57 protein-coding genes (2 of these 57 only partly in view) are annotated in these 57671 nt (G+C 38.1%); 54 read left to right on the forward strand and 3 right to left on the reverse strand.

The window, feature by feature from the left end; genetic code table 11:
• The 42 genes from infB to BR30_RS0119725 all read left to right on the forward strand — a co-directional run.
• Positions 1 to 1561: the 3' portion of a translation initiation factor IF-2 gene (gene infB / locus BR30_RS0119520; RefSeq protein WP_026566470.1), read on the forward strand. 761 nt of this gene lie to the left of the window's left edge; 1561 of the gene's 2322 nt are visible here — the last part of the coding sequence; its start codon lies off the left edge, out of view; its stop codon occupies positions 1559 to 1561.
• Entirely contained in the window at positions 1558 to 1839 is a 282-nt protein-coding gene (locus BR30_RS0119525) for a DUF503 domain-containing protein (protein ID WP_026566471.1), read from the forward strand. Before infB ends, BR30_RS0119525 begins: the two co-directional genes overlap by 4 nt.
• Positions 1840 to 1856: 17 nt before the next feature.
• Positions 1857 to 2228 (forward strand): 30S ribosome-binding factor RbfA, encoded by a 372-nt coding sequence (gene rbfA / locus BR30_RS0119530; protein ID WP_026566472.1) that lies wholly within the window; start codon positions 1857 to 1859, stop codon positions 2226 to 2228.
• 59 nt (positions 2229 to 2287) lie between these two features.
• Positions 2288 to 3208: a tRNA pseudouridine(55) synthase TruB gene (truB, locus tag BR30_RS0119535; RefSeq protein ID WP_026566473.1), complete on the forward strand. Its 921-nt coding sequence runs from the start codon at positions 2288 to 2290 to the stop codon at positions 3206 to 3208.
• Positions 3209 to 3238: 30 nt separating this feature from the next.
• Complete coding sequence (ribF, locus tag BR30_RS0119540; RefSeq protein ID WP_026566474.1) at positions 3239 to 4177, forward strand: bifunctional riboflavin kinase/FAD synthetase; 939 nt, start codon at positions 3239 to 3241, stop codon at positions 4175 to 4177.
• 186 nt (positions 4178 to 4363) lie between these two features.
• Positions 4364 to 4633, forward strand: a complete 270-nt coding sequence (gene rpsO / locus BR30_RS0119545; protein ID WP_026566475.1) for a 30S ribosomal protein S15 — start codon at positions 4364 to 4366, stop codon at positions 4631 to 4633.
• A 237-nt stretch (positions 4634 to 4870) separates the two neighbouring features.
• Positions 4871 to 6988, forward strand: coding sequence for a polyribonucleotide nucleotidyltransferase (gene pnp / locus BR30_RS0119550; RefSeq protein WP_026566476.1), 2118 nt, complete (start codon positions 4871 to 4873; stop codon positions 6986 to 6988).
• 159 nt (positions 6989 to 7147) lie between these two features.
• The gene (locus tag BR30_RS0119555; RefSeq protein WP_026566477.1) at positions 7148 to 8095 is read left to right on the forward strand and encodes a polysaccharide deacetylase family protein; all 948 of its coding nucleotides are present in this window, start codon (positions 7148 to 7150) and stop codon (positions 8093 to 8095) included.
• Between the two features lie 100 nt (positions 8096 to 8195).
• Positions 8196 to 9434 (forward strand): M16 family metallopeptidase, encoded by a 1239-nt coding sequence (locus BR30_RS0119560; RefSeq protein WP_026566478.1) that lies wholly within the window; start codon positions 8196 to 8198, stop codon positions 9432 to 9434.
• A 143-nt stretch (positions 9435 to 9577) separates the two neighbouring features.
• Positions 9578 to 9820, forward strand: a complete 243-nt coding sequence (locus BR30_RS0119565) for a YlmC/YmxH family sporulation protein (protein ID WP_026566479.1) — start codon at positions 9578 to 9580, stop codon at positions 9818 to 9820.
• Between the two features lie 169 nt (positions 9821 to 9989).
• Positions 9990 to 10892, forward strand: a complete 903-nt coding sequence (gene dpaA / locus BR30_RS0119570; protein ID WP_026566480.1) for a dipicolinic acid synthetase subunit A — start codon at positions 9990 to 9992, stop codon at positions 10890 to 10892.
• Positions 10889 to 11488 carry a dipicolinate synthase subunit B gene (gene dpaB / locus BR30_RS0119575; protein WP_026566481.1) on the forward strand — a complete coding sequence of 200 codons (600 nt, stop codon included), beginning with the start codon at positions 10889 to 10891 and terminating at the stop codon, positions 11486 to 11488. The genes dpaA and dpaB overlap by 4 nt, the downstream gene beginning before the upstream one ends.
• A gap of 204 nt (positions 11489 to 11692) precedes the next feature.
• Positions 11693 to 12742 (forward strand): aspartate-semialdehyde dehydrogenase, encoded by a 1050-nt coding sequence (gene asd / locus BR30_RS0119580; RefSeq protein WP_026566482.1) that lies wholly within the window; start codon positions 11693 to 11695, stop codon positions 12740 to 12742.
• Positions 12743 to 12776: 34 nt separating this feature from the next.
• The gene (dapG, locus tag BR30_RS0119585; protein WP_026566483.1) at positions 12777 to 14021 is read left to right on the forward strand and encodes an aspartate kinase; all 1245 of its coding nucleotides are present in this window, start codon (positions 12777 to 12779) and stop codon (positions 14019 to 14021) included.
• Positions 14022 to 14107: 86 nt separating this feature from the next.
• Positions 14108 to 14983, forward strand: coding sequence for a 4-hydroxy-tetrahydrodipicolinate synthase (gene dapA / locus BR30_RS0119590; protein WP_026566484.1), 876 nt, complete (start codon positions 14108 to 14110; stop codon positions 14981 to 14983).
• 223 nt (positions 14984 to 15206) lie between these two features.
• Entirely contained in the window at positions 15207 to 16874 is a 1668-nt protein-coding gene (locus tag BR30_RS0119595; protein WP_026566485.1) for a ribonuclease J, read from the forward strand.
• A gap of 97 nt (positions 16875 to 16971) precedes the next feature.
• Positions 16972 to 17727: a ClpP family protease gene (locus tag BR30_RS0119600; RefSeq protein WP_026566486.1), complete on the forward strand. Its 756-nt coding sequence runs from the start codon at positions 16972 to 16974 to the stop codon at positions 17725 to 17727.
• Between the two features lie 14 nt (positions 17728 to 17741).
• The gene (locus BR30_RS0119605) at positions 17742 to 17960 is read left to right on the forward strand and encodes a YlzJ-like family protein (protein ID WP_331280802.1); all 219 of its coding nucleotides are present in this window, start codon (positions 17742 to 17744) and stop codon (positions 17958 to 17960) included.
• Between the two features lie 132 nt (positions 17961 to 18092).
• A complete protein-coding gene (locus tag BR30_RS0119610) occupies positions 18093 to 20441 on the forward strand; it encodes an FtsK/SpoIIIE family DNA translocase (RefSeq protein ID WP_026566488.1) in 2349 nt (782 codons plus the stop codon).
• Positions 20442 to 20737: 296 nt separating this feature from the next.
• Positions 20738 to 21463, forward strand: a complete 726-nt coding sequence (locus BR30_RS0119615) for a GntR family transcriptional regulator (protein WP_026566489.1) — start codon at positions 20738 to 20740, stop codon at positions 21461 to 21463.
• Positions 21464 to 21550: 87 nt separating this feature from the next.
• Positions 21551 to 22633 (forward strand): BMP family lipoprotein, encoded by a 1083-nt coding sequence (locus tag BR30_RS0119620; protein WP_026566490.1) that lies wholly within the window; start codon positions 21551 to 21553, stop codon positions 22631 to 22633.
• A 197-nt stretch (positions 22634 to 22830) separates the two neighbouring features.
• The gene (locus BR30_RS0119625) at positions 22831 to 24366 is read left to right on the forward strand and encodes an ABC transporter ATP-binding protein (RefSeq protein WP_026566491.1); all 1536 of its coding nucleotides are present in this window, start codon (positions 22831 to 22833) and stop codon (positions 24364 to 24366) included.
• Entirely contained in the window at positions 24359 to 25405 is a 1047-nt protein-coding gene (locus BR30_RS0119630) for an ABC transporter permease (protein WP_026566492.1), read from the forward strand. The genes BR30_RS0119625 and BR30_RS0119630 overlap by 8 nt, the downstream gene beginning before the upstream one ends.
• 1 nt (position 25406) lies before the next feature.
• Complete coding sequence (locus tag BR30_RS0119635; RefSeq protein WP_026566493.1) at positions 25407 to 26366, forward strand: ABC transporter permease; 960 nt, start codon at positions 25407 to 25409, stop codon at positions 26364 to 26366.
• A gap of 194 nt (positions 26367 to 26560) precedes the next feature.
• Complete coding sequence (gene yfmF / locus BR30_RS0119640) at positions 26561 to 27841, forward strand: EF-P 5-aminopentanol modification-associated protein YfmF (RefSeq protein ID WP_026566494.1); 1281 nt, start codon at positions 26561 to 26563, stop codon at positions 27839 to 27841.
• Positions 27841 to 29133 carry an EF-P 5-aminopentanol modification-associated protein YfmH gene (yfmH, locus tag BR30_RS0119645; RefSeq protein WP_026566495.1) on the forward strand — a complete coding sequence of 431 codons (1293 nt, stop codon included), beginning with the start codon at positions 27841 to 27843 and terminating at the stop codon, positions 29131 to 29133. Before yfmF ends, yfmH begins: the two co-directional genes overlap by 1 nt.
• 70 nt (positions 29134 to 29203) lie before the next feature.
• On the forward strand, positions 29204 to 29923 hold the full coding sequence (ymfI, locus tag BR30_RS0119650) for an elongation factor P 5-aminopentanone reductase (protein WP_026566496.1): 720 nt from the start codon (positions 29204 to 29206) through the stop codon (positions 29921 to 29923).
• A gap of 81 nt (positions 29924 to 30004) precedes the next feature.
• Positions 30005 to 30262, forward strand: coding sequence for a DUF3243 domain-containing protein (locus BR30_RS0119655; protein ID WP_026566497.1), 258 nt, complete (start codon positions 30005 to 30007; stop codon positions 30260 to 30262).
• Positions 30263 to 30433: 171 nt separating this feature from the next.
• Positions 30434 to 31222, forward strand: a complete 789-nt coding sequence (locus BR30_RS0119660) for a DUF3388 domain-containing protein (protein WP_026566498.1) — start codon at positions 30434 to 30436, stop codon at positions 31220 to 31222.
• A 51-nt stretch (positions 31223 to 31273) separates the two neighbouring features.
• The gene (locus tag BR30_RS0119665; RefSeq protein WP_026566499.1) at positions 31274 to 32170 is read left to right on the forward strand and encodes a helix-turn-helix domain-containing protein; all 897 of its coding nucleotides are present in this window, start codon (positions 31274 to 31276) and stop codon (positions 32168 to 32170) included.
• 51 nt (positions 32171 to 32221) lie between these two features.
• Positions 32222 to 32806 carry a CDP-diacylglycerol--glycerol-3-phosphate 3-phosphatidyltransferase gene (pgsA, locus tag BR30_RS0119670; RefSeq protein WP_026566500.1) on the forward strand — a complete coding sequence of 195 codons (585 nt, stop codon included), beginning with the start codon at positions 32222 to 32224 and terminating at the stop codon, positions 32804 to 32806.
• A 36-nt stretch (positions 32807 to 32842) separates the two neighbouring features.
• Positions 32843 to 34096: a competence/damage-inducible protein A gene (locus BR30_RS0119675; RefSeq protein WP_026566501.1), complete on the forward strand. Its 1254-nt coding sequence runs from the start codon at positions 32843 to 32845 to the stop codon at positions 34094 to 34096.
• A gap of 269 nt (positions 34097 to 34365) precedes the next feature.
• Complete coding sequence (gene recA, locus BR30_RS0119680; RefSeq protein ID WP_026566502.1) at positions 34366 to 35409, forward strand: recombinase RecA; 1044 nt, start codon at positions 34366 to 34368, stop codon at positions 35407 to 35409.
• Between the two features lie 321 nt (positions 35410 to 35730).
• Complete coding sequence (gene rny / locus BR30_RS0119685; RefSeq protein WP_026566503.1) at positions 35731 to 37290, forward strand: ribonuclease Y; 1560 nt, start codon at positions 35731 to 35733, stop codon at positions 37288 to 37290.
• 109 nt (positions 37291 to 37399) lie between these two features.
• Positions 37400 to 38197, forward strand: coding sequence for a TIGR00282 family metallophosphoesterase (locus BR30_RS0119690; protein ID WP_026566504.1), 798 nt, complete (start codon positions 37400 to 37402; stop codon positions 38195 to 38197).
• Between the two features lie 184 nt (positions 38198 to 38381).
• Positions 38382 to 38642 carry a stage V sporulation protein SpoVS gene (spoVS, locus tag BR30_RS0119695; RefSeq protein ID WP_026566505.1) on the forward strand — a complete coding sequence of 87 codons (261 nt, stop codon included), beginning with the start codon at positions 38382 to 38384 and terminating at the stop codon, positions 38640 to 38642.
• 487 nt (positions 38643 to 39129) lie between these two features.
• Entirely contained in the window at positions 39130 to 40866 is a 1737-nt protein-coding gene (locus BR30_RS0119700; protein ID WP_026566506.1) for a 2-oxoacid:acceptor oxidoreductase subunit alpha, read from the forward strand.
• A gap of 3 nt (positions 40867 to 40869) precedes the next feature.
• A complete protein-coding gene (locus BR30_RS0119705) occupies positions 40870 to 41736 on the forward strand; it encodes a 2-oxoacid:ferredoxin oxidoreductase subunit beta (protein WP_026566507.1) in 867 nt (288 codons plus the stop codon).
• A gap of 184 nt (positions 41737 to 41920) precedes the next feature.
• Complete coding sequence (gene miaB / locus BR30_RS0119710) at positions 41921 to 43465, forward strand: tRNA (N6-isopentenyl adenosine(37)-C2)-methylthiotransferase MiaB (protein ID WP_026566508.1); 1545 nt, start codon at positions 41921 to 41923, stop codon at positions 43463 to 43465.
• A 1-nt stretch (position 43466) separates the two neighbouring features.
• Positions 43467 to 43922: a YlbF/YmcA family competence regulator gene (locus tag BR30_RS0119715; RefSeq protein WP_026566509.1), complete on the forward strand. Its 456-nt coding sequence runs from the start codon at positions 43467 to 43469 to the stop codon at positions 43920 to 43922.
• A gap of 240 nt (positions 43923 to 44162) precedes the next feature.
• Entirely contained in the window at positions 44163 to 44708 is a 546-nt protein-coding gene (locus BR30_RS0119720) for an outer spore coat protein CotE (protein WP_026566510.1), read from the forward strand.
• A gap of 92 nt (positions 44709 to 44800) precedes the next feature.
• On the forward strand, positions 44801 to 45001 hold the full coding sequence (locus tag BR30_RS0119725) for a hypothetical protein (RefSeq protein ID WP_026566511.1): 201 nt from the start codon (positions 44801 to 44803) through the stop codon (positions 44999 to 45001).
• Positions 45002 to 45014: 13 nt separating this feature from the next.
• Here the strand turns inward: BR30_RS0119725 and BR30_RS0119730 are convergent, their stop codons facing one another.
• Positions 45015 to 45566, reverse strand: coding sequence for a GNAT family N-acetyltransferase (locus BR30_RS0119730; protein WP_026566512.1), 552 nt, complete (start codon positions 45564 to 45566; stop codon positions 45015 to 45017).
• A 153-nt stretch (positions 45567 to 45719) separates the two neighbouring features.
• Between BR30_RS0119730 and BR30_RS0119735 the strand changes: the two genes are divergently transcribed.
• From BR30_RS0119735 to sda, 6 genes are all read left to right on the forward strand, one after another.
• The gene (locus BR30_RS0119735) at positions 45720 to 46367 is read left to right on the forward strand and encodes a protein kinase family protein (protein WP_035445741.1); all 648 of its coding nucleotides are present in this window, start codon (positions 45720 to 45722) and stop codon (positions 46365 to 46367) included.
• Positions 46368 to 46396: 29 nt separating this feature from the next.
• A complete protein-coding gene (locus tag BR30_RS0119740) occupies positions 46397 to 46861 on the forward strand; it encodes a flavin reductase family protein (protein WP_026566514.1) in 465 nt (154 codons plus the stop codon).
• A gap of 109 nt (positions 46862 to 46970) precedes the next feature.
• Positions 46971 to 47780: an ABC transporter ATP-binding protein gene (locus BR30_RS33975; RefSeq protein ID WP_035445743.1), complete on the forward strand. Its 810-nt coding sequence runs from the start codon at positions 46971 to 46973 to the stop codon at positions 47778 to 47780.
• 146 nt (positions 47781 to 47926) lie between these two features.
• Positions 47927 to 48811: an SCO family protein gene (locus BR30_RS0119750; protein ID WP_026566515.1), complete on the forward strand. Its 885-nt coding sequence runs from the start codon at positions 47927 to 47929 to the stop codon at positions 48809 to 48811.
• A gap of 166 nt (positions 48812 to 48977) precedes the next feature.
• Positions 48978 to 51047: a bifunctional rhamnulose-1-phosphate aldolase/short-chain dehydrogenase gene (locus BR30_RS0119755; protein ID WP_026566516.1), complete on the forward strand. Its 2070-nt coding sequence runs from the start codon at positions 48978 to 48980 to the stop codon at positions 51045 to 51047.
• A gap of 51 nt (positions 51048 to 51098) precedes the next feature.
• Entirely contained in the window at positions 51099 to 51209 is a 111-nt protein-coding gene (sda, locus tag BR30_RS36065; RefSeq protein ID WP_269320623.1) for a sporulation histidine kinase inhibitor Sda, read from the forward strand.
• Positions 51210 to 51252: 43 nt separating this feature from the next.
• On the opposite strand, the gene BR30_RS0119765 is transcribed toward sda, so the two are convergent.
• Positions 51253 to 52188 (reverse strand): amidohydrolase family protein, encoded by a 936-nt coding sequence (locus tag BR30_RS0119765; RefSeq protein ID WP_026566517.1) that lies wholly within the window; start codon positions 52186 to 52188, stop codon positions 51253 to 51255.
• 25 nt (positions 52189 to 52213) lie between these two features.
• Positions 52214 to 52996 carry an IclR family transcriptional regulator gene (locus BR30_RS0119770; protein ID WP_026566518.1) on the reverse strand — a complete coding sequence of 261 codons (783 nt, stop codon included), beginning with the start codon at positions 52994 to 52996 and terminating at the stop codon, positions 52214 to 52216.
• 218 nt (positions 52997 to 53214) lie between these two features.
• Between BR30_RS0119770 and BR30_RS0119775 the strand changes: the two genes are divergently transcribed.
• From BR30_RS0119775 to BR30_RS0119800, 6 genes are all read left to right on the forward strand, one after another.
• The gene (locus tag BR30_RS0119775; protein ID WP_026566519.1) at positions 53215 to 54678 is read left to right on the forward strand and encodes an aldehyde dehydrogenase; all 1464 of its coding nucleotides are present in this window, start codon (positions 53215 to 53217) and stop codon (positions 54676 to 54678) included.
• Positions 54679 to 54694: 16 nt separating this feature from the next.
• A complete protein-coding gene (locus BR30_RS0119780) occupies positions 54695 to 55471 on the forward strand; it encodes a 2-keto-4-pentenoate hydratase (RefSeq protein WP_026566520.1) in 777 nt (258 codons plus the stop codon).
• Positions 55472 to 55492: 21 nt separating this feature from the next.
• Positions 55493 to 56275, forward strand: coding sequence for a 2-keto-4-pentenoate hydratase (locus BR30_RS0119785; protein ID WP_026566521.1), 783 nt, complete (start codon positions 55493 to 55495; stop codon positions 56273 to 56275).
• 84 nt (positions 56276 to 56359) lie between these two features.
• Complete coding sequence (locus BR30_RS0119790) at positions 56360 to 56551, forward strand: 4-oxalocrotonate tautomerase (RefSeq protein WP_269320635.1); 192 nt, start codon at positions 56360 to 56362, stop codon at positions 56549 to 56551.
• Between the two features lie 110 nt (positions 56552 to 56661).
• On the forward strand, positions 56662 to 57510 hold the full coding sequence (locus BR30_RS0119795) for a DODA-type extradiol aromatic ring-opening family dioxygenase (RefSeq protein WP_026566523.1): 849 nt from the start codon (positions 56662 to 56664) through the stop codon (positions 57508 to 57510).
• A gap of 36 nt (positions 57511 to 57546) precedes the next feature.
• On the forward strand, positions 57547 to 57671 hold the start of the coding sequence (locus tag BR30_RS0119800) for a 4-hydroxybenzoate 3-monooxygenase (protein ID WP_026566524.1). The gene runs 1087 nt beyond the window's last position; the window shows 125 of its 1212 coding nt (coding positions 1-125); the start codon lies at positions 57547 to 57549; its stop codon lies beyond the right edge, outside the window.

Genomic DNA, 57671 nt, shown 5'->3' on the forward strand with positions numbered 1-57671 from the left:
AGTGGATACCACTGACCTTGAAGTTTATTTTACTGAAGATGAAGAGGATTCTCTAATTGAGAGACCTTCTGTTGTCACTATTATGGGTCACGTTGACCACGGGAAAACAACCTTGCTTGATTCCATTCGTAACACAAAGGTAACAGAAGGTGAAGCTGGTGGGATTACTCAACATATTGGTGCGTATCAAGTCGTTGAAAACGGCAAAAAAATAACCTTCCTTGATACTCCAGGACACGCTGCCTTTACGACAATGCGTGCTCGCGGAGCTAAAATTACGGATATTACCATTCTTGTCGTAGCTGCTGATGATGGTGTTATGCCACAAACGGTTGAAGCGATTAACCATGCGAAAGCTGCTGAGGTTCCAATTATTGTCGCAGTGAATAAAATGGACAAAGAAGCTGCCAATGCAGACCGTGTGATGCAGGAATTAACAGAACATGGTTTAGTTTCAGAGGCTTGGGGCGGGGATACTATCTTTGTTCCACTATCTGCAAAAACAGGTGAAGGTATCGATAATTTATTAGAAATGATCCTTCTTGTTGGTGAGGTAGAGGAATATAAAGCTAATCCAAATCGAAAAGCTGTAGGTACTGTTATTGAAGCTCAATTGGATAAGGGCCGTGGCTCTGTTGCAACTTTACTTGTCCAAAACGGAACATTAAAAATTGGTGATCCAATCGTAGTTGGTAACACGTTCGGTCGTGTACGTGCGATGGTAAATGACAAAGGCCGCCGCGTGAAAGAAGCAGGTCCATCCACACCGGTTGAAATAACTGGACTTAATGACGTGCCGCAGGCAGGGGACCGTTTCGTTGTATTTGAAGATGAAAAAACTGCACGTCAAGTTGGGGAAGCAAGAGCTCAAACTGCATTGGTAGCCCAACGTGGTGAAAAATCGATTGTCAGTCTAGAAACGCTATTTGATCAATTGAAGCAAGGTGAAATGAAGGACCTAAATATCATCTTAAAAGCAGATGTTCAAGGTTCTGCTGAAGCCGTTGCCGCTTCATTACAGAAAATAGATGTTGAAGGTGTCAACATCAGAATTATTCATAGTGGCGCTGGTGCGATTAATGAGTCGGATATTAGTCTTGCCGCTGCATCGAATGCTATCGTCATCGGTTTTAACGTCCGCCCAGATGTTAATGCGAAACGTGCAGCAGAAGCTGAGAAAGTTGACGTTCGTCTTCACCGCATTATTTATAAAGTAATTGAAGAGATTGAAGCAGCTATGAAAGGGATGCTTGATCCTGAATTCCAAGAGAAAATTATCGGTCAAGCTGAAATTCGCCAGACTTTCAAAGTCTCTAAGGTTGGTACCATTGCTGGGTCTTATGTGACCGATGGGAAAATTACCCGTGATAGCGGTATTCGTTTAATTCGTAACGGCGTCGTCACTTTTGAAGGTAATATCGATGCCTTAAAACGTTTTAAAGATGACGTAAAAGAGGTAGCACAAGGGTACGAATGTGGAATTACCATTAAAAACTTTAATGATGTTAAAGAAGGAGACATTATTGAAGCATATGTAATGGAAGAAATTGAACGTAAATGATCATAGGTGCTGCTGAATGCGAATGTATGATCTATGATGCGCATTCGTTAAAAGAGAAACGAGCAGTTTTGCAAAGAATCCTAACTCGCTTAAAACAGAAATTTAATGTTTCTGTAGCTGAAGTAGGCTTTCAGGATGTGTGGCAGCGAACGAAAATTGCGATCGTTGTCGTCACTTCCACTCGTGTAAGCACGGAACATGAGTTGAATAATGCGTTAAAATTAATTGACTCCTTTCCAGAAATAGAGAGAACAATCACCGAGATTGAATGGCTTTAAGTTAAGAGGTGAATATGATGAGCCACAGAGCAAATCGTGTTGGAGAACAAATGAAGAAAGAACTGGGTGACATCATCGGTCGTAAAATTAAAGACCCTCGTATTGGTTTTGTTACGGTTACCGATGTTGAAGTAACAGGTGATTTACAACAAGCCAAAGTATATATTTCCGTATTAGGTGATGAAGAACAAAGGGAAAATACTTTAAAGGGGCTAGCCAAAGCGAAAGGCTTTATTCGGACCGAGATTGGCCACCGAATTCGCCTTCGAAAAACCCCTGAGATCATCTTTGAATGGGATGAATCAATCGATTACGGGAATCGAATCGATACACTTCTCCATCAACTGCATAAGGATGAAAAGCCTTTAGAAAAAAGAGAAGAAGAATAACTGGATAGACATACGTCTATCCTTTTTTTGATGATATTTTTGATAGGAGGTCAAATAGATTGGAAGGAATACTACCTTTATTTAAACCAGCAGGCCTAACATCCCATGATTGTGTCTTTCGGTTACGGAAAATATTAAAAACAAAAAAAGTAGGGCATACAGGCACACTCGATCCTGACGTCACAGGAGTACTTCCGATATGTATTGGAAAAGCAACTAAAGTGGCCGAATATATAACGGATGCAGGCAAAGCATACGAAGGAGAAGTAACTATCGGTTATTCGACAACGACAGAAGATGCTTCAGGTGAAACAGTTGCCCAAAAGCCAGTAACCAGGGTGATTCATCGGGAAGAAATTCTTAAAGTATTACATTCATTAACTGGTGAAATTGAACAAACGCCACCAATGTTCTCGGCAGTAAAGGTTGGTGGTGTCCGACTGTATGAATACGCGCGCAAAGGAATTGAGGTCGAACGGCCAACTCGGAAGGTAACGATTTATTCAATCGAGTTATTAGACAATCGATCTGAATATAGCGGTGAAACGATAAAATTTAAGTTCAGAGTCAGTTGCAGTAAAGGAACGTATATTCGGACCTTGGCGGTAATGATTGGTGAAATGCTTGGCTTTCCAGCACATATGTCGTACCTGCAAAGAGTTCAATCAGCTTCATATTCCTTAGAGGACTGCTTAACGTTTGAGGAGATTGAAAAACATATGGAAGCAGGAACGATTTCGAGTGTATTAAGGCCTCTAGAAACTGCACTTTCTCATTTGCCGAAACTTCAAATTAATGATAAAGTAGCAGAGAAAGTGAAAAATGGCGCATTATTACAAATGCCTGAACATTTAAAAACTAGTAACGGACCGATTATCGCTGAAACTGTAGATGGACTGGCTCTTGCTATTTATTCAAAGCATCCTAACAAGCCTGACCTCTTTAAACCAGTTAAAGTGCTGCGCAATGATTTAGATTAAAAGGTACGGTATAGAAAAGGTGAGTTTCTTTTGGAAGTAATTAGGCTTAGATTCCCATTTAATAATGCAATTGATGAATATCCGCCTCTCTCAATGGCGTTAGGCTACTTTGATGGTGTTCACCGTGGTCATCAACAGGTAATTCTTGAAGCAAGAAATCAAGCTAAAGAAAAAGGAATTTGCAGTGCGGTGATGACATTTGACCCGCATCCTTCCGTTGTATTAGGAAAAACAGATAAGCAGATTAAGTATATTTCCCCCTTAACTGAAAAAATAAAGATAATTGAAGAACTAGGTATTGATTATTTATTTATTATTCATTTTAGTGTGGAATTTGCTAATTTACTGCCACAGGAATTTATTGACCAATATGTGATTAGCCTGAACGTTAGGCATGTGGTAGCTGGTTTTGATTTTACCTATGGACGAATGGGAAAGGGAACGATGGAAACATTACCCTTTCATTCTAGAGATAAATTTTCTTATTCGATTGTTCCGAAATTTACACAGGGTGATGAAAAGGTAAGTTCAACCAGAATCCGCAATCTGCTTAAAGAAGGTAGAACCAACGAGCTCTTTTCACTATTAGGCCGATATTATACAACATCAGGCATCGTCATCCATGGTGATAAACGAGGACGGACGATTGGTTTTCCTACTGCGAATATAGATTTCAATGACGAGTATATTATGCCGCCTGTCGGTGTTTATGCAGTTCGAATGAAAGTTTATTCAAAATGGTACAATGGCGTATGTAATATTGGCTATAAACCTACATTTAATAAGGAAGCATTCCTTCCTTCCGTGGAAGTTCACTTATTTGACTTTAATGAAGATATCTATGGTGAAGAAGTGATCATTGAATGGCATCTTCACTTACGTAGTGAACAAAAATTTTCAGGAATTGAAGAGCTTGTCGCACAAATTGAACGCGATAAGCAAAATTCACTCCATTATTTTAAGAAATAAGACAATTGTCTTCATTTTAGTCTGTAAAAGGTGTTTTTCCTACAATAAACTTTGTTAGAGCCTTGCTTTTTGCTGTGAAAAGTTGTATTCTTATTAACGTATTAAAAATAACCTCTACTTGGCAAGACGAATCACCAACGCTTGCTCGGTATCAGGGGATTTGTAAAATTTAGGAGGTGAATCCGGATGGCAATCACTCAAGAACGTAAAAATGAACTTATCAATGAGTTTAAAACTCATGAAAGCGACACTGGATCTGCAGAAGTTCAAATCGCTGTCCTTACAGAATCAATCAACAATTTGAATGAGCACTTACGTACTCATAAGAAAGATCACCACTCACGTCGCGGTCTTTTGAAAATGGTTGGTAAACGTCGTAATCTTTTAACATTCCTACGTAACAAAGATGTTCAACGTTACCGTGTGTTAATTAATAAGCTTGGTCTACGTCGTTAGTTTACAGAAGCGGGATTATTCCCGCTTTTTTATTAGGTTAAAAAAGCTGATAGCTAAATAAAGAATTTTTTATACATATTTTTAAGTCAGGACTTTTTTGTGCATACTATTAAAGTGATTTGCATTGATAATATAAGCTTTTTTAAGCTTTTTAATATTAGTTTAGAATGATGAGTACAGCGAAAGTGTAAATTCGCTTCATCCTCCTAAGTGATTTAGATAGAGAGGGGTAAAAATATGGAACAATTGAAACATGAGTATTCCATTGTTTGGGCAGGTCGTAAATTAACTGTCGAAATTGGACAATTAGCCAAACAGGCGAACGGTGCAGTCCTAGTTCGCTATGGGGATACAGCAGTATTAAGTACAGCAACAGCTTCAAAAGAACCTAAAAACTTAGACTTTTTCCCATTAACAGTTAACTATGAAGAACGTTTATATGCTGTTGGGAAAATCCCTGGCGGCTTTATTAAACGTGAGGGTCGTCCAAGTGAAAAAGCAATCTTAGCAAGCCGACTGATTGACAGACCTATTCGACCACTATTTGCTGATGGGTTCCGTAATGATGTTCAGGTTATTAGTATTGTCATGAGTGTGGATCAAGACTGTTCAACAGAAATGGCTGCAATGTTTGGTTCTTCGTTAGCACTTAGTACATCGGATATACCATTTGAAGGACCAATTGCTGGAGTGGTTGTTGGTCGGGTTAATAATGAATTTGTCATTAATCCAACCGTTGAACAAGCTGAAAAAAGTGATATTCATTTAACTGTGGCAGGTACGAAAGATGCCATCAACATGGTAGAAGCAGGAGCGTTAGAGGTTCCTGAGGAAACGATGCTTGAAGCAATTATGTTTGGTCATGATGAGATTAAGCGCCTCATTGAATTCCAAGAAAAAATCGTCACTGAAATCGGTAAGCCAAAAAGAGAAATAACTCTTTATGAAATTGATAAGGACCTCGAGGCTGAGGTAAGGGAAATGTGTGAAGCTGATATGGTAAATGCCATTCAGGTTCAAGAAAAGCATGCCCGTGAGGATGCCATTAAAGAGGTAAAAAACCGAGTTATTGCTAAATTTGAAGAACAAGAAGCAACAGATGAAGATCTAAAACAAGTAAAGCAAATATTGGACAAGATTGTTAAAGGTGAAGTTCGCCGTTTAATTACGGTTGAGAAGGTTCGTCCTGATGGCCGTAAAATCGATGAAATCCGTCCGCTTTCTTCACAGATAAGTATTTTACCTCGTACACACGGTTCCGGCCTGTTCACACGCGGGCAAACTCAAGCGCTAAGTATTTGTACTTTAGGGGCAATGGGTGATGTGCAAATTCTTGATGGTCTGGGGATTGAGGAAGAAAAACGTTTTATGCATCATTATAACTTCCCGCAATTCAGCGTGGGTGAAACAGGTCCAATTCGTGGTCCAGGTCGTCGTGAGATAGGTCATGGTGCCCTTGGTGAGCGTGCACTTGAACCGATTGTTCCGTCTGAGAAGGATTTCCCATATACGATTCGTCTTGTATCTGAAGTGCTTGAATCCAATGGTTCTACGTCACAGGCAAGTATTTGTGCAAGTACATTAGCGATGATGGATGCAGGAGTGCCGATTAAAGCACCTGTTGCCGGGATTGCAATGGGTCTCGTCAAATCAGGTGAACACTATACCGTATTATCAGATATCCAAGGAATGGAAGATCATCTTGGAGATATGGATTTTAAAGTAGCAGGTACAGCTAAAGGGGTTACTGCACTTCAAATGGATATTAAGATTGAAGGACTTTCCCGTGAGATATTAGAAGAAGCACTTCAACAGGCAAAGGTTGGCAGAATGCATATTTTGGATTCAATGCTAGCTACAATCTCTGAACCAAAAGCAGAGCTTTCACAGTTTGCACCGAAAATCTTGACGATGACAATCAATCCAGATAAAATTCGTGATGTTATTGGACCTAGTGGAAAACAAATCAATAAGATTATTGAAGAAACTGGTGTTAAGATTGATATTGAGCAAGATGGTACAGTATTTATCGCCTCAACAAATCAAGAAATGAACCAAAAAGCCAAGAAAATCATCGAAGATATTGTTCGTGAAGTCCAAGTAGGCGAATTGTATCTCGGTAAGGTAAAACGAATTGAAAAATTCGGAGCCTTCGTAGAAATCTTTGCTGGAAAAGATGGTCTCGTTCATATATCTGAACTTGCCGAAGAACGTGTCGGTAAAGTGGAAGACGTTGTCAAAATCGGGGACGAACTTTTAGTTAAAGTCACTGAAATTGATAAGCAAGGTCGTGTAAACCTTTCCAGAAAAGTTGTCCTAAAAGAACAGCGTGAAAAAGCCGAAGAAAACAAATAATAAGATTCTAAATAGTTAAGTCAGGGTAATTACCCTGGCTTTTTACATATGTAAAACATGTACCTTTTTTTCTGCTAACTATCGAACTTTGTATTGGTAAACCTGCAGTTCTACCTTGTCCCTTTTATACATAATCTTTATGGAAAGGGGGAAAGTTAGATGAAAAAGGTTTCTATCATAATAATTATTTGTATAGCCGGATGGATCGCAGTAAGTAATCCATTTGTTAGCCAATACTTAACATTTAAAAAAGAATCATCTTTGCCTGCAGCAAAAGAGTCAGACCCTCTTTATCAAAGTATTATTAAAAATGCTCATACATATGAAAAACCGCCTAAAGATGCGACCATAGATAGGGTTTGGAAAGCAATTCCGGGCTATAATGGACTGAAGGTTGACATTAACGCATCATATAAGAATATGAAAAGCAAAGGCGTTTTTAATGAAAAGAAACTCATCTTCACCCAAATAAAACCGAAGGTTCACCTAAAAGATTTGCCGCCATCCCCTATTTATAAAGGTAATCCTGATAAACCAATGGTATCTTTTATTATTAATGTAGCGTGGGGGAATGAATATTTATCAGAAATGCTTGCTACATTAAAAAGGCATAATGTATCGGTTAGTTTTTTTCTGGAAGGGAATTGGACTAAAAAAAATCCGGATCTTGCTAAATTGATTGTTAGTTCAGGTCATGAAGTCGGCAATCATTCTTATTCTCACCCTGATATGAAGCAACTAACTGCCTGGAGAGCCAGGGAACAAATAGTGAAAACCAACGAAATTATTGAAGCCGCTACTGGTGTGAAATGTGTTTGGTTTGCCCCGCCTAGTGGCAGCTATCGGGATGAAACCATAAAAGTAGCCGCAGAATTTAATATGAAGACCGTTATGTGGACGGTTGATACGGTTGACTGGAGAAAACCATCTCCAGATGAACTGATTTCCCGTGTCATGTCAAAAATAGATAATGGTTCAATGGTTCTTATGCATCCAACAGAATCTACTGCTAAATCACTTGATCGCTTGATTACTCAAATTAAACAAAAAAACTTAAAAATTGGCACAGTTTCTGAGTTGATGAGTGAACAAAGAGTAGAACAATAATAATGGGTAAGAAATACTGAAAATTGGAGAAAATACAACATTATAAGTATAATGTAATATGGAGAAGTAGCTGCGTTTGTTTATAGACTGGAGGAAGTCGATGATTAATAAATACACATGCCAAAATGGAGTAAGAATTGTTTTAGAAAATATTCCTACCGTACGTTCGGTAGCAATTGGAGTTTGGATTGGTACTGGATCAAGAGATGAGAACCCTCAAAACAACGGGATTTCCCATTTTCTTGAGCATATGTTCTTTAAAGGCACCACCACAAGGTCAGCGAAGGAAATAGCCGAATCCTTTGACAGCATTGGCGGACAGGTGAATGCGTTTACCTCTAAGGAATATACATGCTATTATGCTAAAGTCCTTGATACACATTCCCAATATGCACTAGATGTTCTCGCAGATATGTTCTTCAACTCAACATTTGTGGAAGAGGAATTAAACAAAGAGAGAAACGTAGTTTTGGAAGAAATAAAAATGTATGAAGATACTCCAGATGATATCGTTCATGATTTATTAAGCAGAGCAGTTTTTGGAGACCACCCACTAGGATATCCGATCCTCGGTACGGAAGAAACACTTAATACGTTTAATGGAGAAACACTGAAAGAATATATCCATGAGCGATATACTCCAGAAAATGTGGTCATTTCCATTGCCGGAAATGTATCCGATGCATTTATTAAAGAGGTCGAAAAGTATTTTGGATCCTATAAAGGTGCAAACCAACAAGTAAATGAAAATATTCCAACCTTTCATTCGAATCAAATTTCTCGTAAAAAAGAAACTGAGCAGGCCCATTTATGCATCGGTTTTGAAGGATTAAAGGTGGGTCATGAAGACATTTACAGCTTAATTACATTAAATAATATATTAGGCGGCAGTATGAGTTCGAGGTTGTTCCAAGAGGTTCGTGAGCAAAGGGGCTTAGCTTACTCAGTTTTTTCTTATCATTCTGCGTACCAAGATAGTGGGATTGTGACAGTATACGGTGGAACTGGTGCAAAACAGCTGAATGTATTATTTGAAACTATCCAAGAAACACTAAATACATTGAAGCGAGATGGGATTACCGAAAAGGAATTAACAAATAGTAAAGAGCAGCTAAAAGGCAGCTTAATGCTAAGTCTTGAAAGCACAAATAGCCGGATGAGCCGTAATGGGAAAAATGAACTTTTATTAAAACGGCACCGTTCCCTTGATGAAATAATTGATCAGATTGATTCAGTTACAAAAAACGGCGTGGATGAAATGGCCCGAAATATATTTACAGATAAATATTCTGTTACTTTGATAAGCCCAGACGGAGAATTTCCTAATAAACTTTCATAAAAAGAAGAGGTATTCCATTTAGATGGATACCTCTTTTTATATAGGAAAACTTCTCTCCTAAGTTATGCAAGCTTTTCTTTAGTCTAAATAAGGACTTCCTCCTATAGACTATTAGTAAGGTGGAAAGGAAGGGGGCTTATGCATTGAGGTTGAGTGAATTAAGCGGCAAAGAAATTGTTGATGTAAAAAAGGCAGAACGACTGGGAGTACTCGGACAAACCGATTTAGAAATTAATGAAGGGACAGGCCAAATTCAGGCACTGCTTATTCCTTCTATAAAATGGTTTGGTTTTCGAAAACAAGGGGAAGAAATTAGGGTTCCGTGGCAGCATATAAAAAAGATAGGCACTGATATGATCATTATCGATGTACCAGACGAGGATTAAAACACACAATGCTAAAGTAGACCCAAGCAAGTTTCATCTTGCTTGGGCTTTTTTTATTTAGTACGAATGGAAAACTCACCGAATGAAGAGAACCTACATAAGATGGTGAAGTGATATAAGAAAAGGATTCTCTTAGTAGGATTTTTAAAAAAAGAAGGTGAATGTTTTCATGCTGACAGGGATGCAGATTGCCGTGATTGGCGGGGATGCCAGACAGCTGGAAATCATCCGCAAGTTAACCGAATTAGATGCGAGATTATCGCTTATTGGTTTTGAACAACTTGACCATGCATTTACTGGTGCGGTCAAGGAAAAGTTGGATGAAGTCGATTTTTCAAATATGGATAGCCTTATCCTGCCAGTACCCGGTACAAATTTAGAAGGTCAGGTAGAAACAATCTTTTCTAATGAAAAGGTTATTTTGACAGGGGATTTGCTTGCAAAGACTCCTGAGCATTGTACGGTTTATTCCGGAATTAGCAATCCCTACTTAAATGGAATTACTAAGGATGCTAAACGAACTCTTATTCAATTATTTGAAAGGGATGATGTGGCCATCTACAATTCAATTCCAACGGTTGAAGGGACAATTATGATGGCGATTCAACATACTGATTTTACCATACATGGGTCGAATATTGCAGTTCTAGGCTTAGGGAGAGTCGGTATGAGTGTGGCTAGAACCTTTGCTGCACTAGGAGCAAAAGTTAAGGTGGGAGCAAGGAAAAGTGAGCATCTAGCTCGGATTACTGAGATGGGATTAACACCATTCCATTTAAATAATCTAGTTAATGAAGTGAAAGACACCGATATTTTAATAAACACAGCACCACATTTGATCGTAACAGCGATGGTTATCTCAAAAATGCCTTCACATACGCTCATTATTGACTTGGCTTCCAAACCAGGAGGTACTGATTTTCGTTATGCAGAAAAAAGAGGGATTAAAGCATTGCTAGCACCGGGACTGCCAGGAATTGTTGCTCCAAAAACGGCGGGTCAAATTTTAGCCAATGTTCTTGCCCAACTGCTTCAAGATGATTTAAGAAAGCGAAAGGGGAAAGTGAAATGAGTTTAAAAGGTAAAAGAATTGGCTTTGGCTTAACCGGCTCTCATTGTACGTATGATGCAGTATTCCCAGAAATTGAAAAGTTAGTTCAAGCCGGTGCAGAGGTAATGCCAGTCGTGACTTTTACAGTTAAAAATACAGATACCCGCTTTGGAAAAGGGGAAGATTGGATCCAAAGAATTGAAGATTTAACAGGAAACAAAGTGATTGACTCCATCGTAAAAGCCGAGCCGCTCGGACCAAAAATTCCTTTGGATTGTATGGTAATTGCTCCATTAACAGGGGTATCAATGAGTAAATTTGCTAATGCCATGAATGATAGTCCAGTATTAATGGCAGCAAAAGCAACACTGCGCAACTTAAAACCAGTGGTGCTGGGAATTTCAACAAATGATGCACTCGGTTTAAATGGAGTAAATTTAATGAGATTAATGGCTACCAAGAATATATACTTTATTCCATATGGGCAGGACGATCCAATTAAAAAACCAAATTCAATGGTTGCGAGAATGACATTGCTCACTGAAACAGTTGAAGCAGCTATTGAAGGGAAACAAATTCAACCTGTATTAGTTGAAAGGTATAAAGATTCTGACTAATAATTCCATCATTCATCAAAATAGGTTATTTCTTTAAAGGAATATGTTAAAATAAATTATTCTATCATCAGTGGGAAGATTCAACCCACTGATGAGAAATAAAAAAATTATTAATAACATGCTGGATGCTATATAAAGGCAATTTCCTTTTAAAGTATTTAACCAGTTATGTACAACGATGAGTATGGAAGGGGAAAACTAGTAATGACTCAACAAAATGGATTTCACGTTGCTGTTGTTGGAGCAACAGGAGCAGTAGGACAACAAATGTTACAAACATTAATGAAAGAGAACTTCCCAATCAGAAAACTTACCCTATTATCTTCAGCACGTTCAGCAGGGAAAAAAGTAGATGTTAATGGTCAGGAATATACGATTGAAGAAGCTAAGCCTGAGAGTTTTGAAGGCGTTGATATAGCCCTTTTTAGTGCAGGCGGTAGTGTATCAAAGGAGCTTGGCCCAGAAGCAGTTAAGCGTGGTGCAATCGTGGTGGACAACACTAGTGCTTTTAGAATGGATGAGAATACACCTTTAGTTGTTCCTGAAGTGAACGAAGAAGACCTTCATCAACATAATGGGATAATTGCTAACCCCAATTGTTCCACTATTCAAATGGTTGTTGCCCTGGAGCCAATACGTCAACAATTTGGTTTGAAGAAAGTTATCGTCTCCACTTATCAAGCTGTCTCCGGTTCAGGTGCTGCAGCTGTTGAGGAATTAATGCAGCAAACTCAGTCTGTCTTAAACGGAGAAGCATATGAACCAAAGATTTTACCAGTGAAGTCAGATAAAAATCACTATCAAATTGCTTTTAACGCGATTCCTCAAATCGATAAATTTCAAGATAACGGTTATACATTTGAAGAGATGAAAATGATTAATGAAACAAAAAAAATCATGCATTTACCAGAGTTACAGGTTTCTGCAACTTGCGTGCGCCTTCCTGTAGCAGTTGGCCATTCCGAGTCGGTTTATTTTGAAATTGAATCTGATGAGGTCAATGCAAATGATATTAAAGCATTATTAAAAGATGCCCCAGGTGTTATTTTACAAGATGATCCTGAAAATCAACTCTATCCAATGCCGGCAAATTGTGTTGGAAAAAATGATGTTTTTGTTGGTCGAATTAGAAAAGACATCGATGAACCACGTGGTTTTCATATGTGGGTTGTCTCTGATAACTTGCTTAAAGGGGCAGCATGGAATTCAGTTCAAATCGCAGAAAGCTTAGTGAAGTTAGGGATTGTAAAATAAAGTTACATCAAAAAAGGCAGGTTCTGGTGTCACCATGAAAATTATTGTTCAAAAATTTGGCGGTACATCTGTAAAAGATGAAGAAAGCAGAAAATATGCTCAAGGGCATATAGAAAAAGCTTTAGCTGATGGCTATAAAGTGGTAGTTGTTGTTTCAGCGATGGGAAGAAAAGGTGACCCATATGCAACTGATTCATTACTTTCTTTAGTCGGTGGAAATTTAAGTAAAATTACAAAACGCGAACATGATTTATTATTGTCATGTGGTGAAGTTATATCGAGTGTTGTGTTTGTGAATATGTTACTGGAGAGCGGATTAAATGCTGTATCATTAACTGGGGCACAAGCAGGCTTCCGTACAAACAATGACCATACAAATGCAAAAATTATTGATATGCAATGTGATCGGTTGCTTAGTGAGTTAGAGAGTAATGATGTTGTCGTGGTAGCAGGCTTTCAAGGTGCGGCAAATAATGGTGATATGACAACCATTGGCCGGGGTGGAAGTGATACTTCAGCGGCTGCCTTAGGAGCTGCCCTAAATGCTGAGTATATTGATATATTTACAGATGTGGAAGGAATTATGACAGCCGACCCGCGTATTGCTGAAAATGCACGACCACTATCTGTGGTAACTTACACAGAAGTGTGTAATATGGCTTATCAAGGTGCAAAGGTCATTCACCCTAGGGCAGTTGAAATCGCTATGCAGGCAAAAGTGCCAATCCGGATCCGCTCAACCTATTCAGATAATTTAGGAACATTGGTCACATCCTTAAATAAAAATAATCGTGGCAGTGATATCAAGGAACGTGTTGTTACCGGAATCGCTCACGTTTCAAATGTTACCCAAATTAAAGTCTTTGCAAAAAAGGATCAATATTACTTGCAGGCTGAAGTATTTAAGGCGATGGCCAATGAAGGAATCAGTGTAGATTTTATCAATATTTCTCCTAATGGGGTAATCTATACAGTTACGGAAGAAATGACGGATCGTGCAATTACAGTTCTAAATGAATTAGGCCATGACCCCGTCGTTGAGCGTCATTGTGCTAAGGTTTCTGTTGTTGGTGCAGGAATTGCCGGTGTCCCTGGCGTTACCTCCAAAATCGTGACGGCCTTATCGGACTATGGGATTCGTATATTACAATCTGCGGATAGTCATACTACGATTTGGGTACTAGTAAAGCAGGATGATTTAGTTAAATCGGTTAATGCCCTTCACGACGCCTTTCAGTTAGAAGATGAATCAGTAGAATTTAATTTTACTGATTTATAAAAGTTATTCTTCAAATGAATAGTAAATCCCTAATATGATGATTTGTGGATTTAATTATGCTTGATGGTATTGAGAGGAGTAGAAATATGGTTCATTTCGGGCGAGTTTCGACGGCAATGGTAACTCCCTTTGATAAAAAAGGACATATTGACTTTGCTAAAACCACGCAATTAGTGAATTATTTAATTGAAAATGGATCAGATTCCCTTGTGATTGCTGGAACCACTGGTGAATCGCCAACCTTGTCTAAGGAAGAAAAACTGGCATTATTTGATCATGTTGTTAAAGTAGTAAATAAGCGCATTCCTGTAATAGCTGGAACAGGAAGCAATAATACTTATGCATCCATTGAATTGACAAAAAAAGCTGAGCAGCTGGGTGTGGATGCGATAATGGTTGTTGCTCCTTATTATAATAAACCAAATCAAGAAGGCCTGTATCAGCATTTCAAGGCTGTTGCAGAAGCAACTTCCTTGCCGGTAATGGTTTACAACATACCAGGCCGGTCTGCAGTTAATATCCATCCTGAGACGATTATTCGGCTTTCAAAGATAGCGAATATTGTTGCGGTTAAGGAAGCAAGCGGTGATCTTAATGCAATGACACATATCATTGCTAATACAGATGATGATTTTGTTTTATATAGTGGGGATGATAGTATGACAATCCCAGTTCTTTCTATCGGTGGGGTAGGTATAATTTCAGTTGCATCACATGTGATTGGAAATCAGCTGCAGGAAATGGTTAATAGCTTTTTAAATGGTGAGAATGAAAAGGCTGCTAAAATGCATCAGCAACTCCTCCCTATTATGCAAGGGTTATTTGCTGCTCCGAGTCCTGCTCCTGTAAAAACGGCTTTACAGGTATCAGGATTAGATGTCGGGTCAGTAAGGCTCCCACTCGTTGGGCTGACAGAACAAGAACGTACAACATTGATTACTCTATTAAATCAATTAAAATGAATAAACAAAGCCAACCGAAACAAATAGTCGGTTGGCTTTTTTATTCAGTAAAAGTCATTACTAATTTTTTGTTGGAAAGGTTTTCAAAAATCAAGTATAATAATCATAACTGATTTGGATCGGAAATAAGAAAAGCAGATGCACCCAATGAGCGGAGCAAGAGCTAGACATTTTTCGGAGTTCAATAAATTAAATTTAGTTACAACATAGGAGGATTTACAAATTGATAAACAAAATTAATAACTCCATTAAGTTAATCACACTTGGTGGCGTAGGAGAAATCGGAAAAAATATGTACCTTGTTGAAGTGGACAAGGACATATTTATAATTGATGCCGGCTTAATGTTCCCCGAGGAAGAAATGCTAGGCATAGATATTGTAATTCCGGATATTACATATTTAAAAGAAAATAAGGAACGGGTAAAAGCAATTTTCCTTACTCATGGACATGAAGATCATATTGGGGCATTATCATATGTTCTCCGTCATATTGATGTACCTGTTTATGGAACTAAGCTCACACTGGCACTTGCAAGTGCAAAACTTAGGGAGCAGGATTATTTTAGTAAGACAAATTTTATTGAAGTGCAGTCAGATACGATTGTTAACTTAGATGCAGTTGATGTAAGTTTCTTTAAAACCAATCATAGTATTCCAGATTCTGTGGGGATTTGCATCCATACCTCTGAAGGATCCATTGTATATACAGGTGATTTTAAATTTGATCAAGCTGCTACAAAGCTTTATAAACCTGAAATCGGAAAGATGGCCGCTATTGGGGAACAAGGGGTTTTATGTTTATTGTCTGATAGTACGGAAGCTGAAAAGCCTGGTTATACTGCATCAGAAGCAATTGTGGAGCGTGAAATGTCCAATGCCTTCTATAATGCACCAGGGAGGATTATTGCAGCATGTTATGCCTCAGATATAAATAGAATTCAGCATATTTTTAATGCAGCCAAGGAAAACGGACGTAAAGTCGCCGTGGTTGGAAAAAGCTTAGAGAGAATTTATCATATTGCCCTTGATTTGGGTTATTTAGAAGTAGATGAGGATTTAATTATTCCAGTTAGTCAGTTAAAAGAATATCAGGATCGGGAAATTGTCGTATTAATGACAGGAAGTCAGGGTGAACCAATCGAGGCTCTGCAGAAAATGGCAAAGCAAATGGATAAAGTGGTTAACATCCAAAAAGGAGATACCGTATTAATTGCCGCTTCCCCACTGAGAGGCAGTGAAGTATTTTTATTTAAAACTATCGATATGCTCTTTAGAGCTGGTGCTAATGTAATATCAGGTAAAAGGACCATCCATGTGTCAAGTCATGGCAGTCAAGAAGAATTAAAATTTATGATTAACTTAATGAAACCAAAATATTTAGTTCCTGTACATGGTGAATATCGGATGCTTAAAGCGCACCGAAAATTAGCTTTGGAATGTGGTCTCACTGATGAACAAATTATTATCCCTGACCGTGGAGATATTATTGAATGGAAGGAAGGCAGACTAGCCATTTCCGGCAAGGTTCCTTCTGGGAATATTCTAATTGATGGCATTGGTGTTGGTGATGTCGGGAATATCGTCCTTCGTGACCGAAGGCTCTTATCTCAGGATGGAATCCTAATTGTCGTAGTGACATTAAAAAAACAAGACAAGAGTATAGTAGCTGGTCCTGAAATTATTTCTAGAGGATTTGTTTATGTTCGCGAATCAGAAAAATTGATGGAGGAGTCAACAAAACTAGTTCGTGACATTGTAGAAAGAAATATTGCCAAAGAATCATTTGAATGGTCTAGTTTAAAGCAAGAAATAAGAGAAGAATTAAATCGAAATTTATATGAAAAAACAAAAAGAAGACCAATGATTCTCCCAATCATTATGGAAATCTAGAATGAAAGCACTGGACAACCAGTGCTTTTTATTTTTGGCATGATTTTACCTTATAAGATAATACTAACTTATATCATGCTTGAAGGGAGTATTAAGGATGAATAACGATTTACAAAAGGATAAAACTGCAAGTCAAGAAGGCGGCGAACCCCAAAAAGAGGAAAAACCTTCTTCTGCTTTAATAGAAAAAATTCAGCAGCTAGGACAAACAAATGTCCCACAGCTGTCAACAGATTCTAAAATTCATTGTCTGACAATTATTGGTCAAATTGAAGGGCATTTGGCACTGCCACCACAAAACAAAACAACAAAATATGAGCATATCATTCCTCAGCTTGTAGCAATAGAACAAAACCCTAAAATAGAGGGTGTTCTCATTATATTAAATACGGTTGGCGGTGATGTTGAGGCAGGTCTAGCCATATCTGAGATGCTTGCTACTCTTTCAAAGCCGACGGTTTCCATTGTATTAGGAGGTGGGCACTCCATTGGAGTCCCAATTGCTGTCTCCTGTGACTACTCCTTTATTGCTGAAACGGCAACTATGACGATCCACCCTATTCGATTAACAGGTCTTGTGATTGGCGTGCCGCAAACCTTCGAATATATGGATAAAATGCAAGACCGGGTCATTAACTTTGTAACCAAGCATTCAAAAATTAGCGAAGAAACATTTAAAGATTTAATGTTTGCAAAAGGAAATTTAACCAGGGATATTGGAACGAATGTAATTGGTGTTGATGCTGTAAAGTCAGGTTTAATTGATGAAGTAGGAGGCCTTGGACAGGCAATGAAAAAGTTAAATGAAATGATTGACATTCATAAAGAAAAGGATGAAGGGCTAATCCAATGATACTTTACACTATGATGCCACCCGAATTAATTTTTCCTTATGAGACGGAATCACCCAGCCAACAACATATGGTCAGCTACCAGGGCATACCCCTCTTAGTAGAGATGATAGATGGTCAAAATGTTCAAGTGATTCGGAATCTAAGCACAGATCCTCAGCATTACTTGGATAACCAAATATGCCCGGGAGCAAAAATTTCTTTCGCAAACCTAGACGGATTGTCCGCTATGTAATAGTAGATTATGGTATAATCGAGGGAAGACACCAGAGCAGCCAGTAAGGCTGCTTTCTTCCTTTTTACCCTCTTATACAGGGATGTTATATACTAAAGGAATAATATACCATAATAAATACAGGGTGATTAGATGGCAAAGAAAAAGAGAAGACAACCTAAAAAAAGAGATAACCATTTGAAAAAGACTGTTCAATTTGAATTATCCGCACTGGCCATTTTAGCGATTGCAATCATATCAATAGCAAAACTTGGTGCAGTAGGGAAAGCAACCGTGATCTTCTTCCGATTTTGGATGGGAGAATGGTATATGCTCAGTTTAATTGGACTAGTTGTATTAAGCGTTTATTTGATGTGGAAACGCAATATTCCTTTTTTCTTCCATATTAAATTAGTTGGAGTGTACTTTATTACTTCAGCGATTCTGCTCCTAAGTCATGTAACCCTTTTTCATTTGCTAACCAATGATGGGAAATTTAAAGACCCTAGTGTGATCAGCAATACATGGGAATTATTTATGATGGAACTTAGAGGTGAAACAAGCACAACCGATTTAGGTGGGGGAATGCTTGGGGCAGTATTATTTGCATTATTTCATTATTTATTTGCTGAGACCGGAACGAAAATTATTGCTTTTATTTTCATCTTAATTGGAGTTATTTTACTAACTGGGAAATCTTTTGGAGATTTTGTTGCGAAAATCATGATGGTTTTTGTTGATTTTTCAAAAAGTCAGTGGAATGAGTTTAAAAACGATATGACAGAATGGAAACAAAAAAAACAAGAAAAAAAAGCAGAAAGAACTACGCAAAGAAGACAAGAACAGGAAAATCGCGAACAAAATCGCCAGACAAGATCAACTACAGAACCACAATCTCCTCAGGAAGAAATCAGTTCACCAGAGCCAATTATTTCAAGCTTCGCTGATAGGGCCTATGTAGAAGAGGTAATTGATACAAATCAACCAGTAGAAACGAAGCAAACAAAAAGTAAACCGGAAGAAAATGAAGATCCAATTCCGCCAATCACTTTTACAGAAGTGGAGAATATCGACTATGAGTTACCGCCGCTTCGATTGTTAAATCTGCCTAAGAAAGCAGACCAAAGTGGTGAATATGAACAAATCCATGCGAATGCAGCAAAGCTTGAGAGAACATTTCAGAGCTTTGGAGTGAAAGCGAGAGTAACACAAGTACATTTAGGACCAGCTGTTACAAAGTATGAAGTTCATCCTGATGTAGGTGTAAAAGTTAGTAAAATTGTCAGTCTAAGTGATGACTTAGCATTAGCACTAGCTGCTAAAGGAATTCGAATAGAAGCTCCAATCCCGGGTAAATCAGCGATTGGAATAGAAGTTCCTAATTCAGAGGTGGCAATGGTTTCACTTCGTGAAGTATTAGAAGCAACCCAAAATGATAAGCCTGACTCTAAACTATTAATTGGTTTAGGCAGAGATATTACTGGTGAGGCTGTCTTAGCGGAATTAAATAAAATGCCGCATTTACTTGTTGCTGGTGCAACTGGGAGCGGTAAATCTGTTTGTATCAACGGAATTATTACTAGTATTTTGATGCGAGCAAAGCCTCATGAAGTAAAATTAATGATGATTGACCCGAAAATGGTTGAATTGAATGTTTATAATGGCATTCCACACTTATTAGCACCGGTAGTAACGAACCCCAAAAAAGCCTCACAAGCATTGCAAAAAGTAGTAAGCGAAATGGAAAGGCGTTACGATTTGTTCTCGCATACGGGAACGCGTAATATTGAGGGCTATAATGAACATGTGAGAAGGCATAACTTAGAAGAAAATGATAAACAACCATTGCTGCCATTTATTGTTGTTATTGTTGATGAGTTAGCTGACTTAATGATGGTTGCCTCATCGGATGTAGAAGATTCGATTACGCGCCTTGCACAAATGGCCCGTGCGGCAGGAATTCACTTAATTATTGCTACACAGCGGCCATCTGTTGATGTCATTACTGGAGTAATCAAAGCAAATATTCCATCCAGAATTGCCTTTGCCGTATCTAGTGCTACCGATTCCAGGACCATTTTGGATATGGGTGGTGCAGAAAAACTGTTAGGAAGAGGCGATATGTTATTCCTTCCAGTTGGAGAATCTAAGCCAGTTCGAGTTCAAGGTGCCTTCCTTTCGGACCAAGAAGTTGAGGACACGGTAGAATTTGTAATTGGACAACAAAAAGCGCAGTATCAGGATGAAATGATACCTGATGACATCCCAGAAGTAACGGGTGCGGTCGATGATGATATTTATGAAGAGGCAGTTGACTTAATTATTGAAATGCAAACAGCATCTGTTTCTATGTTACAAAGACGTTTTCGTATAGGGTATACAAGAGCAGCAAGGTTAATAGACGAAATGGAGGCACGAGGAATCGTTGGACCTTATGAAGGCAGTAAGCCACGAGCTGTCCTGCAGGCGAAACCAATAGATAAAGAAGAACAAAGTTCATAATTTATTTGATGAAACTAATAGAAGCTGTAAAAGATAGACTGGGATAAACTAGTGCCTTTATTATGATGGGAAAATTATCATAATAAGGGCTATTTTTACGGGTAAATTTTCTCATTATATCAAAAATATTATATAGGAAGAATTGCCTTGATACATTTGTGACATAACCTTCCCCGTTATCGACAAAATTTATAAATAGCTATTTATTTATTCAAAAAAAAGTGTTAATATAAATTTCGATTAGTAGAAATGATATCAGATGTCTGATGTCTAAGGAAAAGGCTGGAGGATACAGCATGTCTATAAAATCAGATAACCGGCATTTATACCTACAAGTTATCGATCGCCTAAAGCAAGATATTGCAGATGGGGTATATAAAGAAAAAGAGAAATTACCTTCTGAGTTTGATCTTGCCAAACAGCTTGGTGTGAGCAGGGCAACCCTTCGAGAAGCATTGCGGATCCTCGAAGAAGAAAATGTTATCATTAGACGTCATGGCGTGGGTACTTTTGTTAACGTAAAGCCTTTGTTTACTTCAGGGATAGAACAACTTAATAGTGTGACAGCCATGATCAAACAGGCTGGAATGACTCCCGGAACAATTTTCCTTAGTTCATCAACACAAGATGCTACCGAAGAGGATATTCGCCGTTTTTTCTGTTCTATTGATGAGGAGATTTTCGTGATGGAGAGGGTTAGAACCGCCAATGGGGAACCAGTCGTCTATTGTGTCGATAAGGTACCAAATCGTATTCTGCCGGATACATTTTCCCACGCAGAAGAATCAATCTTTCATATTTTGGAAGAAAAAGCAAACAGAAGAATTACATATGCGGTTGCTCAAATTGAGCCCTTAGGCTATCATGAAAAAATTTCCCCAATATTAGAATGCGAACCAGAAACTGCTTTGTTAGTTTTAAAACAAATGCATTTCGATGAAATGGATGAACCTATCTTGTTTTCGGTAAACTATTTTAAAGCAGACAAGTTTAGTTTTCATGTTTTAAGGAAAAGAATTTAATTTTTTTTATCCAGATTGAAAACGCAATCAGTCTTGCTACAAAAACATTTTTACTAAAATAAACTAAATTCATAGGGGGTCAATACCATGAAAAAGCGTAAAATTGGAACTGCTTTATCACTAGTTCTTGCTGCTGGTACACTATTAGGAGCATGTGGAAAAAGTGATGATACGAACAAAGATACATCAAAAGGCGGAGAAAAGAAAAATGAATTCTCTGTTGCAATGGTTACTGATGTTGGTGGTGTTGATGACAAATCATTTAACCAATCTGCTTGGGAAGGTCTACAAAAATTCGGAAAAGATAACGGTTTGACAAAAGGTAAAGGTGGATTTGATTACGTTCAATCGAAATCAGATGCAGATTACTCTACCAACTTAAACACTCTTGCCCGTCAAGATTTTGATTTAGTTTTCGGTATTGGATTCTTGATGCAAGGTGCTGTGGAAGAAATCTCCAAGCAACAAAAGGATCATAACTTTGCAATTGTTGACTCTGAAGTAGACCAACCAAACGTGGCAAGTATATTATTTAAAGAACAAGAAGCTTCTTTCCTAGCAGGAGTTGCAGCTGCAATGACCACAAAATCTAACAAAATTGGATTTATTGGTGGTATTGAAGGGGCAGTTATTGAACGTTTTGAAGCAGGCTTTGTAGCTGGTGTTAAAGCTGCAAAACCTGAAGCGACTGTTGACATTCAATATGCTGGTGCATTTGATAAAGCAGAGCTTGGACAATCGATTGCTTCAAAAATGTATTCTTCCGGTGATGATGTAGTTTTCCACGCAGCTGGTGGTACAGGTGTTGGTTTATTTAAAGAAGCTAATGACCTTAAGAAAAAAGATCCATCTCGTGAAATTTGGGCTATCGGGGTTGACAGTGACCAAGCAAACATGGGTCCAGATGTTGTTTTAACTTCCGCTCTTAAACGCGTAGATAATGCGGTTATCGACGTTTCTACAAAAGCGAAGGATGGTAATTTCCCTGGAGGTAAAGTGGCATTATTTGGTCTTGCTGAAGACGGTGTTGGTTTAGCACCAATCAATAGCAAAGCACCGAACAAAGCTGCGATTGAAACATCTGTTAAAGAATGGACTGACAAAATCAAATCAGGTTCAGTGAAAGTTCCTGGTACACGTGCAGAATTAAAGACTTTTAGCGTAAAATAATTTTTGGGGAATAAGCGGGAGAATTCTCGCTTATTCCAAATTATTGAATCCTAACTGAAGTGTAGAATAAATATTCTATCTTTCATTTAAGATTTTACTAGGGAGTTGATCCCTGTTTTTTTAAAATCCTGAAAGGTCTGACCTCTTACTACTATTGGTCAAATTTTCCTTTTATCTTAACGCGGGGAGTGAGAAAGATGGATTTTGTAATTGAAATGCTTAACATTCGAAAGGAATTTGGCGGTTTCGTTGCGAATGACAACATTACCCTTCAATTGAAGAAGGGCGAAATTCATGCATTACTTGGTGAAAATGGTGCAGGCAAATCCACTTTAATGAATGTACTTTTTGGTTTATACCAGCCGGAACAAGGAGAAATTCGGGTAAAAGGGAAACCAGTTAATATTTCAAACCCAAATATTGCTAATGATCTAGGGATCGGAATGGTTCACCAACACTTTATGCTTGTTGATACTTTTACTGTAACAGAAAATATTATCCTCGGCAGAGAAATCACAACAGGCGGTCGAATTGATCTTAAAAAGGCAGAAAAAGAGGTTCGTGAAATTTCAGAACGATATGGTTTGGCCGTTGACCCTCAAGCAAAAATTTCCGATATATCGGTTGGAATGCAGCAAAGAGTAGAGATTTTAAAAACGTTGTACCGAGGTGCTGAAATTGTCATTTTTGATGAACCATCAGCCGTCCTAACCCCACAAGAAATAAAAGAACTTATGCAGATTATGAAAACGCTTATAAAAGAAGGAAAGTCGATTATTTTAATCACCCATAAGTTAAAAGAGATTATGGAAGTTGCCGATCGTTGTACCGTCATACGAAAAGGTAAAGGAATTGGGACAGTAAATATTAGTGAAACCAACCCTAATGAACTTGCAAGCTTAATGGTTGGGCGTGAAGTGGTCTTCAAAACTGAGAAAACAGAAGCTAAACCCAAACAGGATGTATTACAGATTCAAGACTTACTAGTAAAAGATGCTCGCGGTATTAATGTTGTAAATGGTCTTAATCTAACCGTAAAAGCTGGAGAGATTGTTGGGATTGCGGGGGTTGATGGCAATGGACAATCAGAATTCATTGAGGCTATTACTGGTTTACGTAAGGCAGAAAGTGGCAGCGTGAAGTTAAATGGAAATGAACTTATTAACCATGCTCCTAGAAAAATAACTGAGGCGGGTGTTGGTCATATTCCTCAGGACCGCCATAAACACGGACTAGTGTTAAATTTCCCAATTGGTGAAAACATGGTCTTACAAACTTATAATAAAAAACCATATTCAAAAAATGGAATTCTAAATTTTAAAGAGATTTATAAAAAGGCAAGAACTTTAATTAGTGAGTTTGATGTCAGGACACCAAGTGAGTACACCTTGGCTCGCGCTCTTTCTGGTGGTAACCAGCAAAAGGCCATTATTGGACGTGAGGTTGACCGTAATCCGGATCTATTAATTGCAGCACAGCCTACTCGCGGATTAGATGTTGGAGCGATTGAATTTATTCATAAGCGTCTCATAGAGCAGCGTGATAATGGTAAAGCTGTTTTACTTATTTCTTTTGAATTGGATGAAATATTAAACGTGAGTGACCGAATTGCTGTTATTTATGAGGGGAAAATCGTTGCGGTAGTCAACCCAAGTGAAACTTCAGAACAAGAGCTTGGCTTATTGATGGCTGGGTCAAATAGAAAGGAAGCGGGTGAACACGCCAATGCTTAAAAGCTTTAAAAGTATCTTAACACCTATTATTTCCGTTTTATTGGGGATAATTGTTGGAACAATTATTATGATAATCAGCGGTTATGATGCACTCGCAGCATTCACAGCATTATGGAACGGGGCTTTTGGTGACTCTTATTATCTAGGAGAAGTAATTAGACAGTTTACTCCTTATATTCTTGCAGGACTAGCTGTAGCATTTGCTTTTCGTGTCGGCCTGTTTAATATCGGAGTAGAGGGACAATTTTTAGTTGGCTGGCTAGCCTCAGTATGGGTAGGAGTTGCCTTCGATCTCCCGAAAATTATCCATTTACCATTAGCTATTATAGCAGCTATGGTAGCTGGAGCATTGTGGGCGTTCATCCCTGGCTTCTTAAAAGCTCGTTTTCGCGTTCATGAAGTAATTGTTACCATTATGATGAATTATGTAGCCTTACACGTTTCTAATTATTTTATAAAAAATATCATTACAGATAATAAAGACAAAACAGATATGATTAAAGAATCTGCCACATTACGGTCTCCCTGGTTAGAGAGTTTAACTGATTATTCAAGACTTCACTGGGGGATTCTCCTTGCCATTTTAGCCTGCTTCATTATGTGGTTCTTATTAGAACGGACAACAAGAGGATTTGAATTAAGATCAGTAGGTTTTAACCAACATGCTGCCCATTACGCAGGGATGAATGTAAATAAAAATATTATCCTCTCTATGGTTATTGCTGGTGCATTTGCTGGTTTAGCAGGATCAATGGAAGGATTAGGAACTTTCGGCTACGCCACCGTTAAAGGCGGTTTTACTGGTGTTGGATTTGATGGGATTGCTGTTGCCCTGCTAGGTGGGAATACATCATTAGGTGTATTTTTCTCAGCCATATTATTTGGTGCACTTAAAGTGGGAGCATTGAATATGCCTCTCGAAGCAGGTGTTCCGAATGAATTAGTTGATATCATCATTGCCTTGATTGTATTCTTTGTTGCTTCAAGTTATATTATTAGAATATTTCTTGACCGAGTTAGTAAAAAGGAGGTGAAGTAAGTTGAGCTTAATGGAAATATTAATGATTGTTGTTCCATCCACATTGTTATGGGCAGCTCCACTTGTCTTCACTGCATTAGGCGGTATTTTCTCTGAGCGTTCGGGAGTTGTAAATATTGGTCTTGAAGGATTAATGGTTATAGGTGCATTTACAGCCATTGTGTTTAACCTTACCTTCGTTAATTCGTTCGGAAGCTGGACACCTTGGATTGCAATCGTAGTTGCAATGGTTGCGGGTGCGATATTTTCATTGTTGCATGCGGTAGCTGCGATTACATTCCGTGCTGACCATACTGTTTCTGGTGTTGCTATTAACTTGCTTGCATCAGGCTTAACATTGTTTCTAGTGAAACTAATCTATGATAAAGGTGAAACAGATATTATCAGCAAAGGATTCAATAAAATTGATATCCCGGTTTTAAAAGATATCCCGGTTATTGGGAAAATCTTTTTCCAAAACACGTATTGGACTTCATTCTTAGCAATCATTGTTGCCATTATCGTTTGGTACATTGTTTTTAAAACACCATTTGGACTTCGCCTCCGTTCAGTTGGTGAACATCCAATGGCTGCTGATACAATGGGGATTAATGTTACAAAAATGCGTTATTTAGGTGTTATTCTTTCAGGAGCTCTTGGTGGACTAGGCGGAGGAGTATACGCACAATCAATTACCTCTAACTTCAGCCACTCCACGATTAGTGGTCAAGGTTTCATGGCATTAGCGGCAATGATTTTCGGTAAATGGCATCCACTTGGCGCACTTGGTGCTGCAATATTCTTTGGTTTTGCCCAAAGTATCAGTATCATTGGCTCAAGCTTACCTTTCTTAAAAGAAATTCCGAATGTATACTTGTTAATTGCTCCATATGTTTTAACAATATTAGCTTTAACTGGCTTCATCGGTCGTGCAGATGCACCTAAAGCATCTGGTACTCATTATATTAAAGGCAGTAGATAATGCATCTACTATACAGAACCCTTGGTTATCGTGCCAGGGGTTTTTTTATGGAAGAAAAAGTGATATTGCTTGTATTGACCAACCCTGCCAAATTATAGTAATAAGTATAGGTTTTCTTTCAAAGGAAATGATATAAAGAAAAATGCTTACATATTGTAATGTAGAACCCTTTGAACAGTTAAGGAGGAATGGATGTGGCAACAGCTACAGAAAAAATAACAGAACTTAAGGGATATAGACTTCATGTGATCCCAACAGAAAAATATAAAACGAATACTTTAATCTGGAAAATGAAAGCCCCGCTTACAAAAGAAGATGTAACCAAACGAGCACTTCTTCCACAAGTATTGCAAAGCAGTTCAGCAAAATATTCTTCAACCACAGCACTTCGGTCCTATCTTGATGAGCTATATGGAGCGACACTTTTTGTTGATTTATCTAAAAAAGGTGAATACCACATCATGAGTTTTTCAATCGAAATTGCCAATGAAAAATTCTTAAGTGATCCAAGTCCATTATTAAGAAAAGGGTTTGAATTATTAGCAGAAATAATAACAAATCCAAACCTTAAAGGTAATGCTTTTGATCCAGGCACTGTAGAAAAAGAAAAGAGGACACAAAAACAAAGGATTCAATCCGTTTTTGATGATAAGATGCGCTACTCGAATGTACGCCTGATTCAAGAAATGTGTAAGGGGGAACCCTATGCTTTAGAAGTAAACGGGGATGCTGCCGATGTAGATGCCATTACTCCAGAGAATTTATATGAATATTATCAAAACGCCTTTTTATCTGATGAAATGGATTTATATATTATCGGTGATGTTAATGAAGAAGAAGTGAAGCAATTTGCATCAGATTTATTAAATTTTGAGGATAGAACACCGAAAAAATTAGTACAAGAAAAGGTAACCTTGAATAGAAAAGTTAATGAAGTGAAAGAGGAGCAAGATGTAAAACAAGGGAAATTAAACATTGGCTATCGCACAAACATCGTCTATGGTGATTCGGATTATTTTGCCTTGCAAGTGTTCAATGGCATATTTGGCGGGTTCTCGCATTCTAAATTATTTATAAATGTACGTGAAAAAGCAAGTCTTGCCTATTATGCAGCAAGCCGACTTGAAAGTCATAAAGGCTTAATGATGGTTATGTCAGGAATTGATTTAAAGAATTATGATCAGGCAGTTGGAATTATTCATGATCAATTAGAGGCGATGAGGAATGGTGATTTTACAGATCAAGAACTCGTTCAAACAAAAGCGGTCATCCAGAATCAAATCCTAGAGACGATAGATACATCGAGAGGGTTGACTGAAATTCTTTATCATAATGTTGTGGCCGATGCAAATATTAATCTTGATACATGGCTGCAAGAAATGCAAAATGTAACAAAAGAAGAAATTATCGCAGTCGCCAAAAAAATCGAAATCGATACCATCTACTTCTTAACAGGAACGGAGGCGGGCAAATAATGGAGAAAATTAGTTTTGACCAGCTTCAGGAAGAACTTTACCATGAAAAACTAGCCAATGGTCTAAATGTGTATATTTTACCGAAAAAAGGATTTAACAAAACCTTTGCTACCTTTACCACAAAGTATGGATCTGTAGATAATACATTTGTTCCATTAGGAAAAGAAGAGTATGTCAAAGTACCTGATGGAATTGCTCACTTTTTAGAGCATAAGCTGTTTGAAAAAGAAGATGGAGATGTATTTCAACAATTTAGCCGCCAGGGAGCATCGGCTAATGCGTTTACCTCCTTTACTCGAACAGCCTATTTATTTTCAAGCACGTCTGACGTAGAAAAAAATCTGGAAACCCTCATCGATTTTGTTCAGGATCCATATTTTTCAGAAAAAACAGTTGAAAAAGAAAAAGGAATAATTGGGCAGGAAATTACTATGTACGATGATAATGCGGATTGGCGTTTATATTTTGGATTGATTCAAAATCTATACCAAAATCATCCCGTAAAAATTGATATCGCTGGAACAATTGAATCGATTTCACATATTACAAAAGATTGGCTTTATGAATGCTATAACACCTTCTATCATCCGAGTAACATGCTATTATTTATTGTTGGCCCAGTTGATCCAGACAGTTTCATGAACCAAGTAAAAGAAAATCAAGCGAAGAAAGAATACAAAGATATGCCTGAAATTAAGCGTAAATTTGAAAATGAGCCGACAGAGTCAGCTGAAAAAAGACAAGTGCTAGAAATGAATGTGCAAACATCAAAATGTTTACTTGGAATTAAAGCACTTCATGTCGATCAAAGCGGAAATGAAATGCTGAAAAATGAATTAACCATGAATGTCTTATTGGATTTATTGTTTGGGAAAAGTTCGGAAAATTACAATCAACTCTACAATGAAGGACTAATTGATGAAACTTTTTCTTTCGATTATACCCAAGAACAAGGCTTTGGGTTTGCAATGATTGGCGGGGACACTGGAGAACCTGATAAATTAGCAGAAACTCTTCAAAAGATGCTGCTTGATGCTAAAAATCAAACTGTATTTAATGGGGAGCAACTAGAAAGAGCGAAAAAGAAAAAGATTGGTGCATTCTTACGGGCGGTAAACTCTCCAGAATATATCGCTAATCAATTTACGCGCTACGCGTTTAATGATATGAATTTGTTTGATGTGGTTCCAACACTTGAAAAAATCACATTAAACGATGTTAAAATGCTGGCATCAGAAGTCATTTCAGAAGAACGGTTTTCAGTGTGTCAAGTGATTCCGAAGAAAAAATAAATACATGAAAGCGTCGTAAACCCGGCGCTTTTTCTTTGTAAAAGTTTCAATTAAAGAGAGTGGGAACAAAATGAAATATGCATTAATTACGGGAGCAAGTGGTGGAATCGGCCAAGCGATTGCGTACAACCTAGCAGAAAAAGGCTATCATTTGTATCTGCATTACCATAAAAATAAACAAGCAATTAAGGAATTAATCAAAAAACTGGAGTCCTTCGGTGGGGAGTATATTCCAATTCAAGCAAATTTAGCTGATCCAAGTGGATATAAAAAGGTCTATTCAGAAATATTTTCTCTAGATGCGATTATCCATTGTGGGGGTCAAAGTCAATATGGGCTTCTAGTTGATTTACAACAATCTGAAGTAGAAGCATTATTAAATGTTCATGTGTTAACGCCATTAATGCTGACAAAAGAGCTTCTTCCGAAATTACTTGCTAAAGGAAACGGAAATATTGTGATGATAACCTCGATTTGGGGGCAAACTGGAGCGGCTTGTGAAGTGGCATATTCTACGGCTAAGGGTGCGCAAATTGCTTTTGTTAAGTCATTAAGTAAAGAAGTTGCCATGAATGGAATTCGAGTAAATGCCATTGCCCCGGGTGCTATCTTGACACCAATGATGGAAGGTTTTACATCAGAAGAAGTGGATCAGCTTTCTTATGAAATACCAATGGGCAGAATGGGGCAGCCGGAAGAAATAGCGAGAAGTGTAGCATATTTGCTTTCCGAAGATTCATCCTACATGACAGGACAAATCCTTGCAATAAATGGAGGTTGGTATACTTAAAAATTCAAAAGTAATCAATGCATAGTTCCCTCCACTTCGTCACAAAATAATCTTGTACAAATTTAAAGGAGGGAAATATCCATGTCTGTTTTAGATAACTGGAAACAATGGGAGGACTTCTTAGCCGATCGTCTTCATCATGCACAAAATGAAGGTATGAGCGATGGAGCCATTAGTAACCTTGCTTTTCAAATAGGTGATTATTTATCAAACCAAGTAGAGCCAAAAAACGAACAGGAAAGAATTCTTGCTGATCTTTGGTCAGTTGCAGATAAAGAAGAACAACAGGCAATTGCAAATATCATGGTAAAATTGATTCAAAATAACGGCGGTCGTTAAAAGAGAGGAGGACTTTCTCCTCTCTTTTTGTATGCATTCTTGGAGGAATCTTCGTTAACGAACGGAATATCTTTGTTTTTACTTTCATCTTCAACCAAAATCATTTATTATAGGGGTTAGAAAAGAAATTGTAAAAAAAATGTCGAAACTTCTTTTGAGGAGGTTTATTACTTGAAAAAAGAATGGTATTTAGAATATGAGATTCAGAAAAACCGACCAGGCCTGTTAGGAGATATTTCATCTTTATTAGGAATGCTCTCTATTAACATTGTTACAATAAATGGTGTGGATGAAGGACGACGCGGATTACTCATTTTAGCAAAAGATGATGACCAAATTAAACGACTTGAGTCAATTTTACATACGATGGACACAATAAAACTAATTAAACTTAGAGAACCAAAACTGCGTGACAGGCTCGCGGTAAGACACGGACGTTATATTCAAAGAGATGCGGACGATAAAAAAACCTTCCGTTTTGTAAGGGATGAACTTGGCTTATTAGTTGATTTTATGGCAGAATTATTTAAGCAGGAAGGCCATAAGTTGATTGGTATTCGCGGAATGCCTCGAGTAGGAAAAACAGAATCATTGGTGGCTGCAAGTGTTTGTGCAAATAAACGCTGGTTATTTGTGTCTTCCACTTTGTTAAAACAAACAATCCGTAATCAATTAATTGAAGATGAATATAACGAAAACAATCTATTTATTCTGGATGGAATTGTTTCCACCAGACGTGCTAATGAACGTCATTGGCAGCTTGTCCGTGAAATCATGCGACTTCCGTCCGTAAAAGTCATCGAGCATCCTGATATTTTTGTTCAAAACTCAGAATATACACTCGATGATTTTGATTACATTATTGAGCTTAGGAATGACGCGGAAGAAGAGATTACATATGAGGTCGTTGATCAGCATAATATGTTCTCCGGATCTGATTTTGGAGATTTTGATTTTTAATAAAGGCTCTTTTCTTAAAATTAGCCTTAATAAATTGGAAGGTGTTAACAGTTGACTGAATTAGGGAATCGACTAAAAGAAGCCCGATTAGCTAAAGGATTAAGCTTGGACGATTTACAATCCATGACGAAAATTCAAAAGCGGTATTTAATTGGTATTGAAGAAGGGAATTATGCGAGCATGCCCGGGAATTTTTATGTTCGGGCATTTATTAAGCAGTATGCAGAGGCACTAAGTCTTGATCCTGATGAAATTTTTGAAACCTATAAAGGTGAAATTCCTGCAAGCTTAAATGACGAATTGCCACAGCAATTGTCCAGAGTGAAAACACATAAATCGATTTCAGAAAGCAATTCTAAAATTTTTGATATATTACCTAAGGTTTTAATCGGTGTTTTTGTAATTGGAGTTGCCAGCCTGTTATATTATTTTGTATATAAACATGCGGGTGATAATACGAATGAATCAATTAATAAGGAAAATGAACCGGTTAAAATTGTGAAATCGGAGAATCTTGAAAAAGGAAAAGTAGTAGAGAATAAGAAGGACGACACTGAAGAAAAGAAAGATAATACAGAGCAGAAAGAGCAGCAAACAACTGTAGATGAAACACCAAAACAAGAAATTACAGCTGTTCAAAGCAGTGGCAGGAATTCGACCTATGAATTAAAAAATGCAGACAAGTTTGTTGTGAAGTTGGTTTCTAAAGGGCAGACTTGGGTTAGTATTAAAAATGGAAAAGGGAAATCCTTTTTCCAAGGATTATTAAAAACTGGCGGTATTGAAAGTCAAACTGAGGATTTATCAGCAGAAAGCACGGCTGTTATTCGAGTGGGAAATGCAGCTGATACAGATATCTATGTTAATGATCAAAAGCTCGAGTATGCAGTGCCAGCGACTGCAAATGTTCAGAACATAACGATCCAATATGTTCTGAAAAACGAATAGTCATCAGTTGATGACTATTTTTCGCTTTTAATAATAAAACGGAGGAAAACTATGAATATTCCGAATAGAATCACTGTATCAAGAATATTATTAATTCCAATATTCTTGATTATTATGCTTGCACCTTTTGAATGGGGCGATATGCATCTGCTTGGGACAGACCTTCCAGTGACCCATTTTGTCGGTGCATTGATTTTCATTTTAGCCTCATCAACTGACTGGGTTGATGGACATTATGCCCGAAAGTATAACCTAGTGACTAATATGGGGAAATTTCTCGACCCGCTTGCTGACAAATTATTGGTCTCGGCTGCATTGATTGTTCTCGTTGAATTGAATGATGTTTATGCACCTTCATGGATCGTGATTATTATTATTAGCAGGGAGTTTGCGGTAACGGGATTACGTCTCTTACTTGCAGGAGAAGGAGAAGTTGTTGCGGCTAACATGCTTGGAAAAATTAAAACATGGGCGCAAATTGTCGCCATTTCAGCACTTTTATTACATAATATTTTGTTTGCAATGATTCCATTTCGTTTTGATATCGTTTCATTGTGGGTAGCATTAATTTTTACGATTTGGTCTGGATGGGATTATTTTGCAAAAAATAGTCATGTCCTTAAAAATTCAAAGTAAGCTTTACCTAGATAGAAGAAAAGGATGTTGATTACGATGAATGCTGAGATTATTGCAGTTGGTTCAGAGTTATTGCTCGGTCAAATTGTGAATACGAATGCACGATTTTTGTCCCAGCAATTGGCGGATCTTGGGATTAATGTCTTTTTTCATACGGTAGTTGGTGATAATCCTGATAGATTAGAATCGGCAATTGAAATAGCTGAGAAGCGTGCAAATCTTATTATCTTTACCGGTGGCCTTGGGCCAACAAAGGATGATTTAACGAAGGAAACAATTGCTCGCCATCTTGGAAAAGAACTTGTCACCGATGAGGATGCGTTAACTTCGATAGAATTGTACTTTAAACGGACAAATCGCGTAATGACAGAAAATAACCGAAAACAAGCACTTGTATTAAGCGGGGCACATATTCTTCCAAATGATCATGGAATGGCTCCAGGAATGGTTGTTGAAGCTAAGGGCCACACCTATATGCTGCTTCCGGGCCCGCCTAAGGAACTTGAACCGATGTTTAGTCAATATGGGTGTCAGGCACTATCTAAAGCAAACCTAGCCAAAGAGGTAATTGTTTCAAGGGTGTTAAGGTTTTTTGGAATTGGTGAAGCCGCCTTGGAAACTGAGATTATGGATTTAATTGATGTTCAGAGCAATCCAACGATCGCTCCGCTCGCTGGGGATGGGGAGGTTACATTGAGGCTGACTGCAAAGCATGTAGACGGAAAAATAGCACAGTCACTGCTCGATAATCTAGAAAATACCATTAATCAGCGTCTAGGTTCATTTTTTTATGGATATGATCAAACTTCTCTTTTGGAAGAAGTAATGAAGACCTTACAGACACGAAAACTTACAATTACTGCGGCTGAAAGTTTAACCGGTGGACTGTTCCAACAGGGGCTGACCGCCATTTCAGGTGCAAGTTCCGTGTTCAAAGGTGGAGTTGTCTGCTATTCAAATCAAGTAAAACAAGAGATTTTAAAAGTGCGGCAAGGAACGCTTGAAACACATGGTGCGGTAAGTGAACAATGTGCTAAGGAATTGGCTGAGAATGTATCTCAATTATTTAAAACGGATATTGGGATTAGTTTTACTGGTGTAGCCGGTCCTGAAGAGGTTGAGGGCAAGCCAGTTGGTACTGTATTTATTGGGATTGCAATAAAAGGAAAGCCAACCATTGTTGAAAAACTTATCCTTGGCGGTACCAGAGAAGCCAACCGGGGGCGCGCCGTAAAATATGGATGCCATTTTCTCCTTCAATCGTTAAAAGAGTCACAGAATACTAAATAGTATTCTGTGACTTTTTTTGAATAGATTAGGATATCAGAAAAATCAGACAGTGGATGAAACTAATTTTATCTGCCTGCCAAAGTTGCAAAAAAATACAAAAAGGATAGAGAATTACCTAAAATTACATCAAAGTTGCTTTGAAAATAAACGAATGAATGTTCGTTTTTTTACTCGACAAATATTCGAAAAGCGGTTATATTATTAATAGGAATTAATTTAATAGATTATAGCAATTAGCATGTGTTTATATATAAGGGAGGAAATGATTCGTGAGTAATGATCGTAAAGCGGCCTTAGAAATGGCGTTAAAGCAAATAGAAAAGCAATTCGGTAAAGGTTCCATTATGAAGATGGGAGAAAAAACGGACACGAAGATTTTAACGAGTCCAAGTGGCTCATTAGCACTTGATGCAGCGCTTGGAGTGGGTGGATATCCTAGAGGCCGTATTATTGAAGTGTATGGTCCTGAAAGCTCTGGTAAAACAACGGTTGCTTTACATGCAATTGCTGAGGTTCAAGCAAATGGCGGACAAGCCGCATTTATTGATGCTGAACATGCGCTTGACCCAGCATATGCCCAAAAATTGGGTGTTAACATTGATGAGCTATTATTATCACAACCTGATACGGGTGAACAAGCACTTGAAATCGCGGAAGCATTAGTACGAAGCGGTGCCATTGATATTCTTATCGTTGACTCTGTAGCCGCATTGGTTCCAAAAGCGGAAATTGAAGGGGAAATGGGAGATTCTCACGTTGGTTTACAAGCACGTCTAATGTCACAGGCACTTCGTAAACTATCGGGTGCCATCAACAAATCTAAGACAATCGCTATCTTTATTAACCAAATCCGTGAAAAAATTGGCGTTATGTTCGGGAATCCTGAAACTACACCTGGTGGTCGTGCATTAAAGTTTTATTCAACAGTCCGTCTAGAAGTGCGCCGTGCGGAAGCGTTGAAGCAAGGAACTGACATTGTCGGGAATAAAACCAAAATAAAAATCGTAAAGAATAAGGTTGCTCCGCCTTTCCGTACAGCAGAAGTAGATATTATGTATGGCGAAGGGATTTCTAAGGAAGGCGAGATTGTTGATCTAGGCTCCGAATTAGATATCGTTCAAAAGAGCGGTTCATGGTATTCCTATAACGATATTAGAATTGGTCAAGGCCGTGAAAATGCAAAGTTGTACTTAAAGGAAAACCCTGATATTCGTCTCCAGATTCAAACACAAATCCGTGAACATTATGGTTTAGACGGTGAAAAATTTGTAACTGAAACAGACGATGATGAACAATTTGAACTAATTGATTAATGTAAAAGAGCAAAGCTATTTATGGTTTTGCTCTTTTTTTACAAAATGGAATTTAGTTACAATAATATAGTCATAAATTGATAAAGATTTTAGCCTATGGATCATAAAATGATGTCCTATTCTAAATATTTCAAAAAGCCATTAGGACTAAGCCTTGACAATGAATATTCCCACCTTTACAATTAACATGTATATTTTACATTTTTGGTATTATTACAATCCGAAAAAGCCTTGGTGCTTGCTGTATGTTGAGTCTAAACAATGTACATGCCGACACTTAAAAAATGTAACAAAAGTTCATAGCAAGAGGAGGTGTAACGATTGGATTTAATTACTATCATCTCCATTTTGCTTGGCCTTATCGTCGGTGCCGTTGTTGGCTATTTTGTTCATAAGTCCATTGCTGAAGCAAAAGTAGCAGGTGCAAAGAATGCTGCAGAGCAGATTCTTGAAGATGCGAAACGTGATGCTGATTCATTGAAAAAAGAAGCTTTGCTAGAAGCAAAGGATGAAATTCACAAGCTTCGTACAGAAGCAGAACGTGAGGTTCGTGAACGAAGAAATGAAATGCAAAAACAAGAAAACCGTTTACTGCAAAGAGAAGAGAATTTAGATCGAAAAGAGGAAACGTTAAACAAGCGTGAAAATCTTTTAGAAAAGAAGGATGATTCTCTAAACCAAAGACAACAGCATATTGAAGAGATGGAAAGCAAAGTGGACGAGTTGGTACGAAAACAACAAACTGAACTCGAACGAATTTCAAGCTTAACGCGCGAGGAAGCAAAATCCATCATTATCGACAGAATGGAGCAGGAATTAACCCATGACACTGCCATAATGATTAAGGAAAGTGAGAATCGTGCGAAGGAGGAAGCAGACAAGAAAGCGAAGGAAATTCTTTCGCTAGCAATCCAGCGTTGCGCTGCTGACCATGTTGCGGAAACGACTGTCTCTGTCGTCAACCTGCCAAATGACGAAATGAAGGGCCGTATTATTGGCCGTGAAGGAAGAAATATTCGTACGCTAGAAACGTTAACAGGAATTGATTTAATTATTGATGATACTCCTGAAGCTGTAATTCTATCAGGTTTTGATCCTATTCGCCGTGAAACGGCTCGCTTAGCACTAGAGAAATTAGTTCAAGACGGGCGTATCCATCCAGCACGAATAGAGGAAATGGTAGAAAAATCTCGTCGCGAAGTGGATGAATATATCCGCGAGGTTGGTGAGCAAACCACCTTTGAAGTGGGGGTTCATGGACTTCATCCAGATCTTATCAAAATTCTTGGCCGCTTGAAATTCCGTACGAGCTATGGTCAAAACGTCTTAAAGCATTCAATGGAAGTAGCACAGCTATCTGGATTACTTGCTGCTGAATTGGGTCAAGATGAAACCTTAGCACGTCGTGCGGGCTTGCTTCATGATATTGGGAAGGCGATTGACCATGAAGTGGAAGGCAGCCACGTAGAAATTGGTGTTGAACTTGCAACCAAATACAAGGAACACCCTGTAGTAATTAATAGTATTGCATCACATCATGGGGATACAGAGCCAACGTCTATCATTGCTGTTTTAGTTGCCGCCGCTGATGCATTATCAGCTGCAAGACCTGGTGCACGTAGTGAGACGCTTGAAAACTATATCCGCCGTCTTGAAAAGTTAGAGGAAATCTCTGAGTCTTATGAAGGTGTAGAGAAGTCTTTTGCCATTCAAGCAGGACGTGAAGTGCGTATTATTGTAAGACCTGATTCGGTTGATGATCTTGCTGCGCACCGATTAGCTCGTGATATTCGTAAGCGCATTGAAGAAGAACTAGATTATCCAGGCCATATTAAAGTGACAGTAATCCGTGAAACAAGGGCTGTTGAATATGCAAAATAAAGCGGTGCGCATGCACCGCTTTATTTTTTTGGAGGGCTTATCCGATTAAATGAGGTCTGAATGTGATACAATTGAAACATTAAAAATTTTCTTGATGAGAGGAATAAAAATGAATCTACTTTTTATCGGTGATGTTGTCGGGTCACCAGGTCGGGACATGGTAAAGGAATACTTACCAAAATTAAAAGAAAAATATCGTCCGCATTTTACCATTATTAATGGGGAAAATGCTGCAGGCGGTAAAGGAATTACGGAAAAAATTTATCGTGAATTTTTAGGATATGGTGCACAGGCTGTAACTCTTGGTAATCACTCGTGGGATAACCGTGAGATTTTTGAGTTTATCGATTCAGCCAAAAATATGGTCAGACCAGCAAATTTTCCAGAAGGTACTCCTGGGAAGGGGATGGCCTTTTTTAAAGTAAATGATTTAGAAGTTGCAGTTATTAATTTACAGGGGAGAACCTTTATGGCTCCACTCGATTGTCCGTTTAAAAAAGCAGACGAATTAATTGAAATTGCCAGAGAAAGAACTCCATTTATTTTTGTGGATTTTCATGCGGAAGTAACCAGCGAGAAACAGGCAATGGGATGGTACTTGGATGGGCGTGTATCAGCGGTTGTGGGGACACATACACATGTTCAGACGGCCGATAGCCGCATTCTGCCTAATGGCACAGGGTATTTATCCGATGTGGGCATGACGGGTCCGTATGACGGCATTCTAGGGGTGGAGAGAGATGCTGTGCTTAAAAGGTTCCTTACAAGCCTGCCAGTACGATTTGAAGTAGCTGCAGGAGGAAGAAATCAGCTTAGTGCAGTGGTTATTGAATTGGACCGTAAAACCGGCTTTACCAAAAAAATACAACCTATCTTAATAAATGACGATCATCCGTTTTATTCTTAAAGAGCAAATTGATTTTGCTCTTTTTTTATTAGTCTAGCTCCAGATCCTAGAGACTGGAGCTTTTTTTTGTCCAAGCCGGAATATGTTTTTTGACAGCTGAATATAGTAGCAGTGGAATGTTATAACCTGATTTGTTCATGAAACTGCTCATGCGGGATCGGGATTTTCTAAGGAGGAGCTAGAAATGGATATATTAAAAGTTTCAGCAAAATCTAATCCTAATTCTGTAGCTGGTGCGCTTGCCGGGGTTCTGCGTGAAAGAGGTGCAGCGGAAATACAGGCAATTGGGGCGGGTGCATTGAATCAAGCCGTTAAGGCAGTAGCGATTGCTCGAGGATTTGTAGCACCTAGCGGAGTTGATTTAATTTGTATCCCTGCGTTTACCGATATTTTAATTGACGGGGAAGAACGCACAGCTATCAAACTTATTGTAGAACCACGTTGAAAGAGATAGACTTTTGACAAGAAAAAACAAATATAAATTGATACTACCTGCTTGTATAATCAAGCAGGTATTTTTTATATTTTAGGAAAAAATCATATAATAACCGATTAAAATCATTATTCTAAGATAGACTATAATGATTTCTAGAATATAAATATTAGATATTCGTATGAAGAATAAATGTAAGAAAAACTGCCATATAATGAGGAGGATGTATGTTTCTGCAGCAGTCGACATTATCGAATCCGAGTATATTTCAAATAATAAAAAAATATTCATATTTTAGACAATATTTCGCTTTAAAGGGTTGCAATTTTTTGTGCATAGGTCTAGAATTGTAAGCGTTTAGTACATATCTAAAGTTACATTTTTTTAGTCTTTTTGTAATTATAGGCTAAATTCTAGTGAAATACTCGGAATAGTGCTAAACTAATAAATGAATTAATTTATTCTACTTAATTTTTACATATCCAAAGGGGTGTAGGTCATGATCAATCAACTTTCATGGAAAGTTGGAGGACAACAAGGGGAAGGTATTGAAAGTACTGGGGAAATCTTTGCAATTGCACTGAATCGCCTGGGATATTACTTGTATGGTTATCGTCACTTTTCTTCACGTATTAAAGGTGGTCATACCAACAATAAAATCAGAGTAAGTACGACAGAAGTGCGTTCTATTTCTGATGACCTAGATATCCTGGTAGCATTTGACCAAGAAACTATTGATTTAAATTACAAAGAACTACACAGTAATGGTGTAATCCTTGCAGATGCAAAATTTTCACCAAAGAAACCTGATGATACGAAAGCATCTTTGTATGCGGTACCATTTACTGAAATTGCCACTGAACTTGGAACTTCATTAATGAAGAACATGGTTGCAATCGGTGCAACATCTGCTGTATTAGACTTAGATATTAATGTATTTGAAGTAGTTGTTCGTGAGATTTTTGGCAAAAAAGGCGACCAAGTGGTTGCAAAGAATATGGATGCAATCAAAGCCGGCTTTGAAAAAATGAAAGAAAATCTTGTTTCAGATGTCCAAACAATGGAGCTTGAAAAAGCTGATGGCAAAAAAAGGATGTTTATGATTGGTAACGATGCGATCGCACTTGGTGCTATTGCAGGCGGATGCCGTTTTATGGCAGCCTACCCTATTACACCAGCATCTGAAATAATGGAGTATTTGATTCAAAAACTCCCTGCTTTAGGTGGTACAGTTATTCAAACAGAAGACGAAATTGCTGCTTGTACGATGGCCATTGGGGCTAACTACGCCGGTGTACGTACGATTACTGCTTCTGCTGGACCTGGATTATCATTAAAGATGGAAGCAATCGGACTATCAGGTATTACTGAAACGCCATTAGTAATTGTTGACACACAACGTGGCGGTCCTTCAACAGGATTACCAACTAAACAAGAACAATCAGACCTTATGGCAATGATCTATGGAACACATGGTGAGATTCCGAAAATTGTCATGGCTCCAAGTACAGTTGAAGAAGCGTTCTATGATACCGCGGAGGCATTCAATTTAGCTGAAGAGTATCAATGTCCAGTCATTATTTTATCTGATCTTCAATTATCTTTGGGTAAACAAACAGTTGAACCTTTAAGCTATGACAAGGTTGAAATTAGACGTGGGAAATTGGTAACAGAGGAAATACCTGCTAATGAAAATAATGCATACTTCAAACGTTATGAAGTAACAGATGATGGAGTTTCTCCACGTGTAATTCCTGGTATGAAGAATGGTATTCACCATGTAACAGGTGTTGAGCACGATGAGACTGGTAAACCATCTGAATCTGCTGCAAACCGGAATGCACAAATGGATAAGCGTTTCCGTAAAATCGAAAATATTCGCTTTGATACTCCTGTATATAAAAATGTTAAGCACGAGGATGCGGATGTTTTATTTGTAGGATTTAACTCAACACGCGGAGTTATTGAAGAAGCAATGACGCGTTTAGAGAATGATGGCATAAAAGTCAATCATGCGCACATCCGTTTAATTCATCCGTTCCCTACGGACGAAGTTCTTCCACTTGTTCGTTCTGCTAAGAAAGTTGTAGTTGTGGAAAACAATGCAACTGGCCAATTAGCGAATATTATGAAAATGAATGTCGGACATGCTGAAAAAATTACTAAGCATCTTAAATATGACGGAAATCCATTTCTACCACACGAAGTATATACAAAATGTAAGGAGTTGTTCTAAATCATGGCCACTTTTAAAGACTTTCGAAACAATGTAAAACCGAACTGGTGCCCTGGCTGTGGCGACTTCTCCGTACAAGCGGCAATGCAACGTGCGGCAGCGAATGTTGGCTTAGAGCCAGAAAACCTTGCTGTTATTTCTGGAATTGGCTGTTCAGGACGTATTTCTGGTTATATTAATTCATATGGCTTCCATGGGATTCATGGTCGTTCACTCCCGATTGCACAAGGTGTTAAAATGGCTAATCGTGATTTAACTGTTATCGCTTCTGGTGGAGACGGAGACGGTTATGCGATTGGAATGGGGCATACGATTCATGCCATTCGCCGTAATGTCGATATTACTTATATCGTAATGGATAACCAAATTTATGGTTTAACAAAAGGTCAAACTTCTCCTCGTTCAGCAACGGGTTTTAAAACAAAATCAACGCCAATGGGGTCAGTTGAGCAATCAATTTCTCCGATGGAAATGGCTTTGACTGTTGGAGCAACCTTTGTAGCGCAAAGTTTCTCTACAGACCTAAAAGATTTAACAGCATTAATTGAAGCTGGAATTAATCACAAAGGGTTTTCATTAATCAACGTGTTCAGTCCTTGTGTTACTTATAATAAGGTAAACACATATGATTGGTTTAAAGAAAATCTAACAAAACTTAGTGATATCGAAGGTTATGACCCTTCAAATCGCGAAGAGGCCATGCAGACATTAATGAAGCATAATGGTCTTGTAACAGGACTTATTTATCAAAACACTGAGCGTAAGTCTTATCAAGAATTAATCACTGGCTATTCTGAGACGCCTTTAGCCAAAGCAGATCTTGATCTAGATCAAAATTATTTTGATAAATTAGTTTCTGAATTTATTTAATGTATAATAGAAAATCCCGGGGCTTTAGCCCACGGGATTTTCTATTGTTTTCAAGCCAGTAAACCTTTATACTATTATAATGTGTGGATAATGTCTGGATTCTCCTTCATTTTTGCACAAGATTATTATCTTAAATAATTAATAGATGAAATTGTAAAATGGATAGAAAGGGGCATTTGAACAAATGAATGAAAAACAACGTTTAGAAGGTATGCAAGTCGAGTCTGTTAATTCTTCGGACAAAAAATCCGCCAAGGATTACAGCAAGTACTTTGAACAAGTAATTACTGCACCGTCCTTGAAAGATGCTAAAAAACGTGGAAAAGAAGAAGTAAAGTACCATAATGACTTTGCGATTCCAGAGAAATTCCGTGGAATGGGCGAGGGTCGAAAGTTTTATATCCGTACCTATGGCTGTCAAATGAATGAGCATGATACGGAAGTTATGGCAGGAATATTTTTAGCTTTAGGCTTTGAACCCACTGACAGCACTGAAGATGCAAATGTCATTTTATTAAATACATGTGCAATTAGGGAAAATGCTGAAAATAAAGTGTTTGGTGAACTAGGGCATTTAAAGTCATTAAAATTAGAAAAGCCTGACTTACTTATAGGTGTTTGTGGATGTATGTCACAAGAAGAATCTGTTGTTAACAAAATTCTAAAAACCTACCATCAGGTTGATATGATTTTTGGTACCCATAATATTCACCGTCTACCACATATCTTGAATGAAGCATACATGTCAAAAGAGATGGTTGTTGAAGTATGGTCTAAAGAAGGGGATGTAATTGAAAACCTTCCAAAAGTCCGCCGTGGGAATATTAAAGCATGGGTAAACATCATGTATGGCTGTGATAAATTCTGTACGTACTGTATCGTACCATTCACCCGTGGGAAAGAAAGAAGCCGCAGGCCAGAAGAAATTATTCAAGAAGTACGTCATCTTGCTGCACAAGGTTACCAAGAAGTTACGTTGCTTGGGCAAAATGTAAATGCCTATGGAAAAGATTTAGAAGACGGTTTGTATGGTCTTGGTGAATTGATGGATGAATTACGAAAAATTGATATTCCAAGAATCCGCTTCACTACAAGCCATCCGCGTGACTTTGATGATCGTTTAATTAATGTGCTGGCCAAAGGTGGAAACTTAATGGACCATATCCATTTACCGGTTCAATCAGGTTCTACTGATGTATTAAAAATTATGGCACGTAAGTATACTAGAGAACAATATTTAGAATTAGTAAGAAAAATTAAAGCGGCCATTCCTAATGTTGCGTTAACCACAGATATTATTGTGGGTTACCCGAATGAAACGGATGAGCAGTTTGAAGAAACAATGTCTCTCTACCGTGAAGTCGGTTATGAATTAGCATATACCTTTATTTATTCTCCACGTGAAGGTACTCCAGCAGCAAAAATGGAGGATAACGTTCCGATGGAAGTGAAGAAAGCACGCTTACAGCGCTTAAATGCCCTTGTGAATGAGCTTTCTTTAGAGGCGATGAAAAAGCATGAAGGTCAAATCGTTGATGTTCTGGTTGAAGGGGAAAGTAAGAACAATCCTGATGTCCTTGCAGGTTACACCTCTAGGAATAAGCTTGTGAACTTTGTTGCACCAAAATCAGCGATTGGCAAAATTGTAAAAGTCAAAATAACAGAAGCAAGAACATGGTCATTAAACGGAGAAATGGTAGAGAAATTCGAACCAGCAGAGGTGAAGTAAAGTGGCGAAATATACAAAAGATGATATCGTTGCACGTGCGACAGACTTAGCACGAATGATTGCAGAAACAGAAGAGGTTGACTTTTTTAAGCGTGCAGAAGCACAGTTAAATGGAAATAATAAAGTTCATACCTTAATTTCTGACATTAAAGGATTGCAGAAGCAAGCTGTAAATCTTCAGCATTATGGAAAACCTGAAGCCTTAAAAAAAGTTGAAGATAAAATTGCTTCGATTGAGAAAGAATTAGATGAAATTCCTGTTGTACAGGAATTCAAACAATCACAATTAGATGTAAACGAATTGCTTCAAATTATTGCTTCAACCATTTCAAATACGGTCACCGATGAAATCATCATTTCAACGGGCGGCGATGTATTATTAGGAGAAACTGGTTCAAGCATGCAAAATGGCGGCGGATCTTGTGAAGGTCACGACGATTGCGATCACGAACATTAAGACTCCAGCCAGGCTTATGAGAGCCTGGCTTTATTTTTTCCTTACATTTATTTTCCCCTCTGATTAGAATCTTATTACTCTTCATTTTTAAAGTACATGCATACAAGGCACACACCTATAACTCCCGCATAAAATGAACTATGACTAAACTTTTATCCAGTACTCAACAAAATAAATTTCACACTAGTCTTATATCTTGCATACGATGAAATGAAAATGAATGAGGAGGGTTCGCGCGAAATGGGAGAATATAGAGAGATAATTACCAAGGCCGTAGTAGCGAAAGGACGTAAATTTACACAGTCCAATCATACGATTAGCCCGGCGCATAGTCCAACAAGTATACTTGGCTGTTGGATCATCAACCATAAATATAATGCGAAAAAGGTTGGCAAGACTGTAGAGATACATGGCTCTTATGACATCAATGTTTGGTACTCATTTAATGATAATACCAAAACAGAAGTTGTCACAGAACGTGTCCAATATACAGACGTCATTAAGTTAAAGTATCGTGACCATGATTGCCTCGATGACAATGAAATTAGTGCTCGAGTGCTTCAGCAGCCAAATTGTGTTGAAGCGGTCATTTCCCCGAATGGCAATCGCATCATCGTCCATGTTGAAAGAGAATTCCTCGTAGAGGTGATTGGCGAAACAAAGGTTTGTGTTCTTGTCAGCTCAGATGGATGCAAGGACTGCGATGATGATTGGGGTATGGATGTAGACGACGAAGAATTCGAAGAGTTAAATCCAGATTTCTTAGTCGGCTCAGAAGAAGAATAAAAGTAACTAGGAGGTTTTACTTCCTAGTTTTTTTCTTTTTCATGGGAATTATTAAATGGAAAATTAGCAAGCTATGATAAGGAGGTGTTAGAATGAAACCTAGACAGCCTGGAAATAAAAATATGCCTGATTTTGACCAATTAAATGACCGAATAATTGCAGAGAGTTCACCCTCACCCATGTTAGTGATCAAAACCAATCTCGATCCACAAGATGCTACTGAATGTAATCCGTATTATAATGATACCATAGGGAAAAACCCTAAAAAAGTTAAGGATTATTTTGAGGAATAAGAATGCCAGGGGTTTAACCCTGGCTTTCTATCCATTCTGGCTTTAATAACGACAGGACGTACGTATCATGAAATTGCTCATTTTGATTAATATAGCCACGCAGGATTCCTTCATTTGTGAAACCAATCTTCATTAGTAAATTGATCGATGCTTCGTTTTCCGGGTAGACAACGGCACCAATACGATATAAATCTAATTGTTGAAAGCTAAAACGAATTACTTCATTTATTGCCTCGGAGATAAGTCCTTTCCTCCAATAGACAGGATGGAGTTCATAGCCAATCTCTGCACGCTTATTTTTTAAATGTAAACCATTAAGACCCACTGTACCGATGAAGCGCTGATTTTCTTTTAATTTAATACCCCAACGGATCCCCCGTTTATCAACAAAGTTCTTATGAAACATATCAATTAATCTTGAAGCTTCAACAGGTAAAGTAAAACGATTAGTCCCATAAAACCTCGTCACTTCTTCTAATGATAAAATTTCGTATATGTAGTCCACGTGCTGATGGGTTATCTCAATTAGCTTAAGTCTTTTTGTTTCTAAAATGGGAAAAGTCATAGCAAATCCTTTCTATTAGCCCTTAGTACTCCACCGTTAACAAAATTGAAAATAGGGAATTTCCAAATGAATTCTAAATCTTTCTATTAACTATTAGTGTATAATGGCATAAAAGAAATTTCCATTATATTTTGGTTTAGAAGGTGTACAATTTTGCAAAAAGCAGAGTATATAAATTTAATAGAAACAGAATTATTCCCGAAAATACAATTAACGACAATCAGTCCGTTTGACCCGATTATCGTAGAAAATCAATCACAAATCTGGAGAACCATCGGAAGTGGTAATTATGCTGGGGTATTTTCGCTTGATGCAAAGCCAGAATGGGTTGTAAAAGTATATGGTCGAAGTCCTGAGGAACTTAAGAAGGAAATTGAAGTATATAAAAGATTAGGAAATCATAAAAGTTATTCTACTCTGTTTGATTATGGGGAAAATTATTTAATCTTAAAAAAGCTGGAAGGTATCACTTTGTTTGATGCCTTGGTAAAGGGGGTTCCAATTCCCGAAACAGTAATTAAAGATATTGATTCCGGTTTAGATTATGCAAGGTCGATTGGATTAAATCCCTATGATGTCCATGGGAAAAATGTCGTCATGTTTGAGGGCAGAGGATATATTGTTGATATATCCGATTTTTATAAAAAAGGGTTTTGTAGGAAATGGAAAGATTTAAAAAAAGCTTATTATAAGATTTATTTACCATATATATATAAATATCATCCACCAATCCCTTTTTTAATGGTTGATGCAATGCGGAAAGGATATCGGATGTATCGTCGTTTGAAAAAGAAAGGCTAAAAAATAATAATATTTAGTGAGGTGTTATTATGGATGACCGTCAGTTTCGAAACGCAATGGGGAAATTTGCAACTGGAGTAACAGTAGTGGCAACAGAAGTAGCGGGAAATGTACATGGAATGACTGCGAATGCCTTTATGTCTGTTTCGCTTAATCCAAAACTTGTTGTCATTTCGATTGCTGAAAAAGCACAAATGCTTGAAAAAATAAAACAAAGTAAAAAGTTCTCTGTCAATATACTTGCTGCTAAACAGCAAGAATTATCAATGATATTTGCGGGGCAGTTAAAAAATCAACAAGAAGTAGCGTTTGAGCGTCTTGAAGGAATACCTGTCTTACCAGGAGCTGTGGCTCAAATTACATGTGAAGTATCGGCCGAGCATGTGGAAGGAGATCATACCCTTTTTATTGGCCGGGTAACTAGTATTAATTTGGAGGATTCGGACCCGCTAATTTATTATAGTGGAAAATATCGATTGCTTGCAGATGAGTAAATAAAGATTCAATAAGTCCTATTTGCTAGGGCTTATTTTTTTGTTTTCTGAAAATTTGATACAATAGAAATACAATACATACCATAAAAATATGAAAGGAGCCATCACGATGGTTTTACAGCTTGAAAATGTATCATTACGAAGAGAAGGAAATTGGATTTTGCAAGATGTAAATTGGCAGATTAATAGAGGAGAAAACTGGGTATTATTTGGTTTAAATGGCTCGGGTAAAACTGCGATCTTAAATTTATTAAATGCCTATTATTTTCCGACGACAGGGAACGTAACTGTACTGGGGATGGAATTTGGGAAAACATATTTAAGTGAGAAACTGTGCAAACAGATTGGATTTGTTTCCTCTTCACTTCAGGAAAAATTTCATCCAGGAGATAATGCTTTTGAGGTTGTCTTAAGCGGTGCTTTTGCATCGATTGGTCTCTATGAAACACCGACAGATGGAATGAGAAAAAAAGCTGTTGAACTCTTGGAAACACTTGGTTGTATTAGATATGCAAACCGAAATTACGAAAAATTATCACAAGGGGAAAAGCAGCGTGTTTTAATTGCTCGTGCACTGATGGCTGACCCTTCTTTGCTTATTTTTGATGAACCGACAAATGGATTAGATTTTATCGCACGCGAACAACTGTTAGAATCGATTGGAAAAATTGCAAATAAACCCGATGGACCGACATTGATTTATGTCACCCATCATCTCGAGGAAATCCTGCCTGTTTTCAATAAAACCCTTTTACTAAAAGAGGGTCAAGTTTTTGCAGAGGGAGAGACAAGTAAATTGATATCAAGTGAAAAGTTAACGGAATTTTTCAATCTTCCAGTACAGGTTGAGTGGAAGTTAAACCGTCCATTGCTTACAAGACTACAGGTTGATGAGGAAGATAGAATCAGTACATATTGATGATTGAAAAGGCGCATGAATTCATCATGCGCCTACAATCGTTATTTTGGCATATGTGTAAAACTTCACAGATTTAAAGAAGATTGTAGTATATAGTAAAAGGGAGCTGTGATATTAAAATTTATCTGACTGAGAGGTTAGGCACGATGAAAAAATCTTTTGTTTTCATATTGAGTCTGATGTTTATATTTATTGCAGGCTGTGGGTCAGCCAGTAACTTAACGATAAAACTTTCTACACCAAAAACATTTACTCCAGGAAATATATATGCGATGCAGTTTTCAGTGGTCGACAAACAGGGAAAACCGGTGGAGGGTGCTAAAGTGAGTGCTGATTTAACTATGAAAAATATGGACCACGGTACAACCCCCGTAGCTGTCGAAGAAATTGGAGATGGCAAATATATTGGAACGTCTAATTTAGCGATGAATGGTGATTGGGTTGCTTCAATAAAAGTCGAACACGATGGAAAAACTGTTGAGGACGAAAAGCAATTCACTGTTGAGGCAAAAACATTAGCAAATGCCCATAAAGTGACAAAAGAGGTCACCTTACCTGATTTTACGTTAATTGACCAGAATGGAAATTCAGTAACGAAACAAGATTTTTTAGGAAAAACCGTTGTACTGACCTTTACGTATGTTAATTGTATCGACCCGAACGCATGTCCGATATTATTGGGGAATTTCAGCAATTTGCAGCAGGATCTGAAATCAAAAGGAAGTAAAACAGATAATCTTTTACTTGTTTCCGTTTCACTTGATCCTGAAAATGATACACCAGAAGTCATGAAAGAACACGCAAATAAAATGAATTTTGATCTCTCCTACTTGAAAATGCTGACAGGGGATAAGAATCAGATTCAAAACTTGGCAGATACCCTTGGTGAGCATTTCGAAAACAAAGGGTCCGAGGTTTTACATGACAACAAAACGTTTATCTTTAATGGAGACGGAAGGCTGACGCATGAATTTACAGGTAGTATCATTAATCGTGATGAATTGTTCCAGATTGTTGCAGGAGAAAAATAGAGAATGAGCAGGTCTGCCTCCTTTTTGGGGGTAGATTTTTTTGTATTTCTGACCTTTAAATAAAAACAAGTAAAAAATAAAATTTTATATTCAAAAATAAACAAAAGTAATATATAATAAAATCAGAAGTTAATAAACATATATACATACAAACGGAGGAATTGGGATGGTAATGAATCTTTGGGATACTGAAAAAGCTTCACAGGTTTCAAAAGGGGTAGAAGAATTAGTGTATCGCTCCAATTTAATTGGAACGGATCGTGCCGTATGTAACTGGGGTGGCGGCAATACTTCCATGAAAACAATTGAAAAGGATTTCCGTGGACGCGAAATAGAGGTAATGTGGGTAAAAGGCAGCGGATCTGATTTAGCGAGCATGAAAGCACATAACTTTACTGGATTAAATTTAGAAGATATTCGTCCATTATTTGAACGCGATGAAATGCCAGATGAAGATATGGTTGCATATCTTTCACATTGTATGATTGACAGCAAACATCCAAGAGCATCGATCGAAACATTATTGCATGCGTTCCTGCCATTTAAGCATGTAGACCATACACATCCAGATGCGATTATTAGCCTTTGCTGTGCTGATAATGGAAAACAGCTTGCTGAAGAGATTTTCGGAAATCGTTTTGTCTGGGTTCCGTATGTACGTCCTGGCTTTACACTTTCAAAAATGATCGCAGAAGGAGTTAAAAATAACCCGAATGCCGAGCTTGTTTTAATGGAGAAACACGGACTTGTTACGTGGGGAGAAACATCTGAACAATCTTACGCAAAAACAATCGAAATTATCAATGAAGCAGAACAATATATTAATGAAAGAGTCGATGAAGCGTCTGTATTTGGCGGACAAAAATATCAATCTCTTTCTGAGGAAGAAGCAACCAGTATTTTAGCAAAAGTATTGCCAATTATCCGTGGTGCAGTAAGTGAAGAAAAGAAAATGCTATTAACCTATGACCGTGGAGAAGATGTTTTGCAATTTGTTAACAGCCAAAATGCACCTGAGCTTTCACAAATTGGTGCTGCATGTCCAGACCATTTAGTTCACACAAAAATGGTCCCACTTTATATCAAATGGGATCCGCAATCAAAAGATTTAGATGCGCTAATTGCTAGTATTAAAGAGGGAGTTGCCAGTTTCAAAGCGGCTTACCAAGAATATTTTAATCGTAACAAAAATCAAGGCGATAAAATGTTTGAACCAGCTCCACGTGTCATCCTCATTCCTGGGGTTGGAATGGTGAACTCTGGAAAGGATGTTAGCAATTCTAGAGTAAGCGGGGCATTATATCATCGTGCGATTGCTGTTATGAAAGGTTCTACTACATTAGGAAACTTTGTATCTTTAAGCGAGAATGAATCCTATAACGTGGAATATTGGCCATTAGAGCTATATAAATTAACACTTGCTCCACGAGAGACAGAATTTTCTAGAAAAGTAGCTTTTATCACCGGAGGAGCGGGTGGAATTGGCAGTGCAACAGCTCGTCGTCTTGTTTCAGAAGGTGCACATGTGGTGCTAGCTGATCTAAATTTAGAAGGTGCAGAAAAAGTTACTGCTGAAATAAACGAAAAATTTGGAGCGAATCGTGCTCTTGCTGTTAAGATGGATGTTACGAGTGAAGAGCAAGTTCAAACTGCTTTTGATCAAACAGCACTAACATTTGGCGGTGTTGACATTATTGTCAACAATGCAGGTCTTGCAACATCAAGTCCATTTGAAGAAACAACACTCAAAGAGTGGAATCTAAATATGAATGTATTAGGTACAGGTTACTTCTTGGTTGCCCGTGAAGCATTTAAGCAAATGAAAGATCAAGCGATTGGCGGTAACATGGTGTTTATCGGATCGAAAAACTCTGTGTACGCTGGTAAGAATGCAGCAGCTTACAGCTCAGTGAAAGCACTTGAAACACACTTAGCAAGATGTATTGCGGCTGAAGGCGGCGAATATGGAATTCGTGTAAACTCTGTTCTTCCGGATGCGGTTCTTCAAGGTTCAGCAATTTGGGGTTCAAGATGGCGTGAGGAACGTGCTGCAGCATATGGGATCGATCCGGATCAATTAGAAGAGCATTACCGTAAACGCACGACCTTACTCGTAAATATTTATCCATCAGATATTGCAGAATCAATTGCATTCTTTGCTTCATCAAAATCAGACAGAACAACTGGATGTATGTTAACGGTGGATGGCGGAGTGCCTGCTGCATTTACTAGATAAAATTTTTACGTAAAAGCTTTTTGGAGTGAGATGATTATTCAGAAATTAAGCATGGAACAATTGCTCGAAACACTAAATAAAGCAATTGAATTAAATTTGAGACAAGACTTTATTGAACTACTAGTAAACGAGTTAGATAGAAAACGATTCATGGTTTATTAACAAAAAAGTTGACTCCTATATAAAAGGGGTCAACTTTTTTCATCTATACAAAGATCGAACTGGAACCTTTTGTAATAAATTCCTTTGGAGGCCACATTGAGAGGTCAAAAGGGAAATCAGAACCAGGAACGACTCTGTCTTCTCCAACTGTTTTAATTAGAAAATCAATACTATCCGGGCTCCATAAAACGGTATCATACCAAAAACGATTTAAGTATTCAGATGGTTTTGCTTTCAGTTTGGAAGAGACAAGCCCCCAATGTTCATAGCCCTTATCAAGTCTGCCAATTTGATAGGGCAGGAAACCTCCGCCATGTGCAAATAATATTTTTACATTCGGATATTGATCAATCATTCCGCTTAAAAGAATATCTGTTGCACAAACTGTTGTTTCCCAAGGTACACCAATTAGATTAGGCATCATTCTTCGCTTTAAGCGAGGGTCTTCACATAATAATGGGTGAATAAAAACTATCGCATGTAATCGATTGGCTTCTTCGAAAAAAGGGATGAAAAAGTCGTCAGATAACATATGTTCAGATAAACCCGGACCAATGATGACTCCTTTTAATCCCAGATTCATCGCCTGACTTAAGACTTGAGCAGCTTTTTCTGGATTGGTAAGAGGGACAGTTCCTAAAGCAGAGAGTTTCTGAGGTGCTTTATTGGTCCAATCAGCTAATGCCTGATTGTATAAAGTTGCCATATCAGTGGTGATCTCTTCAGAGAAATCATAGAGAAACAGTTGGGGGATTGGTGAGATAAGCGAATGAGAAACACCGGCTTTTTCCTGTTCGTCCAAGTAATAGTCACCTTCAACAAAACCCTTTTTCAGCTCAAATCCCCATTTTTCATTTATCGTTAAGAATGGATCTTTCGTGCCATCTTTTTGGGTCCATTTCGCATTAATGATCTTCTGATGGTCTTGAAGCCAAGCGATTACTTCCGGTGGAATAAAATGAGTATGGAAATCATGCATGTAATATCACTCCTATACGATTATATCAATCTATTTTTCGATATCCCATATTTCTAGAAATATCTAAACTAGCACTAATAACTTTTTTAGCTATACTTTGAATTTTATGAGCTGGAATTCTCTGCTTTGGACCTACAATGGATAAGGCTGCAATTACTTTTCCTTTGTAATCATAAATCGGTGCAGCAATAGAAGTGACTCCATCAAGTAATTCTTCGACACTAGATGCATAGCCATTTTTCCTTACTTCACGTAAGTGAGCATGAAGCATATCGGTGTCTGTAATCGTGTTTTTTGAGTATTTATGAAGACCTTTTTCGATTACGCTCTGCGTCACTTCTTCATCAGAGAATGCTAGTAAAACTTTCCCTGAACTTGTACAGTAAGGCGGATTTCTTCGTCCAACATGAGTTAAGAATCGAACAGGATGATTGCATTCTACTTTATGAAGATAGATGACATCCGACTGATCTAAAACAGATATGTGGGCGGTTTCACCAAGTGTCTCAACTAGCTTGTTTAAGACCGGCTGTGAGTCACGATAGATATCCATTGAACTATATACGACACCACTAAGAGTAAGAATAGAGAGGCCTAAGCGATATTTTTTAGTTTCGGGATCTTTATGCACGAACCCTTCGCTTGCAAGGGTTGCCATGGTCCGGCTGACTGTACTTTTGTTTAATCCTAGAGAAGTCGAAATTTCACCAATTTTCTTTTCAGGTTCATCCATCGAGAAACTATTTAAAATCCGAAGAGCATTTTTTAAGGAAGAAAGATAATTTTCTTCCTGTTTCTTTGTTTCCATCACTCATTCCTCCCCATACCCCTGTTTCATTATGTAAAACTAGGTTGCTTTATAGTGGTCAATATATCAAAAGAAAAATGAAAAGAAAAGTTATTTTTTAAAAATTAAAATTATTTTTAATTGTTTCACATAGAGAAACAACGATGTTGTATATGAAATTAAAAGGGGATATCTTCTAGTTAAGTAAAATATAGTTTTCTAATTGGAGGAATAAAAAGATGACTGTCGAAACAAGAGTAAAGGCAATCAATTGTTTGCATTTCATTAACGGACAATTTGTTGAATCACAAAACAAAAAAACATTTGAGAATATTAATCCGGCCACTGAAGAGGTAATGGGGATGGTTGCAGAAGGGGGAAAAGAAGAGGTTGACTATGCTGTAGCCGCAGCCCGCAGAGCATTAAATGGCAGTTGGAAAAAGATGACGACAGGAGAACGTTCAAAGATTCTTCGTCGAATTGGAGATTTAATCCTGGAAAGACAAGAGGAATTGGCACGGTTGGAATCGTTAGACACAGGTAAACCGTTCTGGTTGGCTAATAGTATTGATGTCCCGAGGGCTGCTTATAATTTCCACTTTTTTGCCGATTATATGATATCTGTTAATACGGATGCAAACCAACAGGATGACCTGGCCATTCATTATTCGTACCGCCGCCCAGTTGGGGTGGTTGGTATTATTAAACCTTGGAATTTGCCATTATTATTACTTACTTGGAAATTAGCACCATGTTTAGCAATGGGCAATACAGCCGTGATTAAACCAGCAGAATGGACACCAATGACAGCAACGGTATTGATGGAAATTTGTAAGGAAGCCGGAGTTCCAGATGGTGTGGTTAATCTTGTTCATGGCTTCGGACCAAATTCTGCAGGCGGCGCAATATCAGAACATCCGGATATTAATGCGATTTCATTCATTGGCGAGCCGGGAACAGGTTCTGCAATTATGAAGGCGGCATCAAGATCATTAAAAAGGCTGTCATTTGAATTAGGAGGAAAAAATCCAAATATAATTTTTGCCGACTCCGATCTGGATGAAGTGGTCGAAACAACAATCAAATCAAGTTTTATTAATCAAGGTGAAGTTTGTCTCTGTGGTTCACGCATTTATGTTGAACGCCCAGCATATGAAGAATTCCTCAACAAATTTGTAGCAAAGGTTAAAAACTTAAAAGTAGGACTTCCAGAAAATGAGGATACAAAGGTTGGGGCATTAATCAGCAAGGAACATTATGATCGGGTCAATAGCTATATTGAAATTGCCCGCAATGATGGTGCAACCATTCTGACAGGGGGAAAACGTCCGGATGGGTTTGAAAAGGGATATTATTTAGAACCCACGATTATCACAGGAGTAGACCGGAATTCCCGTTGTGTTCGTGAAGAAATTTTTGGGCCGGTTGTAACAGTTATGCCTTTTGATATGGAAGAAGAAGTGATCATGCAGGCAAATGATACCCATTATGGTCTAAGTGCAACGATTTGGACAAACGATTTAAGACGGGCGCACCGGGTTGCTCATCAAATTGAATCAGGAATTATTTGGGTAAACACTTGGTTTTTACGTGACCTGCGTACCCCATTTGGCGGGATGAAAAATAGCGGGATTGGCAGAACAGGCGGAATGCATAGCATTGATTTTTACTCTGAATTATCCAATATAACGATTAAATTATAAGAGGGGAGTCATTCTTTTGACAGATAAAATTAAGCAATATGCAGAAAAACTAGCTGAAGCGGAGAACACTCGGATTGGTACGGTTCCACTTACCTCAGAAGATTCAACGCTGACAGTAAAAGAAGCCTATTATATTCAGTTGGAAAACATTCAGCGCAAAATAGAGCAGGGCCAAATCATAGTAGGGAAAAAGATTGGATTAACTTCCTTGGCGATGCAGAATTTACTAGGTGTAGATGAACCTGATTACGGACATTTGCTGGATAGTATGGTGGTAGAAAATGGTGGTCAGATTAATATAGAGCAAGTTCTTCAACCAAAAGTAGAAGCGGAGATTGCCTTTATCCTAAAAAAGGAATTACGGGGGCCAAATCTTACAGCGCTTGATGTCCTTCAGGCAACCGATTATATTGTACCTGCTCTTGAAATCGTCGATAGCAGAATAAAAGACTGGAAAATTAAGTTGGCCGATACAGTGGCAGACAATGCCTCATCTGGTTTTTATGTGCTTGGCGGCAAGCCAACAAAAATAGAGGATATCGATCTTGAATTAATAGGTATGGTTTTAACGAAAAATGGTGAGCTGGTCAATACGGGGGTCGGTGCAGCCGCTTTAGGAAATCCCACAAAGTGTGTTGCCTGGTTAGCGAATAAATTAGCCGAATTTGATATCTCGCTAAAAGCAGGTGAAGTGATTCTTTCAGGGGCTTTGTCAGCAGCCGAAGCCGCTCAAAAGGGTGATACATTTACGGCAAGATTCGCTCATATCGGTCAGGTCAGTGTACGGTTTTAACCGTTTAAAGGAGGAAAGAGGATGAATCAATACAAAGAGATTGCACACTATTTAGAATCTGCGGAACTCGATAAGCGCGAGGTTGCCAAAGTCACGGTAAACTTGAAGGCTGATTTAACAGTGGAAGAAGCTTATCAAGTACAAAAAGAAATTGTACACTCGAAATTAAATGAAGGGAAAAAAATCATTGGCCCGAAAATGGGATTAACCAGTCAGGCCAAAATGAAACAAATGGGGATCGAAGAACCGATTTATGGATATGTGTTTGATTATATGATCATTGAAAATGGCGGTCAGGTGCCATTACATGAATTAATTCACCCAAAAGTTGAGGCTGAAATCGCGTTTGTGATTGGTGAGGATATTGAAGGTCCTGGTGTAACAGGGGCTCAGGTTTTAGCTAAAACCGAGTATGTTTTACCAGCCCTAGAGATTATTGACAGCCGGTACGAAAATTTTCAATTTACCTTACCCGACGTGATTGCGGATAATGCTTCAACTTCAAGAGTGGTGTTTGGTACCACCCTTAAAAAGCCGGAGCAATTTGAACTTGATTTAGTTGGGGCAATGCTTTCGATCAATGGTGAAATCAAGGAATTGGGAGCAGGAGCTGCGGTCCTTGGCCACCCTGCAAATTCCATTGCCATGCTTGCCAATATGCTGGCAAGAAAAGGGGAAAAGGTCCGTAAGGGTGATGTTATTTTAACAGGCGGGATTACGAGTGCAGTTCAATTGAAATATGGGGATATTGTAAGCGGTAAATTCGATGGTCTAGGTGAAGTGGCCTTTACAGTAACTGATTAATAATTTTTGGCACACGGTTGATTGAAGTGCCTGGAGCGGAAATCAACAGGCACCATTAACAGAGCCTAATTTTTAAAAAGGAGCATTTACATGCCAATTATTAATGTTCAAATATTAGAAGGAAGACCAAAAGAGAAAATAGAAGAAGTCATTCACAATATTACTAATACTGTTTCAGAAACATTAGATGCTCCAAAAGAGAGCATAAGAGTCATCGTAACAGAGATTCCAAAATCCAATTGGGGAATAGCTGGAGTACCAGTTTCGAAAAGGTAACCAACATATAAAGGGAGAGTATGGCGAAATGGGATATTCCGTCATGCTCCCAAGATTGTAAACAACTGATGTAAGCGCTAACTAAATGAATTTAAGTTTTGGAGGTTAATATGACGATAGAATTGAGTATGTTAGTGCCTCACGTTCCTAGCCTCTGTGACGAGGATCAAGTACCAGAATTCCAACAGGACATGGCAAGAGAAATGAAAAAAATGGGAAAACAAATTAAAGAAATAAATCCAGATGTTATTGTGTTAGTTTCCTGTCATTGGCCATCTACCTTTTTCCATTATGTCGACTGTACTCCTGTTCATAAAGGGATTCTTACGGCGTTTGAAGCACCGGACCTAATCAAGGATGTTCCTTATCATTATCATGGTGATGAAAAACTGGCAAATGAATTAGTAAAAGCGGGGGAAGAGGCCAACCTTCAAGTTCAAGGTGTGAACGATCCTTATTTTATTTGGGACTATGGGAGTGTGGTGCCTCTACGCTATCTTGTCCCAGACGAGGATATTCCGGTCATTAATTTATCAGTTACGCTCGCTGCGAGTTTAGAAGAAACCTATAAATGGGGACAGGTAATTGCCAAGATATTACGTGAAAGTGATAAAAAAGTGGTATTTCTTTCAAGTGGTGCCTTATCCCACAATTTAGTCCGAGGCAGACATAACAAGCCAACCGTTACCGAACATGCTTTGGATAAGCAGTTTATTGAATTTGTGATGAATAAAGATTATAAATCGGCTTATGACATGCTGCCGGAATATGCAAGAATGGCAAGAGTTGAATCAGGAGGACGACATCTCGCCATGTTATTCACGATGATTGAGGATGGTAGTGTACCTACTTATCTAGCAGAAGGCCAGTCCTCGGGAAGCTGGAATGCGCTAATTACATTTGAAAAAATTGAAACATCAAATTTAAAAGCCGAAGTTGAAAGTGAATTTGTTAAATAAATCTCTTAAAGATTTGGAAAGGAGGAGATGGTTTATATGCGTACTCAAGTAGGAATTATCGGAGCCGGTCCAGCGGGGCTGATGTTATCGCATCTATTACACATGCAAGGAATAGAATCGATTATCATTGAATCCCGTTCACGCCAAGAAATTGAGGGAAC

The sequence above is a fragment of the Bacillus sp. UNC41MFS5 genome (assembly GCF_000686805.1).

Coding starts and splice junctions, on each gene's coding strand:
- BR30_RS0119615 (WP_026566489.1), top strand. CDS start 20,738: ATGTCTATAAAATCAGATAACCGGCATTTATACCTACAAGTTATCGAT.
- dapA (WP_026566484.1), top strand. CDS start 14,108: ATGGTTCATTTCGGGCGAGTTTCGACGGCAATGGTAACTCCCTTTGAT.
- sda (WP_269320623.1), top strand. CDS start 51,099: ATGGAACAATTGCTCGAAACACTAAATAAAGCAATTGAATTAAATTTG.
- BR30_RS0119795 (WP_026566523.1), top strand. CDS start 56,662: ATGACGATAGAATTGAGTATGTTAGTGCCTCACGTTCCTAGCCTCTGT.
- BR30_RS0119770 (WP_026566518.1), bottom strand. CDS start 52,996: ATGGAAACAAAGAAACAGGAAGAAAATTATCTTTCTTCCTTAAAAAAT.
- BR30_RS0119690 (WP_026566504.1), top strand. CDS start 37,400: ATGAATCTACTTTTTATCGGTGATGTTGTCGGGTCACCAGGTCGGGAC.
- BR30_RS0119785 (WP_026566521.1), top strand. CDS start 55,493: ATGAATCAATACAAAGAGATTGCACACTATTTAGAATCTGCGGAACTC.
- BR30_RS0119720 (WP_026566510.1), top strand. CDS start 44,163: ATGGGAGAATATAGAGAGATAATTACCAAGGCCGTAGTAGCGAAAGGA.
- yfmH (WP_026566495.1), top strand. CDS start 27,841: ATGGAGAAAATTAGTTTTGACCAGCTTCAGGAAGAACTTTACCATGAA.
- BR30_RS0119730 (WP_026566512.1), bottom strand. CDS start 45,566: ATGACTTTTCCCATTTTAGAAACAAAAAGACTTAAGCTAATTGAGATA.
- BR30_RS0119630 (WP_026566492.1), top strand. CDS start 24,359: ATGCTTAAAAGCTTTAAAAGTATCTTAACACCTATTATTTCCGTTTTA.
- BR30_RS0119605 (WP_331280802.1), top strand. CDS start 17,742: ATGCCACCCGAATTAATTTTTCCTTATGAGACGGAATCACCCAGCCAA.
- pnp (WP_026566476.1), top strand. CDS start 4,871: ATGGAACAATTGAAACATGAGTATTCCATTGTTTGGGCAGGTCGTAAA.
- miaB (WP_026566508.1), top strand. CDS start 41,921: ATGAATGAAAAACAACGTTTAGAAGGTATGCAAGTCGAGTCTGTTAAT.
- BR30_RS0119740 (WP_026566514.1), top strand. CDS start 46,397: ATGGATGACCGTCAGTTTCGAAACGCAATGGGGAAATTTGCAACTGGA.
- BR30_RS0119525 (WP_026566471.1), top strand. CDS start 1,558: ATGATCATAGGTGCTGCTGAATGCGAATGTATGATCTATGATGCGCAT.
- dpaA (WP_026566480.1), top strand. CDS start 9,990: ATGCTGACAGGGATGCAGATTGCCGTGATTGGCGGGGATGCCAGACAG.
- ymfI (WP_026566496.1), top strand. CDS start 29,204: ATGAAATATGCATTAATTACGGGAGCAAGTGGTGGAATCGGCCAAGCG.
- spoVS (WP_026566505.1), top strand. CDS start 38,382: ATGGATATATTAAAAGTTTCAGCAAAATCTAATCCTAATTCTGTAGCT.
- BR30_RS33975 (WP_035445743.1), top strand. CDS start 46,971: ATGGTTTTACAGCTTGAAAATGTATCATTACGAAGAGAAGGAAATTGG.
- dpaB (WP_026566481.1), top strand. CDS start 10,889: ATGAGTTTAAAAGGTAAAAGAATTGGCTTTGGCTTAACCGGCTCTCAT.
- BR30_RS0119555 (WP_026566477.1), top strand. CDS start 7,148: ATGAAAAAGGTTTCTATCATAATAATTATTTGTATAGCCGGATGGATC.
- BR30_RS0119620 (WP_026566490.1), top strand. CDS start 21,551: ATGAAAAAGCGTAAAATTGGAACTGCTTTATCACTAGTTCTTGCTGCT.
- BR30_RS0119775 (WP_026566519.1), top strand. CDS start 53,215: ATGACTGTCGAAACAAGAGTAAAGGCAATCAATTGTTTGCATTTCATT.
- dapG (WP_026566483.1), top strand. CDS start 12,777: ATGAAAATTATTGTTCAAAAATTTGGCGGTACATCTGTAAAAGATGAA.
- pgsA (WP_026566500.1), top strand. CDS start 32,222: ATGAATATTCCGAATAGAATCACTGTATCAAGAATATTATTAATTCCA.
- BR30_RS0119700 (WP_026566506.1), top strand. CDS start 39,130: ATGATCAATCAACTTTCATGGAAAGTTGGAGGACAACAAGGGGAAGGT.
- BR30_RS0119755 (WP_026566516.1), top strand. CDS start 48,978: ATGGTAATGAATCTTTGGGATACTGAAAAAGCTTCACAGGTTTCAAAA.
- rbfA (WP_026566472.1), top strand. CDS start 1,857: ATGAGCCACAGAGCAAATCGTGTTGGAGAACAAATGAAGAAAGAACTG.
- BR30_RS0119610 (WP_026566488.1), top strand. CDS start 18,093: ATGGCAAAGAAAAAGAGAAGACAACCTAAAAAAAGAGATAACCATTTG.
- asd (WP_026566482.1), top strand. CDS start 11,693: ATGACTCAACAAAATGGATTTCACGTTGCTGTTGTTGGAGCAACAGGA.
- BR30_RS0119750 (WP_026566515.1), top strand. CDS start 47,927: ATGAAAAAATCTTTTGTTTTCATATTGAGTCTGATGTTTATATTTATT.
- BR30_RS0119560 (WP_026566478.1), top strand. CDS start 8,196: ATGATTAATAAATACACATGCCAAAATGGAGTAAGAATTGTTTTAGAA.
- BR30_RS0119725 (WP_026566511.1), top strand. CDS start 44,801: ATGAAACCTAGACAGCCTGGAAATAAAAATATGCCTGATTTTGACCAA.
- rpsO (WP_026566475.1), top strand. CDS start 4,364: ATGGCAATCACTCAAGAACGTAAAAATGAACTTATCAATGAGTTTAAA.
- BR30_RS0119765 (WP_026566517.1), bottom strand. CDS start 52,188: ATGCATGATTTCCATACTCATTTTATTCCACCGGAAGTAATCGCTTGG.
- BR30_RS0119625 (WP_026566491.1), top strand. CDS start 22,831: ATGGATTTTGTAATTGAAATGCTTAACATTCGAAAGGAATTTGGCGGT.
- BR30_RS0119655 (WP_026566497.1), top strand. CDS start 30,005: ATGTCTGTTTTAGATAACTGGAAACAATGGGAGGACTTCTTAGCCGAT.
- BR30_RS0119705 (WP_026566507.1), top strand. CDS start 40,870: ATGGCCACTTTTAAAGACTTTCGAAACAATGTAAAACCGAACTGGTGC.
- BR30_RS0119675 (WP_026566501.1), top strand. CDS start 32,843: ATGAATGCTGAGATTATTGCAGTTGGTTCAGAGTTATTGCTCGGTCAA.
- BR30_RS0119600 (WP_026566486.1), top strand. CDS start 16,972: ATGAATAACGATTTACAAAAGGATAAAACTGCAAGTCAAGAAGGCGGC.